Here is a 57,671-nt window from a genome sequence, read left to right on the forward strand (position 1 = left end):
CGCGGGTCTTGGGTTCGGCCTGGACGGCTGTGGTTGCGGCAGCCAAAGACAGCGCAAGGACCAGCAGCATTGATCGGCGTTGAGTCGGACGGTTCATTGTTCCTCCATGGAGCGTAGTTGGGCGTACCAACCAGTCTATGGAAGGGCCTTCGACATAAAGCGGACCGGCAGATTAGTTTTCTGTAATGTCGCGCGCGGGGCCGTCGGCCGCAGGCTTCAAGACGCTGAAGCCAATGATGGTAGACCGGCCTTCGGGCCGCGCGAAGCTGCTTCCGCCATGCATGCGGGCGATAGCCGAAACGATAGCGAGTCCAAGCCCATGGTGATTGCCGTCGAATCCGCGGGCTTCGTCCGTGCGGTAGAAACGATGGAACAGGCGCGGCAGGTGCTCTGCCGGTATCGGTTCGCCCGTGTTGCGCACGGCGATCTGCACGGCGTGTTCGCCAGCGGGCGACAGGATGATGTCGATCGTGCTGCCCTTGTCGGCATACCGAACCGCATTCGACAGCAGGTTGGAGACGGCCTGCTGGAACAGCCGGCGGTCGATGGCGGCGATGCCCCGGCCGATGACCCGGATATGCAAACCGGCCTCCAACGCTTCCGCCTCGTGGTACTGGGCCACCTCAGCGGCAACATCGGCCAGCTCGCCCTCCCAGGTGGTTCTGGCCTGCGCGCCCCGGTCGGCCTGCGACAGGAACAGCATGTCGTTGACGATGCCGGAGAGTCGATGCAGATCTTCCAGATTGGAACCCAGGATGTCGCGCAGGGCGTCCTGGGACGGGCGGGTCTTCAACGCCAGTTCCGTTTCGCCGATCAGGGTGGCCAGCGGCGTGCGCATCTCGTGCGCCACGTCGGCGTTGAAACCTTCCATTTGGACGTAGGCGCGCTCCAGCCGCTGCAGCACCGCATTGAACTGGCGCACCAACGGCCGCACTTCTTCGGCCTGGCCGCTTTCGTCCAGCCGTTCTCCGATGCGGTCCGGAGACAACCGCGCGGCCTGGGTGGCCAGCGCATCCAGCGGGGCCAACCCTCGACGCACCAGCATCGTGGCCACTTTGGCGGCCACGGCGGCCCCAATCAGCGCGCAGCCGAACAACGTCCAGGCCAATGCGCGGCGCAGCCGGATGTCAGGGGTGATGTCCAATACCAATTCCGCGCTCATCGCATCGCCCGGCGTGCTTGGGTGCGGCAGCGAGAACGTGATGCGGCGCTCGTGATCCATGTCGCTGTCGCGGCCATTCTGGTTGCCGTAAACGACTTTTTCGCCGTCGATTTCCAGCTCTAGAGAGAAATCCGGGCGGCCGTAGAAGAAATCGCCTAATTTGTGGCGCAGCCGGGTGGAATCGCCGCTACCGCGATTTTCTTCAACGAGGTGGCGGATCACCTCGACCTTCTGCTGGATGAGGGCGTCTTGGCGGGAGCCCAGGTTCAGGTTGGTGGCGTAATAGACCGCCATGCACACCAGGCCCAACGCAATGAATGTCTGGATGGCAAGCCAGCGCGACAGCCAGCGGCGCAGCGATCGGGGGCGGCGGGCGGCGGCCATCAGTCTTCGCGGATCTCAAGCACATAGCCCATGCCGCGCACGGTATGCACCAGTTTTGTGTCGAACGGGTCGTCAATCTTGCCGCGCAAGCGGCGCACCGCGACTTCTACGACATTGGTGTTGCTGTTGAAATTGATGTCCCACACTTGCTCGGCCAGTTCCAGACGCGACAGGACTTCGCCTTGTTTGCGCATCAACAGTGCCAGCAAGGTGAATTCCTTGGCAGTCAGGTCCAGGCGCACGCCATCACGGCTTGCGCGGCGGCGCAGCAGGTCCAGCTCCAGGCCGCCGACCCGCAACTGGTTCTGGTTGCTGCCTTCGGCATGTTGATGCCCGCTGCGTCGGCCCAGCGCCAGCACGCGGGCCAACAATTCGGACAGGGCAAAGGGTTTGACCAGATAGTCGTCCGCGCCCTCGCGTAAGCCTTTGACGCGGTCTTCGATCTTGTCACGGGCGGTCAGCATCAGGACGGGGGTGCGCAAGACGCCGCGGATGTCGCGCAGCACCGAAAAGCCGTCCATGCCTGGCAGCATCACATCCAGCAGGATCAGGTCGTACCCGCCTTCACGCGCCAGATGCAGGCCATTGATGCCGTCGTGCGCCACGTCAACCACATAGTTATGTTGGGTCAGCGCCCGCCGCAGATATTCGGCCAGCTTTTTCTCGTCTTCGATTACCAGGACTTTCATGGGGGCCAGGAAGGAGGGGGCGGCGGCGTCGTGCCCGCAGCGAGCGAGAGGCCCGCCAGGGGCCTGCGTGCCGATTTTACGGCGCAATCGGGTCAGAAGACGGGGAACGCGGCCGCACGCCGGCGGCCGCAATGGTTTCGCCCTGTGGGGCGGGGCGGTATCAGCCCGGCGTATAGATGTCCGCCAGGCGGGCGCGTTCGGCCGGGGTGACCGCTTCAGCTTCGGCCAGCGCGTCGGCGCGGGTGCGCGACGTGGCTTGCGTGGCCCAGCCGGGCTTTGGCAGGTTGCGATAGGTCAGGAACCATTGGCGCTTGTCGGCCTTCGCCTCGGCCAATTCGGCCTGCACCTGGTCGCGGGATTTGCCGCCGGCCGCGTGTTCGGGGACGGTGGCATAGCCGATTTCCGTATCCGTCTGGTGCCAGACATTGTTGGCGCTGGCCAAGGCGGGCACGCTCATCAAAGCGGTCAATGCGACGGCGGCGGCGATACGGTTGTTCATCAGGAATCTCCTCGATGCGTGCGTCGGGCAGCCAGCGGTTGCCGCCTGCGCCTACACGCTGTGTGTGAATCGGTGGAGACACTTTACAAATTCAAGTTCGTCAATTCGCGTACACCCTGATTACGAATTCGTAATGCCGCGAACATGACGGAATTGTCATGTTGCGGTCGAGATTTTGACGAAGCCGCGTGAATACAGTGCTGGGCTTACCCATCCTTTTGATCCGCGCCTGGCATCGCAGCAGGCTCTCTCCGTTGGTCGACCCATGCGTTTTTCCGTCTTACCGCTTGCCGCAGCGGCCTTGGCCGTGTCGTTCGTCTTATCTCCGCACGCGCTGGCCCAGCCCCTGACCTTGGAAGGCGCCCTGTCCGCCGCCTTTGCCAACAACCCCGGCTATGCCGCCGCCCGCAACGACGCGGCGGCCAGCGACGGCCAATTGACGCAGGCGGGCGTGCTGCCCAACCCGTCGCTTGACATCAGCGTGGACGACACCCAGAAGGCCACGCGCACCACCACCACGCTGCTGAGCGTGCCCATAGAAACGGGCGGCAAGCGCGGAGCGCGCATCAAGGCGGCGAGCTTGTCGCGGGATATCGCGCAGCACGATCTGTCGGCTGCGCGCGCCAGCTTGCGCGCGGCCGTGATCGCCGCGTTCTTCGAGGCAGCGATCGCCCAGGAGTCCGTGCGCGTGGCGGCGGGCAATAGCGATATCGCAAACAGCGCGCTGCGCTTGGCCGAACGGCGCGTCGAGGCCGGCAAGGCGCCGCCACTGGAAAGCAGCAAGGCCCAGGTGGCATTGGCCAATGCGCGCATCGACGCCCGTGCGGCGGACGCCGCACTGCAAACCGCCCGCCGCAAGCTGGGCTTGCTGTGGGGCAACACGGCGCCCGACTTCGACCGCGTCGACGGCAAACTGGATGTCCTGCCCCAGCGCGCCTCGCTGGACGAGCTAAGCGCGGCCTTACGCAATGCGCCCCTTATGCAAGGCGGAAGGCTGGCCGTCGACCTGGGCCAGGCCCAGCTGGATGTCGAGAAAAGCAAGCGCTACCCCGACATCACGCTTAGCGCCGGCGTGGCCCGCGACAACGAGGTCGGCCGCAACAAAGCCCAACTGGGCCTGTCGATCCCATTGCCGCTCTTCGACCGCAATCAAGGCAACGTCTACGCGGCCACGATGCAGGCGTACAAGGCGCAGGACACCTATCGCGAGCTGACGGCGCGCCTGACGGGCGACTTGCTGCAAGCCGTATCGCAGTTCGACCTGGCGGTGGGGTCGGCCCGCGAGTATCAAGGCGCGGTGCTGCCCGGCGCCGCCCAGGCCTATGGGGCCGCCCGCAAAGGATTCGAAGCCGGCAAGTTCGGCTTTCTTGAAGTGCTGGACGCCCAGCGCACGCTGTCCCAGGCAAACATCGCCTACCTGACGGCGCTGGCGTTGGCCTACCAGGCTTCCGCCGAAATCGACCGCATTCTTGGACGTTGAAAAGAACCTTAACCATGGCAAAGCACCGAATCGAATCCGGCCGCGCGCGCAACGCGCTGGCTATCGCCGTCTTGTCCGGCCTGCTGCTGGCGCCAGCAGCCCCCGGGTGGGCGGATGCGCCCGCCACGGCCGGCCAGGGCGACCGACGGCCCGCTCAACCCGCCAAACCGGCCACATCCGCGCCGCCGGTGGATGATGCCGGGCATGGCCACGCCGACGAAGAGCCGCAGCACGACGCGCCCGAAGAAGAGGGGAAGATCACCTTGTCCGCGGAGCAGATTGCCGTGGCAGGCATCAAGACGAGCATCGCCGAACCCGCCTTGCTGGCCCGGTCCGTGGCATTTCCGGGGGAGATCAAATTCAACGCCGACCGCACGGCCCATGTCGTGCCGCGCCTGGCGGGCGTGGTGGAAAGCGTGTCGGCGGACCTGGGCCAGCAGGTCAGGAAAGGCGACCTGTTGGCAACGATTTCCAGCGCGGCGTTATCGGAGCTGCGCAGCGAATGGCTCGCCGCGACGAAACGGCGCGACCTGGCAACCCAGAACCATCAGCGTGAACGTCGCCTTTGGCAGGAGAAGGTCTCGGCCGAGCAAGACTACCAGCAAGCCCGGACCGCGCTGGAAGAGGCACGTATCGCGGTGCAGAACGCCGAACAGAAGCTGCGCGCAGCCGGCGCATCGCCCCAGTCCAAAGACCTGGGCATTCTTGAGATCCGGGCGCCGTTCGACGGCGTCATCGTGGAAAAGCACATTGCGCTGGGCGAAGCGCTGGCGGACACCGCCAGCATCTTCACGCTGTCGGATATGCGCACCGTCTGGGCGGAATTCGTGATCGCGCCGAAGGATTTGCAGGACGTCCGGGTAGGCGAACGGGCCCGCGTCGCCTCGGCGGCATTCGCCGAAACCGCGGACGGCAAGGTGTCGTACATCGGTTCGCTGCTGGGTCAGCAGACGCGCACCGCGACCGCCCGGATCACGCTGGACAACCCCGACATGGCCTGGCGTCCCGGCCTGTTTGTATCCGTCAACGTCGTCGTGCAAACGTCCGACGCAGCGGTGGCCGTGGCTACCGAAGCCGTGCAGACGGTCGAGGGCCGGCCGGCGGTGTTCGTCGAAGTGCCCGGTGGGTTCCAGGCGCAGCCCATCACATTGGGCAAACAGTCGGAAGAGCAGATCGAGGTGCTGGCCGGTCTGGAAACCGGCACGCGCTATGTCTCTCGCAATGCTTTCGTCCTGAAATCCGAGCTGGGCAAAGCCAGCGCCGACCACGCGCACTGAGCGGAGCCAAGCATGTTTGAACGCCTTATTCGTTTCGCCATCGAACAGCGCTGGCTGGTGCTATTCGTTACCCTGGGCATGGCCGCCATCGGCGTCTATAACTATTCCAAGTTGGCCATCGACGCCGTGCCCGACATCACAAATGTCCAGGTGCAGGTCAACGTAGGCGCGCCGGGCTATTCGCCGCTAGAGACCGAACAGCGGATCACGTATCCGATCGAGACGGTCATGGCGGGCCTGCCGGGCTTGCAGCAGACCCGTTCGACGTCGCGCTACGGCTTGTCGCAAGTCACCGTCATCTTCAAGGACGGCACCGACATCTACTTTGCCCGCCAACTGGTCAACCAGCGGCTGCAGGAAGCGCGGGAAAGCCTGCCGGAAGGCGTGACGCCCACCATGGGCCCGATTTCGTCCGGCTTGGGCGAGATCTACCTGTGGACGGTGGAAGCCGACCCGGCCGCGCGCAAGGACGACGGCACGGCCTACACGTCGACGGATCTGCGCGAAATCCAGGACTGGGTCATCAAGCCGCAGCTGCGCAATCTGGCTGGCGTGACCGAGATCAACTCCATTGGCGGCTACGCCAAGGAATACCAGGTGGCCCCCAGCACCGAACGGCTGGCGTCATATGGGCTGACGCTGACCGACGTGATGACCGCGCTGGACCGCAACAACGCCAACGTCGGCGCGGGCTACATCGAACGCAACGGCGAACAGTACTTGATCCGCGCGCCGGGCCAGGTCCGATCGATCGACGATATCAAAGAGATCGTCCTCACCTCGATGCAAGGTCAGGCCATCCGCATCCGTGACATCGCGGACGTCGGCATCGGGCGCGAATTGCGCACCGGCGCCGCCACCGACAACGGCGAAGAGGTAGTGCTGGGCACGGTATTCATGTTGATCGGCGAAAACAGCCGCAGCGTCTCGCAGGCGGTGTCGGCCCGGCTGGACACCATCAATAAATCGCTGCCGCCGGGCGTGCGGGCGGTCACCGTCTATGACCGCACCAACCTGATCGACAAGGCCATCGCCACCGTCAAGAAGAACCTGCTGGAGGGCGCGGCGCTGGTCATCGTCGTGTTGTTTGTCTTCCTGGGCAACATCCGCGCCGCGCTGATCACGGCCATGATCATCCCCTTGTCGATGCTGTTCACCTTCACCGGCATGGTCGCCTACAAGGTCAGCGCCAACCTGATGAGCCTGGGCGCCTTGGACTTCGGCATCATCGTGGACGGGGCGGTGGTGATTGTCGAGAACTGCGTGCGGCGGCTAAGCCACGCCCAGGAACTCCATCGGCGGCCCTTGACCCGGACGGAGCGGTTTCACGAGGTATTCGCGGCGGCCCGCGAGGCCCGCCGGCCCTTGCTCTTCGGCCAACTGATCATCATGGTCGTGTATCTGCCTATCTTTGCCCTGAGCGGGGTAGAGGGCCGCATGTTCCACCCGATGGCGCTGACCGTCGTGCTGGCCTTGCTGGGCGCCATGATCCTGTCGGTGACCTTCGTGCCCGCGGCCGTTGCGCTGTTCATGGGCAATAAGGTGTCCGAAAAGGAAAACCGCCTGATGCAGTGGGCCAAGCGGCGCTACGAGCCGCTGCTGGAGGTGGCGCTGCGCCGCACGCCGCTGATCCTGGCGGGCGCCACGCTGTTCGTGGTCTTGTGCGGCGTGCTGGCGTCGCGCCTGGGCAGCGAGTTCATCCCGAACCTGAACGAAGGCGACATGGCGATCCAGGCGCTACGGATCCCCGGCACCAGCCTGACGCAGTCGGTCGAGATGCAAAAGCAGATCGAAAAACGCCTGAAAGCGAAGTTCCCGGAAATCGAACGCGTCTTTGCCCGCACCGGCACGGCGGAAATCGCGTCAGACGCCATGCCGCCCAACATTTCAGACGGCTATATCATGTTGAAACCCGTGGACCAATGGCCCGCGCCCCGCAAGACGCACGCCGAACTGCTGGCGGGCATCCAGGCCGAAGCGGCACAGGTGCCCGGTAACAATTACGAGTTTTCGCAACCGATCCAGCTGCGCTTCAACGAACTGATTTCAGGCGTGCGCAGCGACGTCGCGGTCAAGGTCTTTGGCGACGACAACGACGTGTTGAACAAAACGGCGGCGCAAATCGCCGAAGTCCTGCAGGCAGTGCCGGGCGCGTCCGAGGTCAAGATCGAGCAGACAACGGGACTGCCCATGTTGACCGTCAACATCGACCGGGCGCGCGCGGCGCGCTACGGCTTAAGCCTGACCGACGTGCAAGACACGATCGCCATCGCCGTCGGCGGCCGCGAGGCCGGCACCTTTTTCCAGGGCGACAGGCGTTTCGACATCGTGGTGCGCTTGCCCGAATCGGTGCGCGAGAACCTGGAGGTCCTGCGCAAGCTGCCGGTGGCGCTTCCCAAGGCGGACGGGCAGACGCAGACGGCTTACATCCCCTTAAGCGAGGTGGCGTCGTTTGACCTTGCGCCCGGCCCCAACCAGATCTCACGCGAAGACGGCAAACGCCGCATCGTGGTCAGCGCCAACGTGCGCGGGCGAGACCTGGGGTCGTTCGTGTCGGACGCGTCCATCGCCATCGGCGAACAGGTCAAGGTGCCCGTGGGGTACTGGACCTCGTGGGGCGGCACGTTCGAGCAGCTGCAATCAGCGGCCAAACGATTGCAGATCGTGGTGCCTGCCGCGCTGCTGCTGGTGTTTGCGCTGTTGTTCGCCATGTTCGGCAACGTCAAGGACGGGCTGGTCGTCTTCACGGGCATTCCCTTTGCCCTGACGGGCGGCGTGATCGCGCTGTGGATGCGAGGCATTCCGCTGTCGATCACCGCCGCGGTCGGCTTTATCGCACTATGCGGCGTTGCGGTGCTGAACGGTCTGGTCATGCTGTCTTTCATCAGTTCGCTACGCGACGAAGGCAAAAGCGTCGAGCAAGCGGTGCGCATCGGCGCGCTGACCCGGCTGCGGCCCGTGCTGATGACGGCGCTGGTCGCGTCGCTGGGCTTCGTGCCGATGGCGATCGCGACCGGAACCGGCGCGGAAGTACAGCGCCCGTTAGCCACCGTGGTGATCGGCGGCATTATTTCTTCAACCATTCTTACGTTGCTGGTGTTGCCCGCGCTGTACCGGCTGGTGCACCGGCGGGATCCCGAGGAAAAGGAGCTTGCCTATGCGGAAGCTTGATCCCGCGGCGCGCTTGCCGTCGCTATCGGTCGTCATTGCCTTTCTGAACGAACGCGAAGTTCTGCCGCTGTGTTTGGCGCGGTTGAGGGCGGTGCTGGACGGGCTGGGCGTGCCGTATCAGATTGTGTTCGTGGACGACGGCAGCTGCGATGGCAGCGCCGAATACCTGCAAAGCAAAATTTCGACCGAACCATCCTTGAAACTGGTCCGTCTGAGCCGAAACTTCGGCAAGGAAGCCGCCATGACGGCCGGCATCGTCCATGCCGAAGGCGACGCTGTGATCCTGCTGGACGCCGATCTGCAGGACCCCCCGGAGCTCATTCCCGACATGGTGCGCGCGTGGCAGGCGGGCGCGGATGTCGTCTGCATGCGCCGGCGCGGCCGGGCAGGGGAGAGCTGGGCCAAGCGCGCCTCCGCCTATGCGTTCTATCGCCTGCTGAACCGCTTGAGCCGGACCGCCATCCCGGCTGACACGGGCGATTTCCGCCTGATGAGCCGGCGCGCAGTCCGCGCTTTGCTGAAGCTGCCCGAACGTTGCCGCTATATGAAGGGGCTGTATGCCTGGGTCGGCATGCCGACGCGCATCATCGAGTACGACCGCGCGCCGCGCGCGGCGGGCTCAACCAAATGGAACTACTTCGCTTTGTTCCGCCTGGCGATGGAAGGCATCACCTCGTTTTCGACCGCGCCCTTGCGATGGGCCACCGGCGCGGGCGTCACCGCGGCATTGCTGGGGGCGGTGTTCGGCGCGGTAATTATTTTCAAGACCTTGATCTACGGCGACGACGTCGCGGGCTACCCGTCGTTGTTAGCAACCATCACGTTCATGGGCGGCGTGCAGCTCTTGACCATCGGTCTGTTGGGCGAATACGTCGGCAAGACCTATCTGGAAGCCAAGCAGCGCCCCGTGTACCTGGTGCGCGACGTGCAAAGCAGCCGCGCGGCGCTCATGCACGATCCGCTGTTGAGCTCGCCGCTTGATGCGCGTCATCATGCGCTTAACCGCTAAAGCCGTTCTGCTCGGCCTGTCCGCCATTCTGGGCGTGCGCCTGCTGGCGATGGCCGTCATGCCATTCGCGGATACATCGGAACCCCGCTATGCCGAGATCGCCCGGGTCATGGCAGCTGCCGGAGACTGGATCACCCCGTGGTTTTCCCCGGGGACGCCTTTTTGGGGCAAGCCACCGTTGGCCTTTTGGGCGCAAGCGGCCTCTGGCGCCTGGCTGGGCATGAGCGAAATAAGCCTGCGTCTGCCGTCATGGCTGGCGATGTTGGGAATGCTGGCCATCCTGCACGAACTGGGCCGGCGTTTGGTTTCCGTCCAGGCGGCGCGCTGGGCCGTATTGGTGTTCAGCACCATGCTGCTGCCGTTTGCGGCGGCGGGCGCGGTGCTGACTGATCCGTTCCTGGCGCTGGGCGTCATCTTGGGCATGGCGTCCTTCATCCTGGCGCCCTTGGCCCCGTCATGGCTCTGGCGCTACGGGCTTTTCATCGGGCTCGCCATCGGCTTCCTGGCCAAGGGGCCATTGGCCGCCGTGTTGATGGCCGGTGCGATCGTGCCGTGGCTGTTATGGCATGGCAATGCTGCACGCTACGTCAAGGCCTTGCCCTGGGCAAGCGGCACGGCCTTGATGGCGGGGCTGACACTGCCTTGGTATGGGCTGGCGGAATGGAAGACGCCAGGATTCCTGGAATATTTCATCGTGGGCGAACATGTGCTGCGCTTCATTGATCCGGGCTGGACAGGCGATCGGTACGGCTCCGCGCACAGCCGGCCTTATGGCGGGATCTGGCTGGACGCAGTGATGGCGACGTTGCCCTGGGGGCCGGTGGGCGTATGGCTGCTGCTACGCCGGGCTCGCGTCGGGATGCTGCCCGGGCGTATGCGGGTGTTTTTGCAATCCTCCATGGCGACCTACCTGTTTGCTTGGGGCATCGTGACACCCGTGTTCTTCACCTTGTCTGGGAACATCCTTTGGACTTACGTGCTGCCTTCCTTGCCCCCCATAGCGCTGGGCATCGGCGTCGGCCTCAGCCGCCTGAACGGCGCCGCGCCACGCCGTATCGCCCGGGCTTGCCTGATGCTGGTGCCCACGACGGCCATCGTGTTGTCGGGCACGTCCATCATGCAGCCCGACCGGTTCAAGACGGAAAAGGGGCTGATCGCCCGCTCGGACGCCGAAAGACAGGCCGGAGAGCGGCTCTATTTTGTGGACAGTATTCCGTTTTCTGCGCGCTTTTACTCCCGCGGAGGGGCTGGCGTCGTTTCTCGGGACGGGCTGGTCGCCGTATTGCCAGGTCCAGGCGAGCGGGTATTGCTGGCGGTGGAGAAAGGGGATCTCGCCGATGTCCGCGATCTCATTTCTGGCTCGGTTACGCCGATATACACCAGCAGACGCCACGTCCTGCTTAGCGTTTCGGCGCCCGAAAAGCGTTAATCGGGCAAGCACTTGCGTTAACTTGGCAACTATTTTGGCGCCTATTTACTTGCAAATAAATCCTGTTTACACTCGCGCCCGGAGTCGGCTCCCGATGGCCCGGCTTTGGTGTCATTGACTCTTGCTGCTCCCGGTCGCACTGAGGATGACCGCCAACCATGGTGACGCCTCGATAGGGCGCTTGGAGAAAAGCAAGATGGCTAAGGCCAGAATCACACACACGCGGGCAGGGTTCCCGCTGAGCCACCGTGCCACAACCATCGCCGCCGCGTTGGCTGCGTTGACCGCGCTGGCCGCCTTGTCCGGCATGGCGCACGCGCAACCGGCGCCCGCCGCCGCCACGGAAGAGGGCGGTGAATTGGCGGCCGTGACCGTAACCGGCGATTGGCTCGGTTCGCCCACCGAAGAAAAGGTGCTGTCGCATCCCGGGGCGCGCACCGTTGTCGAACAGCAGCAGATCCAGGAAAGCGGTTCCAGCAATGTGCGCGACGTGCTGCGGCAGATTCCCGGCGTCCAGGTGCAGGAAAGCAATGGCACGGGCGGCAGCGATGTATCGCTGAATGTGGGGGTGCGTGGCCTGACGTCGCGCCTGTCGCCGCGGTCCACCATCTTGATGGACGGCGTGCCGATGGCCTATGCGCCTTATGGCCAACCGCAGCTGTCGTTGGCGCCCGTGTCGCTGGGCAACCTGGAATCCGTCGATGTCGTCCGCGGCGCCGGCTCGGTGCGGTATGGCCCGCAGAACGTCGGCGGCATCATCAACTTCGTGACGCGCCCGATCCCGCAGGACTTCACGACCAGCCTGAACGTCGGCAGCGAAATCTACAGCCACGGCGGCAACGTGAAGACGACGCCCAGCCTGTTCGTGGGCGGCACCACCGACAAGGGCTTGGGCGGCGCGCTGCTGTATTCGGGCACGCACGGCGACGGCTATCGTGCCAGCAATGATTCAACCGATATCGACGACGTGATCCTGAAGGGCGCGTATCGCTTTTCAGCGACCGACGACGTGGCCGTCTCGTTGCACCACTTTGAAGGCAAGGGCAGGATGCCGGGCGGCCTGACCACGGCGCAATACTCGGAAGATCCGTTCCAATCCACCCGTCAATACGACCAGTTCACCGGGCGTCGCACCGACGGATCGTTGAAATACACGCATAATGACGGCGTCAATAATTTCGAAGTGCTGACGTACTACGTGGACTCTTTCCGAGGCAGCTATATCGAGCAGGGCGGCACTGGCGCCACGGCGAACCGGTTCCGCCTGACCACCGCTCCACGCAACTACCACTATTTCGGTGTCGAGCCGCGCTATTCGCGCCTGGTCGATTCCGGCTCGTTCGTGCAGGAAATCACTGTCGGGTACCGCTACCTGAAGGAAAGCAGCTCGGAAGTGGCGGGGCGCACGGCCTACTACGATCCGGCCGCTGGCGGCGACGCATTCGACCTGAACATGCCAACGTACCAGACGAGCGACGGCGGCACCACCGCCCATGCGTTCTATATCGACGACCGCATCGACATCGGCAAATGGACCATTACGCCCGGCGTGCGGTTCGAGCGCATCAGCACGTACAACAACGTCACCAACTTCAACACGGCTACCGGCGCGGTCACTCGCGCCTCGTCGCCGTCGATCGATTCGCGCGTGACCTTGCCGACGCTGTCGGTGCTGTATCGCGTCGACGAAAAATGGTCGCTGTTCGCCAACGCCGGCAAATCGTTCGGCCCCCAGCAATACAGCCAGCTGGCATCCACCACCGAAGGCCTGCACCCGGAAACCGCCAAAACCTACGAAATCGGCACGCACTTCGCCGGTCAGGCCTGGAGCGGCGAACTGACCCTGTTCAACATCGATTTCGACAAGGAATTGCAGCTGACGCGGTCGATCGTGGGCGAGGGGATGTGGACGGATCTGGGCGCCACCCGCCACCGCGGCGTGGAATCCGCCCTGCGCTACGACATGGGCGACCTTAGCGACGCCTTGCGCGGCCTGTCCGTCTACGCCACCTATACCTACACACAAGCCATCGCCAAGGCCGGTGCCTTCGCCGGCCGCGATCTGCCGCTGTATTCGCGCCAAGTGGCTTCTGTCGGCGCCCGGTACGCCGTACAGCGCTGGACCTTCAACGCCGACGTCTTCGCGCAGTCCAAGCAACATTCGCCGGGTTCGCCCGACGCCGGCGCGGGGTACGTCACCGAAGAAGACGCCAGCGGACGCCTGGGCGACATCCCGGGCTTTGCCACGGTGGCGCTGCGCGCGGGCTACGACTTCGGCCGCGACATGAACAACCTGAAGCTGGCCGTGGGCGTGAAGAACCTGTTCGATCGCCGCTACTACACGCGGTCCACCGACAACAACGGCGGCAAGTTCGTGGGCCAGCCGCGCACGATCTACATGCAGGCGTCGATGGCGTTCTAGACGTGGGCTGCGCATCTACCGGATCAACCTCGTGAAAGGCCTGCGCGGCGTGTGGCTGCGGGTGCACCGCTGGCTGGCGCTCAGCGCCGGCTGGGTCCTGATTTTCTCTGGGCTGTCCGGTGCGGCGCTTGTCGTCACGCCCGCGCTGGACCGGTGGGCGAATCCGCAATTGTTCCAGGCCCGTTCCGACCTGGCCCCCGGCCAGGCGGGCGTCGCGCTGGAGTCCGTGCTGCAGTCGGCCCGAAAGGAATTCGGCGACGGCGCGAACCTGGTGTTCCGACCCGCCCGCCTTCCCGGCGAAACCCTTGAAGTCCGGGTGCGCGCCGCCTGGCGCGGCACCCTATACCTGGACCCCGTCACCGGCGTCGAACAAGGCCGGCGCGGTGAGGCCCAGGGCGCGGCCAATGTGCTGTTCAAACTGCATAGCGCGCTGTACCTCGACGGCACGGGCAAGGCCATCCTGGCCTGGGTAGCGCTGGCCTACCTGTTCTTGCTGATCACGGGTTTGATCCTGTGGTGGCCACGGCACTGGTCAAAAGGCTGGAATATCGCGCTGGACCGCGGGCTGCTGCGTTCGCTGTTCGACCTGCATCGCGTGGGTGGCGCCACGCTGGGCCTGCTGATCGCGGTATCGGTCGCCACCGGCGCCTATATGGCGTGGCGCCCGCTGGGCCAGGCCGTAACCTGGCTCGCCGGCGCCACGCCGGTCAAGGCGCCGGCATTGCCCGCGGTCAGCGTCAAGGGCGCCTCGCGGCAAGCCACCATCGCCGCGCCTGCGCTGACGCTGGACGACTTGGCCGCGAAGGCCGTGGCGCAATTCCAGGAACCGGCTCCCATCGGGTACATCGTGGTACCGCCGCATGCCGCCGCGCCCACGCGTTTCCGCATGATGCTGGCCGACGATCCGCACCCCAACGGCATGACCTCCGTCTGGATAGATCCCCGAACCGCCGACGTCCTGGCGGTGCAGCGCTGGAACGCGCTGGACCCCGGCGCCCGGGCGACGGCCGTGATCTATCCCTTGCATACCGGCGGGCTGGGCGGCGTTGCGCTGGAAACCGCCGTGGCGCTCGGCGGGCTGTCGCTGGCCGGCCTGGGCATCAGCGGCGCGTGGCTATGGTGGCGCAGGCGCTCCATCAAGCAAACAGCCGCGAAGGCGCGCGCCCGCTGACGCCCTACGCGGCTTTGCAAGGCCCGGCGGGTGACGCCTTGCCCCGCGCGGGAATACTATTTGCTGATCACTTCGCGGTCTAGAGGAGCTGATCATGGCAACACGAACCATCTGGAAGGGGGCCATCTCGTTCGGCCTTGTCCATATCCCCGTCGGCCTGCATACCGCGACCACGGAGTCCGGGGTGGACTTCGATTGGCTGGACAAGCGTTCCATGGACCCGGTGGGGTACAAGCGCATCAACAAGCGCACCGGTAAGGAAATCGATAAGGACAATATCGTCAAGGGCGTGGAATATGAAGACGGCCAGTACGTCATCATTTCGCCCGAAGAGATTGCCGAGGCCTATCCCCGCACCACGCAAACCATTGAAATACAACAGTTCGTTGACGCGGCGGACGTCTCGTTCGTCTATCTTGAACGGCCCTACTACGTGGCGCCCATCAACAAGGGCCAGAAGGTCTACGCCTTGCTGCGGGACACCTTGGCCAAGACCGGCAAGATCGGCATAGCCAAGGTCGTCATTCAAACCAAGCAGCATCTGGCGGCGTTGATTCCGTCCGGCGACGCCCTGGTGCTGGACTTGATGCGGTGGGGCGACGACGTTAAATCACAAGACGAACTGGATCTGCCCAAGGCCGGCGCCCGGGCCATGGCGCCCAGCGCCAGCGAACTGAAGATGGCCAAGATGCTGGTCGAAGACATGTCCGGCAAGTGGGACCCCGCGCAGTACAAGGACGAGTTCAAGGCCGCCGTGATGGACCTGGTGGCCCGGAAGGTGAAGGCGGGCAAGACCGAAACCGTCTTCGAGCCGCAAGAGGAGACGCCCGCTTATGCGGACAACGTGATCGATCTGACGGAGTTGCTGCAACGCAGCTTGAAGGGGAACAGAAAGGCGCCGGCGGCGGCGAAAAAGGCCGCGTCCGGCAAGACGCCTGCCAAGAAAGCTGCGGCAAAGAAGGCGCCGGCGAAGGCGGCGAAAACGGCAAAGGCCGCGAAGTCAGCGCGCGCCCGCAAGGCGGCGTGACATGGCTGACACCCTTAAGACCTATCGCAAGAAGCGCGACTTTACCGTTACGCCGGAGCCCGCTGAAGGCGGCGAAGCCAACGAACAGGCGCGGGCCTTCGTCATCCAGAAACACTGGGCAAGCCGGCTGCATTATGACTTCCGGCTGGAGCTGGACGGGGCGATGAAAAGCTGGGCGGTGCCCAAAGGCCCCAGCTACGATCCCAGCGTCAAGCGCATGGCCGTGCAGGTCGAGGATCACCCCATTGCGTACAACCAGTTCGAAGGCCAGATCCCGGCAGGTCAGTACGGCGCGGGCAAGGTCATTATCTGGGACGAGGGCCGCTGGATGCCCGTTGGGGATGCGCGCAAGGGCTACCGGGAAGGGCACCTGAAATTCGACTTGCAGGGCAGTAAGATGCAAGGCCGTTGGGCGCTGGTACGAATGAAGGGCAAGGCGTCCGACAAGCAGTCGCCCTGGCTGCTGATCAAAGACAAGGATGAGTTTGCGCGGCCCGAACGCGAATTCAGTGTCGTGGATGAAATGCCCGACAGCGTCGTGCCGCTGCGCGCCAAGAAAGCCGCAAAACGGGCGCCGCCGGCCGAGCCAACCCCTAAGGAAGCGCCACTGCCGGGGCAGGCGGCCGAGTTGCCGGCGGCGCTGACGCCTCAGTTGGCTACGTTGGCGGACGGCATCCCGTCCGATTCGGCGGACTGGCTTTATGAATTGAAGTTCGACGGCTATCGGTTGCTGGCGCGGCTGGACGGCGACAAGGTCAGCCTTCACACCCGCAACGGGCACGACTGGAGCGCGAAACTGCCGCATCTGGTCAAGGCCTTCGGCCGGCTGCCGGCGAAATGCGCCTGGGTAGACGGCGAGGTCGTCGTGCTGGACAAGCAAGGCGTGCCCGATTTCCAGGCGCTGCAAAATGCCTTCGATGGCGATGCGACCGGCGGCATCGTGTTCTATGCGTTCGACCTGCCGTTCATCGGGGGAAGGGATCTGCGCCGGGAGCCCTTGCGCGTGCGGCGGGCGTTACTGGCGCAGTTGATGGCCACGGCCGACGACGATCGCCTGCGCTTTAGCGAAACGTTTGAACAGGCGCCGACCGACCTGGTGGCGTCCGCCTGCAAGATGGGGCTGGAAGGCATCATCGCCAAACGCCAGTCGGCGCCCTACGTGTCGCGCCGGTCCGATAGCTGGCTGAAAATCAAGTGCGGCCGCCGGCAGGAATTCGTCATTGTGGGCTATACCGCGCCGCAAGGCGCCCGCGCGGGGCTGGGGGCACTGTTGCTGGCCGTCCACGAGGACGACGGGGCGTTGCGTTACGCCGGCAAGGTGGGCACCGGGTTCGACAACGAAGGATTGATTTCGCTTCAGGAAAAGCTCGCCCGCATCGAGACCGACGATAAACCGGTGACAGGCGGGCAGGGCAGGGGCGTGCGGTGGGTAAAGCCGCAACTGATCGCCGAAGTGTCTTTCTCCGGCTGGACCACCGGCGGCCACATCCGCCATTCCGTATTCCGGGGCTTGCGCGCGGATAAGCCGGCGCGCGACATCACCCGCGAAAAGGCGGTGCGGGCGCCACGCGCATCGGCTGCGGCTGACCGCCCCAAGGCGCCTGCGAAACCCGCCAAGACCACCACGGAAGCGCCCAAGGCCGCCGGCAAGATCGGCAGGCTGACGCACCCCGAGCGGGTCATCGATCCTTCGACAGGCTTGACCAAGCTGGACCTGGCGCGCTACTACGGCCTGATCGCGCCGCTACTGCTGGAGCACCTGACGGGACGCCCCGTGTCGTTCCTGCGCGCGCCCGGCGGGATCCAGGGCGAGTTGTTTTTCCAGAAGCACCTGGAAGCCGCGATGCCCGGCGTCAAGTCCCTGCCCGCCCGCCTGGACCCCGGCCATCCGCCGTTGCTGGAAGTGCCGACGCCCCAGGCCATCATGTCCGCCGTGCAGATGAACGTGGTGGAATTCCACACCTGGAACGCCGTCAAGACGGCCATCGATAAACCGGACCGTATGTTGTTCGACCTGGATCCGGGGGAAGGCGTGGCGTGGCCGACCCTGCAGCAGGCGGCGCAGCTGGTGCAGACGATGCTGAGCGAAATCGGCCTGACCGCCTGGCTGAAGACCAGCGGCGGCAAGGGACTGCATGTGGTGGTTCCGCTACGGCGGCAACATGATTGGGACACCATCAAGGCGTTCTCGCAGACGATCGTCGCGCATCTGGCGGCCACGCTGCCGCAGATCTTCGTGGCCAAGAGCGGGCCGAAAAACCGGGTCGGCAAGGTGTTCGTGGACTATCTGCGCAACGGCTTCGGCGCCACGACGGTCGCCGCCTGGTCGGCCCGGGCGCGCCCTGGATTAGGGGTCTCGGTGCCCGTGGCATGGGAAGAACTGGCGAAACTCAGCAGTGGCGCGCATTGGACCATCGCCAATATCCATTCCCGGCTGGACGCGGGCAACACGCCTTGGGAGGGGTATGCGGCGCAGGCCGTCCGGCCCGCCATGGACGCCATGGACTTCAAACCGGGCAAGTAAGCGGTTGTCGAGGGTGTGGACCCGTTTTGCATGATTCTGTATGCTGCTTTGCAGGCCGATAGCGGGCGGGATCCTCCACGATGAAAAGAAAAGTCAGCTTGTTCACGGTGCTCATCGCCCTGGCGGTGCTAAGCGTGGCGATCGGCTTTTTCAACGCGCTCTACGCCGGCTATCAGGTGCAGAAGGCGCAGGTCGTCAAAAATTCGCTGGCCTCCAACGTGGCCTATGCGGAAAAACTGGCCGAGTTCATCAATCTATATATCGATGCGCTGCATCGGCAATTGAAGACCAGCGCCGGCCGCCTGTCCGATACACAGGACAACCCCCAGGGGCTCACGGCCGAATTGTCCCGCGTTGCCGCGCAGGCGCAGGGCGTTTCCGCCGTGCTGCTTGCCGACGCCGAGGGCGTTGTCATTGCCCGTTCCGATCAGGCTCCCGCGCAGCTGTCTGCCTTCAATACGCTGGTCGAGCTGGGCATGAAAGAACGGCGCCCGGCGGATTGGGTCGTTCCGTGCTGCCAGCATGAGAACCAGCGGGCCGCGTTGATGCTGGTGGAACGGGTGCCCGGCAAGGGGGACGCGCCAGGCGGTTTCGTCGCGGCGGTCGTCGTCCTGGAGCGCGGCAGCCGGCTGGACCGGCTGATCGGTGAACACCCTTATGACGATGGCGCGTCCGTCTACTTGGTCAACGTGGACGGCGGGGTGCTGTACAGCCACGGCACGGGCGGTCCAGATGAAAGCGTGCTCAGTCTGGTCAAGGCCGATGTGTCGCCCACATCGGGGCCGGGCTCGGCACAAGTCCAGGACGCGTCGGGCCATCCGGTGCTGGCCGGCTACGCGCCGATTACGAAAGGGAAATGGGCGGTTGTCATCCAGCGGCCGCTGGAGCAGGCCTTGTCGCCCCTGAAGACGCTACTGGCCGAGTCCCTGCGCTTCGCCATTCCCGCCGTGATCGTCACCCTGATATTGGTGTGCGGGCTGGCCTACGCCATCGCCCGGCCGTTGGCCCGCCTGACCCGCGCCATGGGCAGCCCCGAAGCGGTAGACCGGCAAGGCCCGCGGGCCAGCCTGCTGAAAACCTGGTATTTCGAAGCCGATAAGCTGCGCGAGGCGCTGATCGCCACGCTGGCGCAACACCGACACGAAGTCGGCCGCCTGAACACCCAGACCATGACCGACCCGATGACCGGCCTGATGAACCGGCGCGCGCTTGAACTGCGTTTCGAGGAGCTGGCGGCTGCTGGCACGCCGTTCGCGGTCATCGCGCTGGACCTGGACCATTTCAAGCAAGTCAACGATGTATTTGGCCACCCGGTTGGCGACAAGGTCTTGATCTTGTTGGCAAAAACCCTGCGCGACAGTGTTCGGCAGCAGGACAGGCCATTTCGGGTAGGCGGCGAGGAATTCATCGTGATCGTGCCGGCCCCGACACCGGACATCGCCCTGCACACCGCGGAGCGCATTCGCGCCGACGTGGCCAAAAAGCCCATGCCGGACGGCGTCGGCCATGTGACAGTGTCGGTCGGTATCGCGTTATGGCCTCAGCATGGAAAATCCCCGCAGGCGGTGGTCAAATGCGCGGACCAAGCCTTGTATGCCTCGAAAGCATCCGGACGCAACCGCGTCACGCTCTGGAAGGAGGGCCTGCCGTCCTAAGTGGCTTCCCGCTTTTGTTCGAATGTCTGTTCCGCTTTTCCAACGTGTCCAATCAATAAAGACCTGGCGTAGGGTGGCAATGTGAACTATTCATTTGTGTTGGCAGGTTCGGCGGTCGTCTTCTTCTTTCTGTTGTTGGGGGCCATCCGGTTCGGACGGCTAATAGGCTTGCGTGACGGTGCGGAAGACAAAGGCACGGCAGGCTCGGCCGCCATCGAAGCCTCTGTTTTCGCCTTGTTGGGCTTACTGATCGCATTCACGTTTTCGGGTGCCGCGCAGCGGATGGCGGACCGCCGGAACCTGCTCGTCACCGAGGTCAACGCCATCGGCACGGCTTGGCTGCGCATTGATCTGCTGAATGCGTCCGACCAGCCGGAACTGCGCGAACAATTCCGCCGTTACGTGGATGAGCGCGTCAATTATTACAAGCACGTCGCCGACCTGGACAAGCGTGACGCCATTGCGGCGAAAGTGGGCGCAATCCAGAATGAAATCTGGAAGAGCTCGATCGCGGCGGGCAGGAACACCGTACCGCCGTTCGCCGCGTCATACATCGCGTCGGTCAACGACATGTTCGACGTTTCCACTGCCCAGACCGTTGCGCAGAAGGTGCACCCGCCTATCGTCACCTACGCGTTCCTGGGCTTCCTGGCGCTGGTCTGCGCCTGCCTGATCGGCTTGAACCTGGCTGGCGCCAAGCGCGACACCCTGTTTCACCAAATCATCTATGCGCTGGTCATGACGGCGGCGCTCTACATCATCGTGGACTTTGAGTTCCCGCGCATCGGCGCAATACGGATCGACCAAAGCGACACTTTGTTGCTGTCGCAGCGCCAGGCCATGGGAAGCGCCGCAGCGGGCGCCATGAAATAGCGAAGCGGAGAAACGGCATGGCGGACCGAAAAACACGGGTTTCGGGCAGGACAGCCAGGCGGATATCGGCGTGGCTGATCGCCACGCAGGCGTGCGTGGCCGGCGGGGCGGCCACCGCGCAGCCGACCATCAGGCTGACGCAGGACGACTTGCAAAAGCGCGCCAACGGCGTCTTGGCGCTGATGTCGTTTTCGATCGTCCCGGACATCACGACCAGCGCGCTGTCGATCGGCGGCGGTGGCGGCACGACCGGATCGACCGAGTTCTACATGACGCAGCTGGGCGGCGGCGACACGATTTCAAAATCGGTCCCCATCTATCTGGAAGGCGTCCTGGCCGGCAGCCGCTACGACCCGACATTCGTCGCCTCGCAAGGCATGGAAACCCGCAAGATTCCCGCCAAGTGGAACAGCGTCTCCGCGACCGGCGGGATCGGGTGGGACTTCAAGCTGACCGACGAACTGAAGTTACGCCCCATTTTCAACGTCGCCCTGGGCAACGTCACCAGCGACCTGCGCGCGGCCAGCTGGTACGTCGGCCGCCAGACCGGACACGACGTGACGTTCCTGGACAAGGGCTCGCTGAACGCCTATGGCCTGGGCGGGTCGCTCATGCTGGACTATGAACACTACCGGCCTGGCTACGAAGTGGATGTAGAGCTGCGGTATTCCGACATCCGATTGAAGAGCTTCGCCAGTTCCGCCGCCGTCCAGGGCAACGCCATCGCGCAGTCGGCGAACCTGTGGGCGCGCTACCGGGCTCCGACGGGGTTGACGATGCTGCAACGCCCGCTGCGCTACGTGCTGGAACTGACCCATTCCGAATTTCTGGGCGACCAGCGCGGCGTGCTGGGCTTCGACCGCCTGACCTCGGTGGGCGCGGGCCTGGAACTGGATTCCAGCGCCTACAACGTGTTCATCACCCGGACCCGGTTGGTCGGCCGATATGTCGTCGGCCAGAATGTGTCGGGCTTTTCCGTCGGCTTGGCGGTCAGCTTCTGACGCTTTCCTGCGGGGACGTGTCGCCCAGCAGCCGGCTGATGGCCTGCGCCTCGCGGCGCACGGCTAGCCCCACGGGGCCGTCAGGCGACGCGTCGAAGCCGCCCGTGGCGCCCAATGCGGTCAGCACGGCGCACGGCCGGCCGGCGTAGCGGTAGATGGGCGCGGATACGGCGCTGATGCCGCGCAGATTCGTGTCGCGCACGACGGCGCAGCCCGCCGCCAACACCGATCGGCGCAGGGTACCGATCGGATCGTCGGCGTGCAGCATCGCCCGCTGCTCGGGCGTGGCCGCATCCAGCTCGGCCTGGGCAAGCGCGCGCACCGCGTTTTCATCCAGCGTCGCGAGTAAGACCTGGCCAGTGGCGGACCACAGCATCGACAACACCGAGCCCACGCGCACGTTGACCGTGACGGGCAGCCCGGGCTCTTCGAACCGCACGATGGTAGGGCCCTTGTTGCCCATCACCGCGACGAAGCACGTCACTTCCTGCTCTTCGCGCAGACGGACGAGCGATGCTTCCGCCAAACGTATGGGGTCCGCTTGCCGCATGGCGGCCACGCCCAGCAGCAACGTCTCTAGCCCCAGGTAGTACTGCTGCGTGGCGGCGTCCTGCCCGACCAGCCCGCCTTCCATCAGGCTGACCACGTAGCGATGCACCTTGGCGGGACTCTCGCCGATCCGGGCGGCGATCAGGCTCAGCCCGGCGCGGCCGCCCAGATGGCCCAGCGCTTTCAGCACGGCCATACTGGTTTCGGCCGCCTGCACACGCTGGCGGCGTTCGCGGGGTCGCGGGAGTTCGGTGGCGGTCATGGGCGGCATCGGCTAGGGAAGAGCCAAAGGTTAAACCCGGTTTATCCAATTACGCAATGCGTATATGATTTACGCATAACATCTATGACATCCGGAGTGCAGACATGTCCCAATCCGCCCAATCCTCGTCCGGCTGTCCGGTCCACGCCGCAGCCGACGCCGACGGCTGCCCGATGCACGTCAGCGAACGCGCCGCCGAATTCGATCCCTTTGGCGACGGCTACCAACAGGACCCGCCGGAATATGTGCGCTGGGCGCGCGAACAGGAACCCGTCTTCTACAGCCCGAAACTCGGCTACTGGGTGGTGACCCGCTACGAAGACATCAAGGCCATCTTCCGCGACAACATCACGTTCAGCCCATCCATCGCGCTGGAAAAGATCACGCCGACCGGCCCGGAAGCCAACGCGGTGTTGGCGTCTTACGGCTACGCGATGAACCGCACGCTGGTCAACGAAGACGAACCGGCCCACATGCCCCGGCGGCGCGTGCTGATGGAGCCTTTCACGCCCGATGCCCTGAAGCACCACGAACCGATGGTGCGGCGCCTGACCCGGGAATACGTCGACCGCTTCATCGACGACGGCAGCGCCGACCTGGTCGACCAGTTGCTTTGGGAAGTCCCGCTGACGGTGGCGCTGCATTTCCTGGGCGTTCCCGAAGAGGACATGGACCTGCTGCGGCGTTATTCCATCGCGCACACCGTGAATACCTGGGGCCGGCCCAAGCCCGAAGAGCAAGTGGCGGTGGCGCACGCGGTCGGCAATTTTTGGCAATTGGCCGGGAAGATCCTGGACAAGATGCGCCAGGATCCGGACCAGCCTGGCTGGATGCAATACGGCATTCGCAAGCAACGCGACTACCCCGATGTGGTGACCGACTCTTACCTGCATTCGATGATGATGGCGGGCATCGTGGCCGCGCACGAAACCACCGCCAACGCCTCGGCAAACGCGCTGAAACTGCTGCTGCAGCATCCCGACGCCTGGCGCGAGCTGTGCGAAGACCCCTCCCTGATTCCCAACGCGGTCGAGGAATGCCTGCGGCACAACGGTTCGGTGGCCGCGTGGCGCCGGCTGGCCACGCGCGACACCACTATTGCGGGTACGCCGATCCCGGCCGGGGCAAAGCTCTTGATCGTCAGTGCGTCCGCCAACCATGACGAACGCCACTTCGCGGACGCCGACCTGTTCGACATCCGCCGCGACAACGCCAGCGACCAGCTCACGTTCGGGTATGGCGCCCACCAATGCATGGGCAAGAACCTGGCGCGCATGGAAATGCAGATCTTCCTGGAAGAACTCACGCGGCGCCTGCCGCACCTGCGCCTGTCGCCACAGCAGTTCACCTATGTGCCCAATACCTCGTTCCGCGGGCCGGAGCACCTGCGGGTGGAATGGGATCCGGCGCAGAACCCCGAACGCCGTCAGCCTGGCCTGCTGCAACAGCGCCAGCCGGTGCGCATCGGCGAGCCCTCTGCCCATGCCAGCGCGCGCAACCTGGTGGTTGAACGCGTGGAGCCCGCCGCACGCGGCATCCTCATGCTGACGCTGGCTTCTCCCGATGGCAAGGCGCTGCCCCGTTGGGCGCCCGGCGCGCATATCGACATTGAATGCGGCAATACCGGCCTGTCACGCCAATACTCGCTTTGCGGCGATCCTTCGGATACCCGCCGCTTGCGCATCGCCGTGCTGCGCGAAGCCGACGGCCGCGGCGGCTCCGCCTGGGTTCATGACCACGTCAAGCCGGGACAGCGCCTGCGCGTGCGCGGCCCGCGCAACCACTTCCGGCTGGACGAAGGCGCGGCCAGGGCGGTCCTGATCGCCGGCGGCATCGGAATTACGCCAATCAGCGCCATGGCACGGCGCGCGCGGGAACTCGGCATGGACTACGAGCTGCATTACAGCGGCCGGGCCCGCGCCGGCATGGCGTTGCTTGACGAGCTGGCCGCCTTGCATGGCGACCGGCTGCACGTGTATGCCAGCGACGAGGGCACGCGCAACGACTTCGGCGCGCTGCTGGCGCAGCCGGACCCCAACGCGCAGATCTACGCCTGTGGACCGGAGCGCCTGCTGAACGCCCTGCAACAAGCCTGCGCCCATTGGCCGCAGGATGCGCTGCGGGTAGAGCACTTCCACTCCACGCTGGGCACGCTGGACCCCGACCGCGAGCATGCCTTCGAGGCGGAACTGAAAGATTCCGGATTGGTGGTCACCGTGCGTCCCGACCAGACGCTGCTGGTCGCACTGCGCGCCGCCAATATCGACGTGCAAAGCGATTGCGAGGAAGGCCTGTGCGGGTCCTGCGAGGTCAGCGTGCTGGCCGGCGATATCGATCATCGCGACGTGGTGCTGACCCGCGCCGAACGCGAGGCGAACCGAAAAATGATGAGTTGTTGTTCGCGCGCCTGCGGCCAGCGCATCGTGCTGGCGCTTTGAACGGAGCGGCGGACGTCTGGATCGACTGGCTAGCGGGCGTCGGCAAGCGCCCGCTGCACCGCGGGCCGCTCTCCGACACGCGCCAGATAGGCGGCCAACTTCGGAAACTGCGTCATGTCGACGCCGTCGCCGTCAAGCCAGCTGCCGATGGTGAACAGGTAGCCGTCGGCCACGCTGTAGTCATTGCCCGCCACCCACGGGCCGGCGATCTGGCCCTCTAGATACGCGGCGCAGGCCGTCATCGTCTGCGGTACTTTCGCACGCATGGCCTCGTGCGCGGCAGGATCATCCGCCCATCGCGCCCCACGCCGCTTATGCGCATGGGCTACGTGAACCGTCGCCGCCAGATAGTTCGTCAGCTCTTGCATCCGCGCGAACGCGAACGGGTCGCCCAGCGGCGCCAATCTTGCCTTGGGAAACCGCTGCGCCACGAAGGCGAGGAGGGCGGGGGTTTCGGTCAGCACGCCTTGCTCGGTCGCCAGCGCCGGCACCCGGCCCTTGGGGTTCACGCGCAGGTACGCCGGGCTTTGCTGCTGCCCGGCGCTGAAATCCAGCTTGACCAAGTCGAAATCGGCCCCCGCCTCGTGCAACGCGATATGGGTAGCCAGCGCACAGGTGCCAGGGGCGGAATAAAAAGTCCAACGGCTCATCGTCATCCTCTATCGGTTGGGGCGGACAGCGGGCGGGTCAATTTTCTGGGACCCGGTTGCCATTCACGATAGCAAACTCTTACTCGGTTGGCGCATCGCTGGGCGTGGTGGCCAGCAGCGCCCGGATGATCTGCAACCCCCGTTCAAGGTCCTGCAGCGGGGGAGACGACAGCGCAAGACGCACCGCGTTCGGAGCGCGGCCCGGCGTGACCGCGAACGCGCCGGAAGGCGTGATAGCGACGCCTTGCTGCGCGGCGGCGGCCGTAAAGGCGTCGGCGCTCCAGGCTTGCGGTAAGTCCAGCCAGGTGTGGAACGCGTCGGTGTCGGCGGGAATCCGGTCCGTTCCCAGGATGCGAGCCGCCAGCGCCTGCCGCGCGCGGGCATCCTTGCGCTTCAGGCGGGCCACTTGGACGGCTGTCCCGTCCGCGATCCAGGACATTACCAGCCGCATGGACAGGGACGGCGCCATCCAGCCGCCTGCGCGCATGACGGCGGCAATGCCGTCCTTGACCGGGCCAGGCGCGGCCACGAAGCCGACGCCGATTCCCGGCGCCAGGCGTTTCTGCATGCTATTGATGTGCACGACGTGGTCGGGCGCGTGCGCCGCCAACGGCGTCGCGTCCGACAGGAACGCGAACGCGGCGTCTTCAATGCAGTACAGACCGGTCGCCTCAAGCCAATGGGCCAATGCTTGCCTGCGTTCAGGCGTCATCGATATGCCCAGCGGATTATGAAGCGTCGGTTGGATGTAGATCGCGGCAAGCGGCTTCGCGGCATGGGTCCTGGCCAGCGCGTCAAGGTCGATTCCCTGGCGGTCGATATCGATGGGAACGAGTTGAATGCCCAGGCGGGCGGCGGTGCGGATGATCGACGGATACGTCAGCGGCTCGACGCCCACCCGGTCTCCGGGTTTAGCCAACGCTGCCAAGGCGCAAGCGATGGCCTGACGCCCGCCGCCGGCGAAGAGGATGCCTGCCGGATCGGGGGTCCAGCCTGAGCCGGCCAGAAATTGGGCCACCGTCAGGCCGGCGCCTTCGGGGCCATAGGGGCCCGGGGCGCGCAACGTATTCCAAAGCGCTGCGGGCCCTGCCAACGTTTGCACGGCCGGCGCCATCAAGGCGGCTTGTTCCAACGAAGACGAGATGGCCAATTGCAGGTCGATGGGCGCATCGGCGGCTTCGCTGATGCGAACGGCACGCAAGGCTTCCGGCGCGCGAACGAACGTGCCGCGCCCGACTTCGCCGGCGACGAGGCCGCGGCGTGTCAGCTCGGCGTAGACGCGGCTTGCCGTCGAGGCCGCGATCCCCCTGTCGTCGGCAAAGGTTCTTTGCGGCGGCAGGCGAGAACCCGCCGGCAGTTTGCCCGACGCGATTTCCGCGGCGACGGCATCGGCGATGGCACGAAAATCCGGCATGGCTAATTGCTCCGAGGGCAATGTTTACATTGCATCGATATAAAGTCCGTGCAATTCTTGCCGCACAAGATAACACCGGATTGCCCATGTTGCGTATCAATGCTTCCGCTCCTGCTCCCGCTGCTGCTATTGGCCGGCTTCCCACCTATGGCGACGTACAGGCGGCCGCAGGCCGAATCCGCGGCTATTGCACCGAGACCCCGTTGCTGGAATCGCCTTTTCTCAACCAGAAATATGGCGGCCGGCTACTGGTCAAGGCGGAAAACCTGCAGGTGACGGGGTCGTTCAAGCTGCGTGGGGCGGCCAATCGGGTCGGCACGCTGACCGACGATGAGCGGCGGCGCGGCATCGTGGCGCGTTCCTCCGGCAATCACGGCCTTGCGGTAGCTTATTGCGCCGGTCTCATGGGCACGTCGGCAGTGGTCGTCGTACCCGACACGGCGCCGGCGGCCAAGGTCGAGCGGATTGCCGCCTATGGCGCGCGCGTCATCACCGTGCCGATGAAAGACCTGGCCGCCGTGGCGGCCGACGTCACGCAACGCGAGGGACGCTTGCTTGTACCCCCGGCGGACGACTTCTGGGTCGTGGCGGGTGCCGGCACGGTCGCGCTGGAAATGGCCGCGCAAGCCGCCAGATTGAACACCGGTATCGATGTGCTGCTGACCTGTTGTTCGGGCGGCGGGCTGACGGCGGGTTGCCTGCTGGGCCTGAGCGAAACCTCGCCCGCCACCCAGGTCTATGCCGTGGAGGCCGAGGGGTTCCAGAAGATGGCGCAGTCGCTGGCCGCAGGCGAGTGCGTCGATCTGGCGCCAGGCGGCCATTCGATTTGCGACGCGATCAGCGGGCTCTACATGGCCAAGCTTCCGTTCGAAATCATCAGGCGGCGCCTGGCGGGCACGCTCGCCGTGACCGATGACGACGCCAAGGCCGCCATGCGCGTCGCCTTAAGCGAATTCGGCCTTGCGGTCGAGCCTGGCGGGGCGGTTGCGCTGGCGGCAGTACTGTCGGGGAAGATTCCGCTGGACGGCCGAACCGTTGCCGTCACGCTATCCGGGCGCAACGCCGACCTTGATCTGACCGCGGCCGCGCTGCGCCAGGTCTGAATCCACCAGGAAACCACAACCATGTTTAGTCACGTGACGGTAGGCAGCCGCGATCTCGATCGGGCCGGCGCCTTCTATGATGCCGTTTTGCAGCCCTTGGGCCTGATCCGGCGCGCGGTCGCACCCGACGGCGGGCCGGCGTCGCTGTGCTGGATTGCCCCAGGGAAAAACCTGCCGCGCTTCTATGCCTATCTGCCGTTCGACGGCGAAGCCGCCAGCGCCGGCAACGGCAGCATGGTGGCATTTCAAGCGCCGACCCCGGCGGCGGTGGATGCCGCCTATGCCGCAGGCATCGCCGCGCAGGGTGCCGACTGCGGCGCGCCTGGCCCCCGGCCGCATTACGGCGCGGATTATTACGGCGCGTACCTTCACGATCCCGACGGAAACAAGGTGCATCTGGTATGCCGCGCCGATGCCCGGTGCGCCTGCGCCACGGATACCCTGAAAATGCTGGTTCGCTACAAGGCCTGGGCAAACGGCCTGACGTTCAACGCCGTCATGCAGTTGCCGAACGGCGAGGCCCTGCGTCCCCGGCCCACCCGGTTCGGCAATATGGTCCATACCTTGAACCACGTTTATGTCATTGACGACATTTTCAAGCATCACCTGTTAGGCAAACCGCACGGCTATACGTCTCGCAACACGGAACATACGCCGCCCGTGGCCGATCTATGGGACGCGGTCCAGGCGATGGACCGGTGGTATATCGCGCTTGTCGACGCGTGGCGGGACGAAGACCTGGCCAAACCCGTGCATTTCACGTTTGTTGGCGGCGGTGAAGGCGTCATGACACAAGAGCAAATCGTATTGCATGTGGTCAACCATGGCACGTATCACCGCGGCTTTGTGGGCGACATGATGTATCAGGTGCCGGCGATGCCGCCGTCCAACGATCTGCCCGTATTCATCCGCGACCACCATAGGAAAGGGACGTGATCGCCGTTTTCCGTCGCGGCGCTAGAACTTCCGCGGAATACTCATGCGCGAATGGTCGGGCTCGCGATAGCCTTGGGGCTTTTGGCGCTTGGGCAGCTTGACCTTCGCCCGGGCAAGCCCTTTGTACGGAATGCTCTGGAGGATATGGCTGATGATGTTCAGCCGCACGCGCTTCTTGTTGTTCGAGTCGGCAACGAACCACGGCGCATACTCCGTGTCCGTCGCCGCGAACATATCGTCGCGTGCGCGGGAATAGTCATACCAATGGCCGTAGGAATCCAGGTCCAGCGTCGAGAGCTTCCAGATTTTGCGTTCGTCGTGGATCCGCGCCTGGAGCCGGCGCGTTTGTTCGGCCTCGCTGACTTCAAGCCAGTATTTAAGCAGGATTACGCCCGATTCGATGATGGCGCGCTCGACCAGCGGAACCGCTTTCAAGAAGGATTTGACCTGTTCCTTGGTGCAAAAGCCCATTACGCGCTCGACGCCGGCGCGGTTGTACCAACTGCGGTCGAAAATCACGATTTCGCCGGCGGCGGGCAAGTGGGGCAGGTAGCGCTGCACGTACATCTGCGTCTTCTCCCGATCGGTGGGCGACGGCAGGGCGACCACGCGAAATACGCGCGGGCTGACGCGCTCGGTGATGGCTTTGATCGTTCCCCCTTTGCCGGCGCCGTCGCGGCCTTCGAACAAAATGCAGACCTTGGCGCCGGAATGGACGACCCATTGCTGAAGCTTGACGAGTTCAACATGCAGACGCGCCAACTCCTGTTCATAGGTCTTCGCCGACAGCCGCTCCTGCGCGGGCAAGCCGCCGTCTTCCGCCGCTTCCGTTGCTTCCATTGCTTCTTTCCTGGCCATCATTCCACTCCTTGATCTGCGTAGGCGAACCCGAGGGGCAATCGATGCTAGCCGGCGCTTGAAGCGGCGGTCTTTGGATTGTGCGGCGCGACGCCAACGCAAGTCCATGATGATTCCGGCGAAAACCTGTCAGCATTCCGGGTCCTGCGGACCTCGCCGGTGCCGTGTTTCGGATGGCGTTTCAAGGAAAAGGGCGCGGTAGCGCGCCGCCGCATACGTGGAATAGGGGTAACCATGCCGCAGGAAGCAATCCGCCACCGTGATCCGCCGGTCGGCACCGGTTGCCAGGTCCAGATAAACGGCATGCAGCTTGCGCAGGCGCAGGTAGTGCCCAGGCGCCATGCCGAAGCAGGCTTGCGAAAAATCCCTCAGGCTGCGCGGACTGATCCTCAAACCCTTGCACAGGCCGTCCACGTCCAGGGCATGGGCATGGTTGCGAAAGACCGCCAACGCGGTCTCGCACAACAGCGGCATCGGCGAACCGCGCCGCCCGTTGCCGCGACGGTTCGGGAAGCGAGACGCGATAAGGTGGGCCAGACGCAGTTCCAGCAGGCGGCGGCCGATGGCGGGCGGGCAGGCGGGCGCCATCGACATGAACGCGGCTTCGCGCAAGGCAGCCAATTGCAGACGGTCCGCGCTGACGATGTCGCCAACGCGCGCCCATTGCCGCAGCGTCTGGGCCACGGCGCTGCCGCCCGCGAACAAGGCCGAACAGACCGGCACCGCGATGGTGATCCATTCATTGGGTCCGGCGGCCCGGAAGACGAACCCTTTGCCGGGCGCAAGAACCCCCAAGGATCCGGGGTTGAACGGCACGCCGTTCAGCCAAGTGGGGCTGGGCGACGGTTGGGACAGCAGCAGCGTCAAATGCGAAGGCCATCCTACCCCTTCGCACAGGTTCGGCACCGCCGCGATGCCGTGCTGGACATCAATACCGTCCACATCCAGATGACCGATCCCCCAACCGCCGTCTCTGGATCCCAGCAGAAAAACCCGGGCGTCCGCATCGAATATCGCGTCCGCATACGCATCGAACGACTCGAATCGCTGAAGGTCCATGCGGCCCTCCGCAGGTGGGAGCTGACTACATATTGCCGAAATTAGCATGGACTTACGGCGCGGTCACTGGTGAAAATGCGGTACAGGCGCTCCTGCGCAGGCATTCCGAAGCGAAGACCACCCCGACGACGTGCTGGAACACCGGCATCCCATTGGGAAAAGGGGGTTCGATATGTTTCTTGCCAATCCGCGACGCGGACACGTCGTCATCCTGGCCATCGCGGCGACGCTGTTGCCGGTCACCGGCCACGCAGCTGGGGGGCACCTGGAAGATGCCATCGCCGATGTGCTGGTCTGGGTGGTGCTGGTCTTGGTTCCCATTCTGGCCATCTGGATCTTCTGGAAACTGCACGTCTTGCCGGAAGTCATCGCCGAAAAGCGGCGCCATCCCCAGGCCGAGGCGATCAAATCGCTTTGCCTGCTGTCCTTGGCGTTCGGGGGAATGCTCTGGCCCTTTGCCTGGTTGTGGGCCCATACAAGACCGGTCGGATACCGGCTGGCTTACGGCCGCGACGTGCACGACGATGACCCGCAACCAAGCCCCCAGGAAGCGGCGCCCGCGCCATCGCCGGCGGCCGGCCCCACCGGGGAATGACATGCTAGAGCTCATCTGTGTCGTCTATGGGCTGCTGGTTTGGCTTGTATTCATTAAGCTGAAGCTGCTTCCCTGGAACATCCAGTCGCAGGTCGGGGTGGTCGCGGTGGGCGCGGCGGGGTTGGCGGCGCTTGTCCTGACGATCAATGTCGTCACGCCATCGTCGACGGAATTGCGGGTGGTCAATTACGTCGTCGAAATCGTCCCCCGGGTGACCGGGCGGGTGACGGAAATCGCGGTGGAGGGAAACCGGCCGATCAAAAAGGGCGATGTGTTGCTGCGCCTGGACGCCGAGCCCTATCAACTGAAGGTCAGGCAGCTGGAAGCCAAGCTGGTGGATGCGCAGGCGAGCCAGCAGTCCCTGGACCGGGACCTCGCGTCGGCGCAAGCGATGACAGCGGCCGCCTTGGCGCAAGTCGAACTCGCCCGCATGCGGCTCCGCCAAAGCACCGCCCTGGCGGCGCGTGGCGCCGGCAGCCAATATGACGTGCAGAGCTTCCAAAGCGAACTGAAGGTCCGGCTTGCGAACTGGGAGGCGGCGCGGGAAACGGAACGCAAGGTCCGGCTGAGCGTGGGGGCAGTGTTCGAGGGGGACCAAGTGGCCGTGGCGCAAGTCAAGGCCGAGCTGGATACGGCGAAATGGGAACTTGCGCAGACGACGCTTTACGCGCCGGCCGACGGCTATGCGATCAACCTGCAAGCCCGAGTGGGGTCGTATGCGGCCGCGCTACCTATACGTCCCATCATGTCGTTCGTCGAGACCACGCAGCAAGTGATCGCGTTCTTCGACCAAAATCAGCTGACGAAAGTGAAGCCTGGCAACGAAGTGGAGGTGTCGCTGCGCACCGTGCCGGGGCACGTCTTCAAGGGCAAGGTGGATTCGATCGTCTGGGCGACCTCGCAGGGGCAGTTCCAGGCATCCGGGCTGCTGCCAGGCACGACCTCCGAGGGCGACCACGCCGCAGCGCCCATGCAGTATGCGGTACGCATTGATCTTGAGACGCCGCAAGACATGGCCCTGGCCATGGGCGCGCGCGGCAAGGCGGCCATCTACACCGATAGCCTGGGCGCGCTGCATATGGTTCGCAAAGTGATATTCCGCGTGTCCGCCAAGCTTGATTACCTGGTTCTGAAGCTTCACTAAGAGGACCAGATGCCCGCGCGCCGCACGACCGCCCCTCGCATCCTTGCAACGGTATGCAGCGCCATGGTTTGGATGGCGGGCTGCGCCAACCTGGACCTACCTGCCAAAGACGCGTTGTATCAGCAAGCCATGGCGGGCACGCAAGTGCCGGCCCAGTGGGTTGCCAGCGCAGAAGCCGCCGCGTTCGCGCCTCAATGGGCCGGCTTTTCCGAACACGGCACGCTGCAAGTACTGATCGATGAAGCGCTGGCCAACAACCTGGACTTGCGCGTCGCCGCAAGCCGGATGCAGCAGGCGGCGCACCAAGCCAGATTGGCGGGCGCGGACTTACTGCCCACCGTTGGCCTGGGCGCCCGAACGGCAACGGACCCCACGCCTGGCAGCGCCTTTTCGGCCAATGGCTATGCGGTCCTGATGAACTGGGAGATCGACCTGTGGGGCAGGGCGCGGGCGGAAAGGAAGGCGGGCGAGGCCGGCTACCGCTCGGCGGAGGCGGACTACGCCTATGCACGCCAATCCATCGGCGCATTGACCGCCCGAAGCTGGCTGGCCGCCCTTGAGGCCGGCGGTCAGCTCGCCCTTGCGCAAGAATTGGAAAATACGACGGGCAAGCAGCTCAACCTGATCCAATACCGCCGACACATCGGCAAAGTCAGCGAAATGGATGTCGCGCATTGGACCGAGCAAGTCGCCGCCGCGTCTGACGTGGTTGCCCAGCGCGAACAGGCCCGGGCGCAAGCGTTGCGGGCGCTGGAGCTGATATTGGGCCGTTACCCCGCCGGCGCCGCGCAGGCCGACGAGCCCATTCCGGACGCGCCCGCCGCGTTGGCCCCGGGCCTGCCGTTGGACCTGCTGGACCGCAGGCCCGACCTCGTCGCGGCGCGTGAGCGGCTGGTGTCGGCGTACTTCGGCGCGGAAGAAGCGAAAGCGGCCCGGTTGCCGGCCATTGCGATATTCGCCGGAGCGGGGCGTTTCACGAAGGACTATTCCGGCTTGGCGACCAGCATGCAAAGCTGGGTATTCCCTGTGGGCGCGGCGTTGACGTGGCCGCTGTTCGATGCCGGGCGTCGGCAGATCACGCTGGAGTTGCGTACCGAGCAGCAGCGTGAGGCGCTGGCGCTGTATGCGCGCGCGATTCTCATCGCGATGAGCGAAGTCGAGAACGGTCTGACGGGCGAACAGCAGTTGGCCCTGCGCGAACGGGCGATCCAGCGCCAGTTTTCCGAAAGCAGCCGCGCCTTGGAGCTGGCATTGGTGCAACGGCAGATCGGACAGTTCGACGATTTTGATGTCCTGCAGCGCAAGCGCGATCTGTTGCGCGTGCAGAGCGACCTGATGCGCGTTCGCGCCCAGCGGCTGGTCCAGCGCGTCAACCTGCATCTTGCGCTGGGCGGCCACTTTGCGCCGCAACCGCAGGCGGCCCCGGCCGTGGCGCGCCCGCCGCCCGCAGACGACGGCCCGGCGCCTTAGCCTTGAGGCGCGGCCTCGTTGACGCCGCACCATTGTGCAATAAAGAGCGCGATGGCCTTGGTGATAAGCCGAAGCGACTCGATGTGAACGCGTTCGTCGAACCCGTGAATATCCAGTGATTTCGGGCCATAGACCAGCGTTGGCATGTTGCCGTAGATCACGAACACGCGCGCATCAAGGTAGCCGGGGGTGGTGAAGCTTTCCAGCTCACTGTGAAACGCCTGCTTGTGGCATTCGCGCAGCGTGTTTTCCGCGTCGCTGCCTTCCTCCAGCACATAGCCTTCGGCATAGAAGCCGGTGTAGGTCACTTGGGGCGGCGTGCCGCCGAACCTGCGGTCGGACGCCGCGTCGCGCAGGCAGGCGTCGATCTGCTCCCGGGCTTCGTCGGCAGTGGTTCCGGGATAGATGGCCGCCCGCACATCGAACTCGCACCAGGGCGGAACCGTCGACGGCCAGTCGCCGCCCGCGATCTTGCCAATGTTGAAGTTGATGGGGTGGTCAAGATGCTCGAAGTGCCGGTGGCAGTGGTGTTCGCTGTTCCACTTGGTCTCGATGCCGCGCAACGCTTCGATCGCGGCATAAGCCGCGTCGATGGCGTTGAAGCCATTAGCCATCTCTCGGGTATGCGTCGGGTGGCCCTGCACGCGCACCTTGAACCACAGCACGCCGACGTTGGCGCGCACCAGCATGTTCTCTTCGGGCTCGGGAATGATCACGGCGTCAGCCTGGTAGCCGCGCAATAGCGCCGCCAGCGCGCCATTGCCCGTGCATTCCTCTTCGACGACCGACTGGAAATAGATCGGGGCCGCCGGCTCGTACCCAGCGGCGCGCACCGCGTCGTAGGCATACAGATTGGCGGCCAGGCCCGCTTTCATGTCCGCCGCGCCGCGGCCATACATCCAGCCGTCGATGATCGCCGGATCCCACGGCGAGCGGCTCCACATGTCGACCGGCCCAGTCGGAACCACGTCGATGTGCCCGTTCAAGATAAGTGAACGGCCCGTTTGCGTGTCGGGGCGGTAGGTGCCGACGACGTTGAAGGCGTTCTCATAAGAGACCGTCACGGGGCCGAAGCCGGGATGCGATTCGATATCCTTGACATCGATCCGCCAGCGGTCCATCGCGAAACCGCGTTCGCGCATCGCTTCATATAGAAAATCCTGGGCCGTATGCTCCTGCTCGCGCAGGGACGGGAACCGCACCAGATCCTGGGTAAATGCAAGTTGCGCGTCGAACCGGGCGTCGACCGCCTCGAGGATGCGTCGGGTCTGCGCGTCGGTCAGCGCGAGCGGCGTAGTGGATGGCGTCATGCGGATTCCTTCTGAAGTGGGGATAGCGGGGGTCATGCGGCCGACGCGGCGGCGTGCGAGGTGTGCAGGGCCAGGCGCCGTTTATGGCCGGCCAACGCCCAGAGCGAGACCAGCGTGATGGCGGACAACGTCGAATAGAAGATCGCCAGGGGCAGCCATTGGCCGGGATAGTGGTAGGTCAGCCAAGTGCCGATCAGCGGCGTCATGCCGCCCGCGACGGCGCCGCAAAGCTGATACGACAGCGAAATGCCCGAATAGCGCACGTGCGTGGCAAAGGCCGAACTGATGTATCCCGCCATCGCCGAATAGATCGCCGCCATGAAGACCAGCACGATTGAGATACCGGCGATGATGCTGAAGGCCGTGCCCTGACTGACCAGCATGAACATCGGATAAGGCGCCAAGACCGAGCACGCCGCGGCCGTGAGCAGGACGCGGCCGGGGCCCACCACGTCGGCCAGCCAGGCCGCCAGCGGCTGGACCACGAACTGGATGATGGCGACCACGAACAGGCAATCCAGGATCAGCGCGCGAGGCAGGCCCATCGTCTGCGTGGTGTACGACAGCATGAACGTATTCGTGAAGTAGATGCCGCCGATCGCGACCGTGCACACGCCCATGCACAACAAGACCGTGCGCCACGCGGTGCGCAGCACTTCCTTGGCAGGAATCTCTGCGCGTTCCTGGCGTTCGAGCACCCGAGCGAAATCGGGCGACTCGTTGACGCCAACCCGGATGAAGTAGCCCACCAGCAGCAGGACGGCGCTGATCAGGAAAGGCACGCGCCACCCCCAGCTAACGAAGTCGGCCTCATCCAGCGTCGTCAATAGCCGGAATGCGAGCAGCGACAGGATCAGTCCAGCCGGGCTGCCCAACTGCGCGAACGACGCGGCGAAGGTGCGGCGGCGCTGCGAGGCGTGTTCACCGGCCATCAAGACGGCGCCGCCCCATTCTCCACCGACCGCCAGGCCTTGCGCCAACCGCAGCAGCAGGAGGAGGGCAGGGGCCCATAAGCCGGCGGTGGCGTAGCTGGGCAGCAACCCGATGCCGACCGTCGCGACGCCCATGATGATCAGGGTCGCCATCAGCGCGTTCTTGCGGCCGACCCGGTCGCCCAGATGTCCGAAAATCACCCCACCCAGCGGACGGGCCAAAAAACCGGCGGCGAAGGTGCCGAACGATGCCATGGTGCTGATGAACGGGTCCGCGGTGGGAAAGAACACCTTGCCGAACACCAAGGCGGCGGCCGTGGCGTAAATGTAGAAGTCATACCATTCAATGGTGGTGCCGACGAATGCGGCGGTGGCGGCCCGGACGGGCTGGCGCGCCGTGGAAGGACTGGCGGAAGCGGCCATGGATTCCTCTTCGCTGAATATCATTGATCGAAGGCGCGTTTATCGCTCCGAGCTAGACATAACGTCAATTTATGCTTTTTAATAATCGACTTAAGCTAAATTGATCTGTAGCGAAATTGCCCGCACTTTCCGCGTTCTTGTGCGCCATGGCGCCAAACACCGGCTAACCCGACGCCACACCCATGACCGCTTCGATGCTTCCCGAGACCCGTACCGGTGATCGGCTCGACTGGAACCTGCTGCGTACTTTCCTGGTCATTGTTCAGGAACGCAGCATCAGCGGGGCCGCCACCAAACTGCACCTGACCCAGTCCGCGGTCAGCCAGGCGCTTAAGCGCCTTGAAGACCAGCTTGGGCGACGCCTGATCGAGCGGCACAACATGGCATTCACGGTAACGAATGCTGGCGAAGAGGCATGCCGGGCTGCGCAAGCCATCTATGGCAACGTGTCGCAGCTCTTGACCGAGGTCTCGCAAACGGAAGTTGAAGCGGCGGGGCGGATTCATCTGCTCGTGGCCAGCCGGATTCACTCCTCGGTGTATGACGACTTTTGGGCGGACTTTCATCGCGCGTTCCCGCGGATCGAAGTGCAGATGGACGTGATGCCCAGCAGCGAGATCGTCACCCTGATGCAGCAACGCGCCGCCACGGCAGGGATCGCGCTAAGCCGGCAGATTCCGAAGCGCCTGGAAAGCAAGGTGTTCCTGCAGCAACGGTATGCGCTGTTCTGCGGGCGCAACCATGCGCTATTCGGCAAGCCGGATATCCGCATCGAGGACCTGCTGGGCGAGAATTTCGTCTCGTTCGCCAGTGATGCGTTGGGCGACAGCCTGTCTCCGCTGACCATATTCCGCGACCAGCGCGGCTTTTCCGGCCGCATCGTGGCATCGTCGACGCAGCATGACGAAGTCAAGCGCCTGCTCATCGCGGGCTTTGGAATCGGCTGCCTTCCCGAGCACAGCGTCCAAGCCGACCTGGCGCAAGGACGCCTGTGGCGCCTGCCGCCGGGCGAAGGCGTCTGCTCGGTCGAGCTGCATCTGCTTTGGCACCGCGACGCGCCGTCAACGCCGGCGGAAGCGGCGTTCCTTAAGCACTTTCGGGACTACATCGATGGCTATTCGATGGCGGAGCGCTTGGCTTCGAACGATGTGGCCGTGCCATAGGCCGTAGAGCTCCAGCGCGGGCAGGAATCCCGACAGCCCTGTTCATAAAAATTACGGAACTCGTGCCCCGCGATCGTTACCGAGCATGATCCTTTGACCATGTTTTACCTTTGACCGTGGAGCAGAGCCAGGCGCCCCGCGTCGTATGGCGTGCGCAGACCAAGCATGCAAGAACACAAATATGTGGCGCTACTACAGCAGTTCTGTAGCGACTTGGGCGTGCAAGACGCCCAAAAAATGCTCGCAGAAGGCCAGTTTCAGGCCGACGGCGTGGACTTCGCATTCGTCCACGATGACATGACGACTCCCAACTACATGATGATATTTACCGACTTCGGCGACTTTCCCCGCCACGCTACGGCTTCGATCCTGGCGGATTTGTTGCGCACGAATCTCTATTTCTACGCCGGTGCGGGCAGCCCGACTTTTTCACTAGCGCCGGATACCGGTAGGGTGGTCCTGATGAGCACCGAATCGTTGGACGAGCTGACCGCGGGAAAACTTGCCCTTAGCGTCAAGTTTCTGGCCCAACAAGCTACCGAATGGCGAGAACGGGCGGCACAAACGGCTCCAGATACCCAGATGCAAACGCATCTTTATGAACGCGGTTGAGTCACTACGATGTGGTCGAAGCTCCAAAGCCTATCAAGCCGCGTTCACTCCATTGACGCCCAACGCAACCATCATGGATTACAGGACCAGAACAATAGTACTAACCAGGACATGGGGATTCCCTCGCTAGCCTGGGACCACCGTGCGCCCGAAAGCGCCACGCTAAGCATGGGCGCACCGACCGGCTATCTCGCATCCCTGGGTTCTTTGGTGTTGGGCACACTTAAAGGCGCCATAGAGGGAGGGATCTGCGTCGGCGGACAATCGCTGGGCGGCCTGATCCTGCACAGCCCCGACGCGGACAAGTTGAAATGGGTCGCGGGCGCTGTGCCGACTGTGGCCGGCTTGGGCGGGTGCATCTTACTTGGGCACAAATTCGGGGAGTACTTGGTCGAACAGCCTTGTATGAAAGGACTGCCGGAAAACAGGAAAGCAAACGTCAAGCATTTGTGCGGGGGCTTAGGCGGTGCGGCATTCGCAGCGACGCTTGCCATCTATAAGATCGGGCCGTCCAGCGTCGCAATGACATTTGGCGTGGCGAACATCACGTCAGTGATTGCCAATGAGGCATTCTCTGTTGTTATCGGACCGCTTATTCCGGGATTGCGAAGCGACAACAGATCGGGGGCAATCGTATTGGCCCACGCTATCACGGATGCCACTTTCGGCGGCGGCATGGCGCTTACAACCAATGTGCCAGCTAATGCGACGCCGTCGCCCCTGGTCCTGGTCACCGCCGGGGCGCTTAATGGATTGGTCGGAAAAATACTGGACGGAATAAGTGGCGCCAGGGAATGGGAACCATCCAGTCACCGTCATATCACGACTAAAAAAGGTTGGATGATGACCGCACAGAAATTTGCGGTCCAAGTCAGCACGAGCCTTGCGGTTAAGTTACTAGTGCCATTGAGCAAATTGATTCCCGGCGACACTGCTCAGAAGTGGATTAATCCGCCCCTCGGTGCGATAGTCTCGATCCCTAACTCCATTCGTCAGAGCCTGGCGAATTGCTTGCTGGTCAACTCGCCCTATGGCTTTTCAGCGCGACCGGCCAAGGGAGGAATTCTTGCGCCGCCAGCTCCACTGGCGGCACTCCTTAACGTGCAAAATCAAAATCCCAAATTTGTTCGCGCGTATCTGCTGTATGAAATTCAGCAACTCTTGATCGAGCTGGGAAAATCCCGGCTTGATGGTATCGATATTCACGTTCCGGGCGAGGGAGGGCTGCCCGCGTGCTCGACAATAGCGGAACGGGTACAAGCGGGCAAAGCGGGAAAGTCAACGTCCGTGCTGGGCGGCCTGAAGGAGGACCATCCTTGGTTGAGCCCAAGAGTCGAAACCCTATTGGGGCGGCTGCTCACTAAAGATGAAATTGAGACGTGGGCGGACAGGCTTGGTCGCAATCAGGGAACCGTCGAGCAGTTGTGCGGATGGCTGCGGCACCTTGCTGAAAATGTTCGCGATGCCGATGAACAGCATTTCGAAAGCACACCGAACGCAACGCGACAACATGAACGCGTCAGCAAAATGGCGCAGGCACATCTTGCGCATTTGCGAGATATGGGGAGTACCGTAGCCGACGATGAGGCCCGCATGACCTATGCCTCGCTATTGGAATTGGCACAGGAAGATCTGAGACAGGCCAGCCAATGGCACCCCGAAAGCAACGACCCAATAGCAGGCTCTATTCTCGAAAACCTGCAGAACACACCGCACGACCTGCGCAGATGGTTTAGCGAAGAACTGTTGGAGATGTTCGAAAAAGCAGATAGAAACAGGAATATCACCCTGCCGCCTGGAAATCAGCGTTTACCCAGTCACGTTGCACGTTTCGTGCCGAATCAGCGTTCCCTTTCTGAAGATGCCAGTCAACATCAGAGCGGTCAGACTCCTGTTGCCGACGGGATCGAATTGCAAACAATGAATGCCTGAGCGACTTAATCGTTCCGCTTCAGATTTGCCGGATTCAGGAACAAACCGCCCGACTGCGCCACCAACGGCGCATGAACCCAAACCTAGCCCTGCACCGCACGCCGCTTGATGCCGCCGCGTTCTCCCTGACCCAATTCGAATGGTTAGTGCAGCACCGCCAGCATGAAGCGGCGGGGCGCTTGTTGCTGGTGGGATTGCACCGGCTGGACGAGCGCTTCGGCATGCTTTCAGACGGACTGTCGGCCGAGTGGAAAGCGCACTTTCTGACTCGCTTGGCGGCGGCTTGCGGCACATTGTTCGCCGACCCTGGCTTTCAGATTACGCGCGATGGGTTTGTGCAATTCCTGGCACTGCAACGATGGCTGGCCGCCATCTTCGCCGCAACTCCTTTCCGCCATGCGGACCATGTAATCGCCTGCCTGACTCGCAGTGGCCCCGGGCAGGGGAACGGCCTGGCCTTGGAGCATGCCGAATTCCTAAAGTACTGCGTGCTGAGCTTTCCGGACTCTGAGCTTGCCACGCCGTTGGATCAACTGTGGTCTTACGACGCTAAAGCGACGGCAGGGCTGTGCCTGGCCCAATTGGGCGCGCGTCAATGCGTGACGCCTGCGGCCTATGCCCGCCGCGAAGTGATTTTGGAGTGGTTGCCCGGGAAGTTGGATGTTCTGCCCGATCTGGACGGCATTCCGCTGGCTGCGCTATACGACACCTACATGCATTGCAGCTACGGCACCCTGGCGAGCAAGCATGACATCAAGCGCGGCATCAACAAGCTATTGCGGCAGTCATTGGTGTCATCGGGCATTAGGGACGTCTGCACCCGTCCGCCACGCCGGGACAAGCCCCTGATGCTTGTCGTTCTGGAGGCGTTCTCGACCCCGCACTCAATGTACCGCACGCATGCGTCGACGTTGCGGGCTTCCCGATCGCAATTCCAGTTGCACGGCGTGGCCCTTGATGGCGTCACGGATCCGTCGGCGCGAGCCATCTTTGACCGCTTCACGGGTTTTAAGCCAGAGACGGCCGTCGCATCCGTAGCGGCGTTGGCACGACGGCTGCGGCCCGACGTGGTGTATTACCCCAGCATCGGCATGTCGCCGACGGCGATAGCGCTCAGCAATCTTCGATTGGCCCCCTTGCAGATCGCCGCAGCGGGCCATCCGGCGACGACGCATTCAGCGAACATCGACGCCATGCTTGTGGAAGAAGACACGTTGGGCGATCCCGATTGCTTCAGCGAACGCCTCGTGACGCTACCCAAGGATTGCCTGGTTCATGCGGCGCCTCCCGGATTCCGCGTCGTTCCAGAGTGCCGTCCACCGCGCGCGCAACCCGCGTCGGATCCCATCCAACACGTCGCCATTTGCGCGACGTCGTTAAAGCTCAACGCACGGTTCCTGGCGACCTGCCAACGGATCTCGATACGCGCCGTCAGGCCTGTGCAGTTCCATTTCTTCGTAGGGGACTGCATGGGAATCGCGCACGCAGCCTTGGAGCGCATGGTGACGGCCGTGCTACCCGGTGCCAAGGTGCACGAGAACCTGCCTTATGCGGACTATCTTGCCCGCGTGAGCGACTGTGACTTGTTCTTGAATCCCTTTCCCTACGGCAATACGAACAGCATCGTGGATACCGTCAGCCAGGGCTTGCCGGGCGTTTGCCTGGCGGGCCGCGAAGTCCACGAGCTGCTTGATGCCGCCTTGTTCCGGCGGCTGCAACTGCCGGAGTCGTTGATCGCGACAGATGTCGACCAGTACGAGCGCGCGGCGATCGAACTTATTGACGAGATCTCGATAAGGCAGGAGTTGAGCGAAGCGGTGCGCCAACGCAACGGCGCGGCGGCGCTTTTTCAAGGCAACCCCGAACAATTTGCCGTCATTGTGCGGCAACTGTTGCCCTGACCGCGCGCGCCGCAATAAACGCGCTGGGTGCAAAGCGGGAACCTATTCACAAATATGTGCACGCAGCGTGGTGTCCATCTCGTAATCAGCGTTATCCCATGCCGAGAATCTCGGCCCACTAAATCAGCGGCAAGCGCTCGGGGGAAATATGAAGAAGAAGTCTGTTGGCATCATGGCAGTGTGCGATAAACCGGCGGCGAAAATGCTACCGCGCAGGAACGCGTTGCATCAGTCAATTTTCACAGGTGCGTTCCTGGGCCTGGCGTTTTCGGCGAGTGCGCAGACATACGTGGAATATTACGACCCCGTCGAGCATGAGGATATCCGCACGTTCTTCGGAGCGTGGCCCTCTCCAGGAGGCGTATTAATAGAGGGCGACGATGCGCATGCATATTTTGACAACGCCGACCATGATGAGTTGGGCCTCAGCAAGAGATATACGATCAAGCAAGGGTTTATGGCCGACTCGGTTGAGCTAGCCAGCGGAGCGGCTACCGCACAATCCGGTCGGAATTCCGAATCCAACCATTACGTTTCTGCACGCGCACAAAGTGGCCGCATGACCGCCAATGTTGAAGGCAGCCTTCTAGTCAATGGGAATCTGTCAGTGAGAGTCGGTGATAAAGTGAGAGTCGATGATAGCGAGAGTAGCGGTCGCAAGAGTGGCGCTCAAATTTTCGGCGATCCCGACCCTGACGACATCGGCGCTACCCATGACGCGATCGCGATTGTGCAAAGCGCGACCCTTAACGTCCGGCAGGACCTGGGTGTAAGACAGGATCTGTTGATCGAAGCTACGCCTGCCTACGTCGCCCGCGCATGCTCAACGTCGGGGCGGGGCTGGCTTATGCGCGATAGCGCAGCCGTGACCGTAGGCGGAAATGCGCTAATTGGCGGAAACCTTTCCATGATCGGCCGTGATCTAGAGACGTGGGAGTCAGGCCGTACAGACATGGATGTCGTCCCCATCAGCCTCCGGTGGAGCGAAATCCGGCTGGACGTGGGAAAAGACTTGCACGTGTTGGGCGATGTCAACCTGACCGGAAGTACGGCGAACGCCAAAGACCGGTCCAACATCCAGGCCTACTGGTCAGCCAGGATGGCCGGCGCGATGGCCGTTCATGTTGGAGGAAACAGCACAGTAGAGGGGGCGCTGACGCTACAGGCGGGCGAAGCGAGGACCGAAAAATATACCGATGTGGGCAGTGTTCCCACGGCGAGCGCCCAATCGGTGCTGTATGAGGTCAATGGAGATCTGTCTGTCGGCCGCAACGTTACGCTGCAGGCCGGCGGCGCATTCGCGCAGGACGTACGGCACAGCTATCCCGGCATCGCTACCGGTGGCGATAGCCGGTTGCGGGTGGACGGCAACATGTTCAGTGGCGGAGCCGTGCGCGTGATTGCCGGACGGCATGAGTCTGGGTTCGAGAGCCGCGACAGCTCGGGAGGTGGGATTGCCACCGCCGGCGACGCGGCCCTGGCGGTCGGCGGCGTGCTCTATGTCACCCACCCTTTTGGCGTCTCCGTCGAAGGAGAAGCAGGCGGCACTTTGCAGAGCAATCAAGCGACAGCCGCCTTATTTGGCCGAGCCACCTTCGATGTCGGCGTGCTGCGAACGCCAGCCGCGCTTTTCTTCGATACGCATCGAGTAACGATCGGAACGCTAGCCATGATCGATACCAGCACGCAGCTTCATCTGGCTAACACGCAGCCCTACGACGACAGCAGGAATCAAGGCGTGTTGTTGGGGAATTTGATGTTCGGGGCGGGGAACACGCTAGCGATCACCGGCAATGGCGAGTTTACTTTCCGAGGCGACATCACGGTATTGGGGCCTAACGCAACCTATCGCGGCCCGGCCTTGAATGCCGACGGGAGAAAGCTTAGTTTCGCTTTGCCCGCGACAGCGATCAATGGCACGACCATGCTGCATACGACGTCGCCCATCAGCGTCCAAGACGCGACCGTGGCCTTGGGCGCGAACGATCCGTTGAAGTATTTGAAGGAGGGCGACACAATCACGCTGATTGATTCGACTACGGGCCGTGTGGCGAATCAGGGCGCCTATAAGCTGCAGCAAGGCGCATATCAGTACCGATTTAATTTGCAGAGCACCACCGATCTGACTGCTACCTTGATGGCGCCAGAGGGAGCACCGGCGCCGGGCAAGTCTGATCCCCCTGCCATTGGCGGGCCTGTCATTAATCCCCGATTCATTGATCCAGCCATCAGCACGCTTTATCGGCGCGCCATTGGCGCAGGTATCAACGCACTTGCCGATAGTGGCAGCGCGATCTCCGCCACTGATCTGCGTGGTCCGGATCGACGTGGTTTCTTCTTCAGCCCCGAAGTGGGGCGCACACATATCGATAATAGTGGCCTCACGCTAGAGCGGTCCAATTTCTTATTCGGTCATGCCATCGGCGGTGCAACGACAGCAGGCGATTACATCATCGCCCCCTTGATTGAAGCCGGGCATACCAACTACCGAGCCAGTACCTCAGTGGCGGGACGGACTTCGGACGGCCGCGGCAATCTGGACAACATTGGCGCAGGTCTACTCGCGCGTCACTGGTTTCACAACGGCGCATATGCCGAAGCTTCGGTGCGCGGCGGGCGCATTCGAGGCAGCTATTCAGACGGCGCCGAAAGCAGTGCCAACTACACAAGCCGCTCGGGGTATTGGGGCCTGCACGGCAAGGCGGGCTATGTCGGCACGCTGAGCGCAAACGCGCAACTGGACAGCTACGTGCGAGTGCAGTGGCAACGCATGGGGGGAGACTCGGTTCGAAACAAAGCAAGTGACGAACTTAGCTACGACGCGACTCAATTGCTACGCAGCCGAATCGGTACGCGCTATGTCTATGACGTGGGCGGCACCGCACGCGTGTACGCTGGCGCCGGCTGGCAATACGACACCAACAGCGACGTTCGCGCCCGGATCGATGGCGCGCCCTTGGCGAAGACCAACTTCAATGGGGGGACGGGCATTCTGGAAGCGGGGGTCCGTTGGGAACCGTCGCCGCTTTGGTCGGTTCGCCTGAACAGCCAGGGTCAATTCGGCGCCCGCCAGGGAGTGTCGGGCGAAGCTTACGTGTATCGACGCTTCTGAATGTTGGCGCCGGCGTCGTACCAGCCTTTGGACCGGTTCACGACGCGGACAACCAGCAGCATCACGGGGACCTCGATCAGCACGCCCACGACGGTCGCCAAGGCGGCCCCGGATTGAAATCCGAACAGGCTGATCGCGGCCGCGACGGAAAGCTCGAAGAAGTTGGACGCCCCGATCAATGCCGACGGACACGCGACGTTGTGTTTTTCTCCGACACAACGATTCAGCCAGTACGCCAGGCCAGAGTTGAAGACCACCTGGATCAAAATTGGGACGGCCAGCATGGCGATGACCAACGGCTGAGCGATGATGGCTTCGCCCTGGAACGCGAACAGCAGCACAAGGGTGAGCAGCAGCGCCGCCATGGAGTATGGTCCGATCCGCGTCAATGCCGCCTCAAACGCCGCTTGGCCGCGCCGCATCAGCGCGCGGCGCCAGAGTTGTGCAAGGATCACCGGAATCACGATATACAGCCCGACCGACACAAGCAGCGTACCCCACGGCACGGTGATGGCCGACAAGCCCAGCAGCAGGCCGACGATAGGGGCGAACGCGAATACCATGATCGTGTCGTTCAGCGCCACTTGCGACAGCGTAAAGACGGGATCGCCGCCGGTCAGCCGGCTCCACACGAACACCATCGCCGTGCAGGGGGCCGCGGCCAGAAGAATCAGGCCCGCGATATAGCTATCCAACTGATCGGCCGGCAACCACGGCGAGAACACCTGGCGAATGAACAGCCAGCCCAAAAACGCCATGGAGAAGGGTTTGACGGCCCAGTTGATGAATAGCGTGACGCCGATGCCGCGCCAATGCCGCTTGATCTGGTCCATCGCCCCGAAATCGACCTTGAGCAACATCGGGATGATCATCACCCAGATCAACAGGCCGACCGGTAGATTGACTTGCGCCACTTCCAGACGCCCGATGGCCTGAAACAGCGTAGGCAGGGACTGGCCGAGCGCGACGCCAAGCACGATACAAAGAAATACCCAAAGCGTCAGGTAGCGTTCGAAGACGCTCATCCCACCACGTTCCCGCCGGCTGGGCACGGCATGCGTCTGGACCGCCATGGCGATTTACTCCTGCGCCTTGCCGATACTGCGCAACTCGGCCTGGAGCGACATCGCGTCCAGGCGTTCAAGAGGCAAAGAGAGAAACAACTCGATGCGCCGCTTGAGCGCGCGCGCCGCGTCATGGAACGCCTTGCGGCGTGATTCCTCGGTTCCTTCGTGGGCCGCGGGGTCGGGGATACCCCAGTGCGCCGTCATGGGATGGCCCGGCCAAAGGGGGCAGACTTCACCGGCTGCGTTGTCGCAGACCGTGATGATGAAGTCCATTTTCGGCGCACCCGTCACCGCGAACTCGTCCCAACTTTTGCTGCGGTAGCCCTCGGAAGGCAACGAATAAGCGCTTAGCGTGTCAAGCGCCAGCGGATGGACCTCGCCCTTGGGCGTGCTGCCCGCGGAATAGGCTTGGAATCGGCCGCCGCCCAGTCCGTTGAGCAGCCCTTCGGCCAATATCGAGCGGGCGGAATTACCGGTGCAAAGGAATAGCACGTTGAAAGGCAGTTGTGGCATGGGTGTAGTCTTGGGTTTCAGCAAGTCGTGCAAGCGCTGGAGTCGGACACCTCGCAGGAGGCGCCCTGGCAGCAATGTTCCGTCAGATAGCCGAGCAACCCGTTCATCTGGGAGAAGTCGGCGCGATAGATCAGGTTCCGTCCTTGTTGCTCGACGCTGACCAGCCCGGCGTGCGACAGCTCCTTCAAATGGAAGGACAACGTGTTGCGCGCAACGCCCAACTGGTCCGCCAACGTGCTGGGCGTCAGCCCGGGCAGGCCCGCCACAACCAACGCACGGAAGGCCCTTAAACGCTGAGGGTGGGCAAGGGCACCTAGCGCCAAGATGATCTGATCTTCGTTCATGGTTCGATCATACAACGATTGTTGAATTAATGAGAATAAAAATGCGCGACCCAAGGTAGCGTCGCGCAAACGCGTCGAATGCTAAGCGTGCAGCGACTGGATGCCAAGCCAGCCATTCAGCCCCACGTATACGCCCACCGCGATGATCAACAAGCTGGAAAAGTAGGGCGCGCGATGGGCAACCGTCGAGAACCAGCTGTACCGCTTTGTCGCATGGCGAACGCTCAACGCCGCAACGGCGCCGACCGTGACTAGCGTGATGGCCAAACCGATGGAAAAACACAGCACCAAGACCGCGCCCAAGGTGAATTCCTTGAGTTGCAGGCACAGCAGCAGCACGGTGATGGCGGCAGGGCAGGGAATGAGTCCGCCCGTCAGTCCAAACAGCGCGATCTGCCAGTTGGTGACGTTCTTGTCCGCAAAGCGACGCCGGATGTCGTTCGCGTGCGCCAATTGGTGAGCGTCTTGATAGCCGTCTCCTGACACGTTCAATCCGCGAAGCTCCTCGTGATCGTGATCGTGGTCATGGTCGTGACCGTGATCATGGTCATGGTCATGGTGGTGCGCGCCGTTCACGTGCTGTTCGCGCCAGGTGCGCCAGAACATCCAGGCGGCAATCAGCACGATGATCAGCCCGGATGCCAACTGAAAGTAGGGCTCCAGCCCTTCGGCGTCCACCCCCTGCCACAAGTACATCCCGCCAAGCCCGATCCCCCACACGATCAAGGTGTGCGAGATCGTTGCGGTGATTCCCAGCAGCACGGCTTGGCCAACGGTTCCTCGAATCGCAACGATGAAGGCCGCCATCATCGTTTTGGAATGCCCGGGTTCAAGTCCGTGCAACGCGCCTAGAAGGATGGCGCTTGGAATGAACAGCCACGCGTGCGCGGCTCCTTGCGCCAGGAGATCGGAAAAGGAAAGCATGGTGTTCCTGCTAGAGGTACTTCGTGATTTCTTTGAATTCGTCGATGGTGCGTCGACGCGCGTCGTTGAGTTCGCCCACCGCATCTTCCAGGCAGTGGTCGATGTGGTCCTGAATCAGGATTTTCTTGGCCTGTGATATCGCCTTTTCAACCGCGTGCAGCTGCTGCGCAAGATCCAGGCAGGAACGGTGCTCTTCCATCATCTGAAGGATGCTCCGCAAGTGGCCTTCGGCGCGCTTCAGACGCTTGGCAACGGCGTCATGGTGGTGGTGCGGATTGGCTGTCGTCATGCCTGGATCATATCCCCCCTGGGGGGATATGATCCGAAAAACCTTGGTTCCGACCAGGATTTCCCTGATCCCTGCATTGAGAAGCAGGCGATAGATATAACCAGGGGGTTGTAGCGGCCCGCTCATTAAAAGCGTACCGTGCGAGCCGAGGAGGCGGCCAGGAATCCGGCGCTTCTCGAGCGTTCGGCTGGCCAGGGCCGAACTGATAGGCGTTTTGGACGGCTGGGTGGCCAGCTTCGCCAAGAGGACGGGAAATGAATACTCGAACGCAGGAAGGCGTAGACCCGCCCCGGGAGCCGGGCCAGGTTCCGTTGGACGCGCCACAGGCTGTGAGCTTTCGTCAGGCGCTGTGGTTCTGGCTGAAACTGGGGTTCATCAGCTTTGGCGGACCCGCCGGGCAAATCGCCATCATGCACACCGAACTGGTGGAACGGCGGCGCTGGATCAGTGAGCGACGATTCCTGCATGCGCTGAACTACTGCATGCTGCTGCCGGGGCCGGAAGCCCAGCAGCTGGCGACCTATATCGGGTGGCTATTCCATCGGACCCGGGGCGCGTTGGTGGCAGGGGGGCTGTTCGTGCTTCCCTCGCTGTGCATCCTGATCGGCTTGTCGTGGGTGTACATCGCCTGGGGCGACGTTCCCGCCATTGCCGGCCTGTTCTACGGGATCAAGCCCGCCGTCACGGCCATCGTCCTGCACGCGGCGCATCGGATCGGCTCGCGCGCGCTGAAGAATCCGGTTCTTTGGTGTATCGCGGCGGCGGCTTTCGTGGCGATCTTCGCGTTGAACGCGCCATTCCCGCTGATCGTCGCTCTTGCTGCATTGGTCGGTTTTGTCGGCGGGAAGTATTGGCCGGCGTATTTCCAGACGGGCGTGCGACACGGCTCCGGCGCTCAAGGCTTCGGTCCGGCATTGATTGACGACGATACGCCCACACCGGACCACGCCAGATTCCGCTGGCCTCGATTCGTGGCCATCCTGGGAATAGGGGGCTTGCTGTGGGCGGTACCCATGGCGTTGTTAACAGGCGAGTACGGCTGGCAGGGCGCGTACACGCAGATGGGATGGTTTTTCACGAAAGCCGCGTTCTTGACTTTCGGCGGCGCCTACGCGGTGCTGCCGTACATCTATCAGGGCGCCGTGGACACCTATGCGTGGCTTACGCCAATCCAGATGATCGACGGTTTGGCACTGGGCGAGACCACACCGGGGCCGCTCATCATGGTGGTCGCCTTCGTGGGCTTCGTCGGAGGATACGCCAACGCGCTTTTGGGCCCGGAGCTTCTGTTCCTGGCCGGGGCGCTGGCCGCGTTGATCGTGACGTGGTTCACCTTTTTGCCTTCGTTCCTGTTCATTCTGGCTGGCGGCCCGCTGGTCGAGGCAACAAAGGAAGACCTGAAATTCACGGCGCCACTGACGGCAATCACCGCAGCGGTGGTTGGCGTCATCCTCAATCTGGCGGTGTTCTTTGGCTATCACGTCCTATGGCCGGACGGCTTGGCAGGCAGGTTCGACCTTGGCTCTGCGGCGATCGCGCTGGGCGCCGCCGTGGCGCTGTTCAAGTTCAAGCGCGGCGTTATCGAAGTCATTGCGGCGTGCGCCGTCATCGGCCTGGTCGTGAAGCTGGTCCTATAGGGGAAAACGCGACGTAAAACCCTTCATCTCGAAGCGGGTGCAAAGCGGTAAATGATGCAATATTGGTGCAGAACATGACAGAATGTCAGGAACGCGCCGCCCGGCTGTACCGGTGAACTCCGTATTGATCAGGTCCCGAAATGTCAGCTACCGGTGATCCGTACCTACCCCAACCCCGTGGCGATGGCGCGGGCGGGGCGCATCGCGGCACCGACGGCACCCAGGACCGGGTGGCACGCCTGGCCCGCCGCCTGTTTGGCGTGGACATGGCGATCCTTGCGGCCTCGAACGCAGAGGGCGAATGGCAGGCAGTAGACGGCACGCCGCCCGCGGCGTCGCAGCCCTGGTCCGTCGAATGCCCCATGCGTGCCGCGGATGGGCGCGTTCTAGGCAGCTTGCGGCTGCTGCACGGGCAGTCGCGCGATTTTACCGACGCAGACAGCCTGGCCTTGACGGACCTGGCTGGCCTCGCGGCCGCGGCTATCGAACCGTACCCTGCGCTGCGTGGCGAACGTGCCGACGAAGACACCTGGCGCGACGAAGCCCAAAAGCTGTCGCTGGCCATCGCGGGTAGTGGCACGGGTGTCTGGGACCGTAACGTGATGACGGGCGAGATCACTTATTCGCCCGGCTGGAAGGCCTTGCTGGGGTATTGCGAATCGGAGCTCACCACGCGCATCGAGGACGCCTACGCGCGCCTGCATCCGGACGACCTTGACTACGTGCGCGCCACCATGCAGGACCATTTCGACGGCAAGACCGAAAGCTATGAAGTGGAGCACCGCATCCGTTGCAAGGACGGCAGCTACAAGTGGATCTGCAGCCGCGGCAAAGTAATTAGCCGAGACGACACGGGGAGGGCGCTGCGGATGATGGGGACGACTACCGATATCAGCGCGGTGCGCGCCATGTCGGAGCGGCTCAAGCGCACGGCGGACCTCGTCGTCAACCTCACCGACGCGGTACCCGGCCTGGTCTTCCAGTGTCGGCCGGTGCCCGAGGGCGGCTCCCGGTTCTCGTATGTCAGTGCAGGCATCTGGGACATGTTTGAATTGACCGCGGACGACGTGCGCGCCAGCACCACCGCGATCGAGCAACGCGTCCATCCAGAGGACCTGCCGGCTTATCGCACGTCGCTGCAGAAAGCAGCCGCCGCGCTGACACCGTGGGACCTGGAATTCCGCGTCTGCCTGCCGTTGCAGGGCGTGCGGTGGCGGCAGGGCGCCGCCAGTCCGCGGCGCGACGCCGACAATGGGGTGGTGTGGCACGGGTTCGTCACCGACATTACCGATCGCAAGCGCGCTGAATTCGAATTGCGCGAACTCGCCGCCACGGACGCGCTGACCACCTTGCCCAACCGCCGCCATTTCATGTTGCGCATCGCGGCCGAGCTTACGCGGATCAAGGGCCATGGCGGCCTGGGTTCCGCGGTGCTGATGTGCGACCTGGACCACTTCAAGCACATCAACGACACTTGGGGCCACGCCATCGGCGACGGCGTGCTGCAGCATTTTGCGAACATGCTGCGCGGCCAACTGCGCGAAACCGACCTGGTGGGGCGCATCGGCGGAGAGGAGTTCGCCGTCGTGCTGCCCGATACCGACATCGAAAACGCGCGCCTGTTCGCCCGAAATGTGCAGCGCCAGATCGCTGATACCCCGTATTGGTTCGGCGGGCGGCAGATACCGTTGACGGTCAGCATCGGCATTTCCGCGCTACACACGAAGGATGAAGACGCAGAGCTTGCGCTCAGCCGCAGCGACCGCGCGCTTTATTACGCCAAGCAGCGGGGACGCAATCGGATCGAATCCGTGTCTTTCCGCTAGGACAACGTCGCCACAGTCCTCTGACCCGACCGTTGTTCCCGACCGGTAACGTGGGGTAGCAAGAAGGCCCGGCTCTGCGGAACGGCGGGCCAAGAACCGCCTAGAGGGAGGTTTGCTTCATCCGGTTCGATAGCGCCGCGGCGGTTTCCTTGCGTTCGCTGTACCGGTCCACGAGGTAGGGCGCGACATCTCGCGTCAGCAGCGTGAATTTCATCAGCTCCTCGACGACATCGACGACGCGGTCATAGTACGGCGAAGGCTTCATCCGTCCCGAATCGTCGAACTCCTGGTAAGCCTTGGCGACCGACGATTGGTTGGGTATCGTCAGCATCCGCATCCACCGCCCCAGCACCCGCATTTGATTCACGGCATTAAACGACTGCGAGCCGCCGGATACCTGCATCACGGCCAGGGTCTTGCCCTGGGTCGGGCGCACAGCCCCCACCGACAGAGGAATCCAGTCGATCTGTGTCTTCATTAGTCCGGTCATGGCGCCGTGGCGCTCCGGCGAGCTCCAAACCATGCTTTCCGACCATTGAACCAGCTCGTGCAGCTCGCGAACTTTGGGGTGATCATCGCTGGCGTCGTCAACCAGGGGCAGCCCGGACGGATTGAAGAGGCGCGTTTCGCCGCCGAGGGCTTGAAGCAGCCTTGCGGATTCCTCCGCGACCAGGCGGCTGTAGGAACGTTCGCGCAACGACCCATAGAGCAACAGGAAGCGCGGCGCGTGAATGGCGCGCTTGGGCGAGAACAACTCCGCGGCAGACGGCAAATTGAACAGTGACGGATCGATATTGGGAAGGTCGGTGGCACGCTTGGACACGATGGCTTCGCGCGACGTGCCGCAGGCCGGGTCCTGATAGACGGTGATGGAACTCATGAGCTACCTCTTTTGATGCAAGACTGAAATTTCACTGCGTGGTGGCCGGGCGCAGCAGCATCAGCGCGCCACAGGCGGCCAGACCGATAGCGCCCGACAGCCACAAGGCGCTGGATCCCCAAGCGTCCAGAGCCAGGCCGAAAAGAAATGGGGCCGCCGCTTGCGCGATCCGCGCGGGCATCATCAGCCACCCCTGGCGCGCGCCATACCCTTGGGCACCAAACAGCACCAACGGCAATGTGCCCTTCGCGATGGTGAGAATGCCGTTACCAGCCCCATGCAGGATCGCAAATACGGGGGCCATAACCGGCCCCATCATCAGCAACACGATCACACCAGCGGGGTGTGCCAATGCGGCCAAGCGTGCCGATAGCAGCGGATGAACCCGCCGCAGGAATCCGAACTCGAGCACGCGGCCGGCCACCTGTGCCGGACCGATGAGAGCGCCTACCGCGACGGCGGCGGCGAGCGTGGCGCCGGCACCCTCCAGCATCCGCGGCAAATGCGTGGCCATCGCGGTGCTGATGAACCAGGTCGCGGCGAAGACGAAGGCAAGGAGGGCGGTTGCGTACCCGTGGCGCTCAGCCGTAGGAGTGGGAGAAGGGGAGGAGGCGACGACCTTCGTTGGATCCGCGACAGCAAACTTCTCGTGGTTTGCCTGGGGCAGCAATGTCGGAAGCCAGGCATTGAGCGGCAAGCCAACCAGTAGATGCAAGCCCGCCCAGCCGAAGCACGCGTTGCGCCATCCGAACTGTGTTTCCATCCAGGCAGACAGCGGCCACCCGACGGTGCTAGCAAAACCGGCAATCAGGGTAATGCCCGTGATCGCACCACGGGCGTGATGCCCATACAGGCGAACCAGGCTGGAGAAGGCCGCTTCATACAGGCCAGCCCCCATCGCTACGCCGATAATGAGCCAGGCGGCGGCCATCGACCACAGCCCCTGGGAGGATCCAAGCAGGACCAGTCCCAGCGCGAAGATCAGGCTGGTGCCGACCAGGACGATACGACCGCCGTGTCGGTCGATGGCTTGACCGGCCCACGGGCCGACCAGGGCCGATACCACCATTGCGCCGGAAAAGGCCGCGTAGACCGTTGGCGTCGGAAAGCCCAGGTCGCTGGCCATCGGCGCCGCCAACATGGCTGGCAAGTAGTAGGACGACGCCCAGGCCAGCGTCTGGGCGGTGCCAAGGCTACCCACGACCCGGACGGGCGCTCCTGTCACCGTTTACCCCCCGTTGGCGCCCGCGTCGTACCCGTCTTTGGCATGGAAAACTGCTCTGGTCATCATTAATGATTCGATCATACAACGAGTGTTGAATGATTCTAGCCGAATCCTCATGGAATCGGATTTGTCCGCGGATTGTCTCTAACGAACGAGGGCTGGCTATGCCAAGCATAGCCAGATCTTTAACTTTACATAATACACATTATGCGTATTACGGCCCAGTCGCCACAAAAATAGAACGGTCCGGTCAAATATCGACTACTACCGGTCTAATGTCCCAGTCCTTACTCTTATGTTTCGCATCAGCCACCGCTGAATCCAAGCCATCCATGGCTGATACGCGCCGGGATGCCCCAGGCGCCAAACATATAGAGAATCGTATGAAGCAAACCTACGCGGCTTTTCTTGCTGCATCCCTCCTGAGCCTCGGCAGTCTGGCTGCGCAAGCCGCTCCCGTCGATTATCAGATCGACCCTGAACACACCGAAATCGTGGTCAGCTGGGATCACCTGGGCTACTCCAAGCCCACGGCGCACGCCGGCGGCGTGACGGGCGTGCTTCGCTATGATGCCGCGCAGCCTTCGAAATCGGCCGTGGAGTTGCGCGTGCCCGTGCCGCGCCTGACCTCGCACGTGCCCAAACTGGACGAGATGCTGCAAGGCGCGGAATTCTTCCAGGCGGCCAAGTTTCCGGACATTCAGTTCAAAAGCACCTCGGTCGTGGACGAGGGCAACGGGCGCTTGAAGATCAGCGGCATCGTGCGCATAAAGGGAATCGAGAAGCCCGTGATCCTGCAAGCACGCCAGAACAAGCAAGGCATCCATCCGATGGCGCAGCGGCCCGCCATCGGCTTTGACGCGACGACAGTCCTGAAGCGCAGCGATTTCGGCGTGGATGCTTTCGCGCCAGACGTCAGCAACGACGTGCAACTGCGCATCACGATCGAGGCCGTCGCAAACGCGGCGCGCTGAGATCCAACAGGCCTGATGTTGCCGGAGCCGGTCGCCGGTTCCGGCGGAGTATAGAAAATGCACACTTCCAGACGTGAAATGATGATCGGCAGCCTTAGCGCAATGGCGGGCGGCCTTCTTGCCGCTTCGGCCGTGCCCTCTTCCGCCGCCCCGCCGGCCCCCAAGGGGGGCAGCGCCACCGGCGCCTATCAAGCCGGCAGCGCTGAAAGAAAGTTGGATATTGTCAATCTCCATGACCTCGAACAAGAGGCCAGGAAACTCATTCCCGTTCCCCAGTTCAGCTATATCAGCAGCGGTTCGGGCGACGAATGGACGCTGCGCGAGAATGTGCGTTCGTTCGACGACCACGCGATCATGCCCCGCTATCTGGCTGGGGTGAAGCAGCCGGACACCCGAACCGTTCTGCTCGGGTCCGACGTGCGCATTCCTATCTTCGTGCCGCCCATGGCTGCCCACGGCTTGGCGCACGCGTCCGCCGAGCTGGGCACGGCAAAGGGCGCAGCCGATGCCGGCGCGTTGTTTACCGCCCAGACGCTGGCCAATGTGCCGCTGTCCGAAATGGCCAAGGTCAGCCAAGGGCCAAAGTGGTTTCAGCTGTACTTCACAAAAGACATGGGCGTGAACCGCGAGCTGATCGCGCGCGCCAAGGCGATGGGCGCGACGGCTATCGTTTTCACGGTGGATCTGGAATGGTCCGGAAACCGGGAATCGGACAAACGCACCGGGTTTACCTTTCCCGCGTCGCTGCCCTTCCCTAATGTTCCCAACGCTCCCGCTGGCGCGACGTTGGCCGAATTGTTCACGATTTTCAAACGCGACCTGGATTTCAAAGACCTGGAGTTCATCGCCAAGGAATCGGGCCTGCCTGTCGTCGTGAAGGGAATTCAGTCCCCGGACAACGCGAAAGAAGCGGTCAATGCCGGCGCTGCCGCCATCCAGGTGTCCAACCACGGAGGCCGGCAGCTGGACACCGTTCCCGGTGCGTTCACGACGTTGCCCGGCGTCGTGGACGCGGTCGGTCACAAGGTGCCGGTGTACCTGGATGGTGGCGTGCGGCGCGGCGTGCACGTCTTCAAGGCGCTGGCGATGGGCGCCAGCGGCGTCGCCGTCGGCCGGCCCGTGCTGTACGGCTTGGCTTTAGGCGGCGCCGCCGGCGTGACGTCCGTGCTGAACACCCTGAAGTACGAGCTGGAACTGAGCATGAAGCTTGCAGGATGCGCGACGATCAAGGACATCAACAGGACCTTTCTGACCTGACCAGCAAGCCGTGGCCGTTGCTCCCGGGAGGACCTCTCGGGAGCCTTCGCCGCGCTATCTCAGCGCCACGCGCTGCCCACCTGTATATATACGGCGTTCTGGTCCTTGCTGTGCGCCACGTCGATACCCACGGCAAGCCCCAGCTTTTGCGCGATCAAATAGCGGAACCCGGTGCCCACGCTGACGACGCTGGAGGCTTCCGAAAACGGCCGCCATTTGCCATACGCTTTGCCGACGCCAGAAAATGCCAGCAAGGACCACCGCGGCGTCGCGTTCCAGCGCAGCTCGCCTTCCGCCACCACCGCATTGCGGTCCTGGTAGCGGCCCCTCGACACGCCGCGCAAGTCGACGTAAGGCTGCGCGTAGAACGGCACGGTCCCGCTGGTGAACTGCGCATCCGCGCGCAGCCCTAGCGTCCAGGTTGGCGCGGCCGGAATCCAGGTGAATCCCCGCGCGCGGTAAGTCTCGAAATCCTGGTCGCTACCGGCCCAGGGGCGGGCCACCTGCGCTTCCAGTTCGACGTAGCTACCGCTTTTTGGATAGAACAGGTTGTCGCGCGTGTCGTAGTCGGCCACCACGCCGACCTTGCCGATATGCCGCGCGGCGTCCGCACCCCGCACATCGGCCGCTTCGCCGGTGAAGCGGGTCTCGGACCGGAAATAGGTGTAGCGCGGCCCGACGTACCAGGCCGATTCGCCCAACCGCGCGAGCAGCTGCTGAATCAGCATCGTGCCCTTAAGCTCGTAACTGCGCCCGTGATTGATCGGACCGTAATAGTCCAGGTTCACGCGGCCCGAGGCCAGCGCGCCAAGATAGCGGTACTGGTCGCCGCCCCAGGTATGGAAATGGAATATTCCGGCGCCCCGCGACCCGTTCTCGGTCAGACCGCCGCCGACGCCGGTGACATTCGGGGGCACATTCTTGCCATCGGCCCGGGTGGCTGGCGGTCCCGCGCCATCGGGCTGCGAGAAGAACAGCAGCATGAGCCCGCCGCCGTATCCCACGGCGGGCTCGGTGATCACCATTGGCACCGGCAGCACGCCTTTGCGGTTCAAGAGAAAATCGCTGGCGTCAAAGCCCCCTGCTTCCTCGTCTTCCG

The 57,671-nt window shown here is 63.5% G+C and carries 46 protein-coding genes and 1 pseudogene (2 of these 47 only partly in view); 28 read left to right on the forward strand and 19 right to left on the reverse strand.

What is annotated here, in order from left to right; all coding sequences use genetic code 11:
• The 4 genes from ACI0FO_RS23845 to ACI0FO_RS23860 form a co-directional block, all read right to left on the reverse strand.
• On the reverse strand, positions 1-97 hold the start of the coding sequence (locus tag ACI0FO_RS23845) for a DUF4148 domain-containing protein (RefSeq protein ID WP_416030749.1). The gene continues 191 nt to the left of window position 1, outside the view; the window shows 97 of its 288 coding nt (coding positions 1-97); the start codon lies at positions 95-97; its stop codon lies off the left edge, out of view.
• Between the two features lie 75 nt (positions 98-172).
• On the reverse strand, positions 173-1,546 hold the full coding sequence (locus ACI0FO_RS23850; RefSeq protein ID WP_416030751.1) for a heavy metal sensor histidine kinase: 1,374 nt from the start codon (positions 1,544-1,546) through the stop codon (positions 173-175).
• Positions 1,546-2,235 (reverse strand): heavy metal response regulator transcription factor, encoded by a 690-nt coding sequence (locus tag ACI0FO_RS23855; RefSeq protein ID WP_416030753.1) that lies wholly within the window; start codon positions 2,233-2,235, stop codon positions 1,546-1,548. Before ACI0FO_RS23855 ends, ACI0FO_RS23850 begins: the two co-directional genes overlap by 1 nt.
• A 160-nt stretch (positions 2,236-2,395) precedes the next feature.
• Positions 2,396-2,734, reverse strand: coding sequence for a DUF4148 domain-containing protein (locus ACI0FO_RS23860; RefSeq protein ID WP_416030754.1), 339 nt, complete (start codon positions 2,732-2,734; stop codon positions 2,396-2,398).
• A gap of 265 nt (positions 2,735-2,999) precedes the next feature.
• Between ACI0FO_RS23860 and ACI0FO_RS23865 the strand changes: the two genes are divergently transcribed.
• The 12 genes from ACI0FO_RS23865 (at position 3,000) to ACI0FO_RS23920 (ending at position 21,773) form a co-directional block, all read left to right on the forward strand.
• Complete coding sequence (locus ACI0FO_RS23865; protein ID WP_416030756.1) at positions 3,000-4,214, forward strand: TolC family protein; 1,215 nt, start codon at positions 3,000-3,002, stop codon at positions 4,212-4,214.
• A gap of 14 nt (positions 4,215-4,228) precedes the next feature.
• On the forward strand, positions 4,229-5,491 hold the full coding sequence (locus ACI0FO_RS23870) for an efflux RND transporter periplasmic adaptor subunit (protein WP_416030758.1): 1,263 nt from the start codon (positions 4,229-4,231) through the stop codon (positions 5,489-5,491).
• A 12-nt stretch (positions 5,492-5,503) separates the two neighbouring features.
• Positions 5,504-8,662 carry a CusA/CzcA family heavy metal efflux RND transporter gene (locus tag ACI0FO_RS23875; protein WP_416030760.1) on the forward strand — a complete coding sequence of 1,053 codons (3,159 nt, stop codon included), beginning with the start codon at positions 5,504-5,506 and terminating at the stop codon, positions 8,660-8,662.
• A complete protein-coding gene (locus ACI0FO_RS23880) occupies positions 8,649-9,671 on the forward strand; it encodes a glycosyltransferase family 2 protein (protein WP_416030762.1) in 1,023 nt (340 codons plus the stop codon). Before ACI0FO_RS23875 ends, ACI0FO_RS23880 begins: the two co-directional genes overlap by 14 nt.
• Positions 9,655-11,100, forward strand: coding sequence for an ArnT family glycosyltransferase (locus tag ACI0FO_RS23885; protein WP_416030764.1), 1,446 nt, complete (start codon positions 9,655-9,657; stop codon positions 11,098-11,100). Before ACI0FO_RS23880 ends, ACI0FO_RS23885 begins: the two co-directional genes overlap by 17 nt.
• Before the next feature lie 196 nt (positions 11,101-11,296).
• Positions 11,297-13,522 (forward strand): TonB-dependent receptor family protein, encoded by a 2,226-nt coding sequence (locus tag ACI0FO_RS23890; RefSeq protein WP_416030766.1) that lies wholly within the window; start codon positions 11,297-11,299, stop codon positions 13,520-13,522.
• 31 nt (positions 13,523-13,553) lie between these two features.
• A complete protein-coding gene (locus tag ACI0FO_RS23895) occupies positions 13,554-14,693 on the forward strand; it encodes a PepSY-associated TM helix domain-containing protein (protein WP_416030768.1) in 1,140 nt (379 codons plus the stop codon).
• A gap of 94 nt (positions 14,694-14,787) precedes the next feature.
• Positions 14,788-15,720, forward strand: coding sequence for a Ku protein (locus ACI0FO_RS23900; RefSeq protein WP_416030770.1), 933 nt, complete (start codon positions 14,788-14,790; stop codon positions 15,718-15,720).
• Position 15,721: 1 nt separating this feature from the next.
• Positions 15,722-18,244: a DNA ligase D gene (gene ligD / locus ACI0FO_RS23905; protein WP_416030772.1), complete on the forward strand. Its 2,523-nt coding sequence runs from the start codon at positions 15,722-15,724 to the stop codon at positions 18,242-18,244.
• Between the two features lie 80 nt (positions 18,245-18,324).
• Positions 18,325-19,899, forward strand: coding sequence for a sensor domain-containing diguanylate cyclase (locus ACI0FO_RS23910; protein WP_416030774.1), 1,575 nt, complete (start codon positions 18,325-18,327; stop codon positions 19,897-19,899).
• Between the two features lie 81 nt (positions 19,900-19,980).
• A complete protein-coding gene (locus ACI0FO_RS23915; protein ID WP_416030776.1) occupies positions 19,981-20,772 on the forward strand; it encodes a hypothetical protein in 792 nt (263 codons plus the stop codon).
• A gap of 17 nt (positions 20,773-20,789) precedes the next feature.
• The gene (locus ACI0FO_RS23920) at positions 20,790-21,773 is read left to right on the forward strand and encodes a hypothetical protein (protein WP_416030778.1); all 984 of its coding nucleotides are present in this window, start codon (positions 20,790-20,792) and stop codon (positions 21,771-21,773) included.
• Here the strand turns inward: ACI0FO_RS23920 and ACI0FO_RS23925 are convergent.
• Positions 21,763-22,593 carry an IclR family transcriptional regulator gene (locus ACI0FO_RS23925; protein WP_416030780.1) on the reverse strand — a complete coding sequence of 277 codons (831 nt, stop codon included), beginning with the start codon at positions 22,591-22,593 and terminating at the stop codon, positions 21,763-21,765. The two genes, ACI0FO_RS23920 and ACI0FO_RS23925, sit on opposite strands and share 11 nt — an antisense overlap.
• 95 nt (positions 22,594-22,688) lie before the next feature.
• On the opposite strand from ACI0FO_RS23925, the gene ACI0FO_RS23930 reads away from it, so the two are divergent.
• The gene (locus ACI0FO_RS23930) at positions 22,689-25,022 is read left to right on the forward strand and encodes a cytochrome P450/oxidoreductase (protein ID WP_416030782.1); all 2,334 of its coding nucleotides are present in this window, start codon (positions 22,689-22,691) and stop codon (positions 25,020-25,022) included.
• Positions 25,023-25,051: 29 nt separating this feature from the next.
• Here ACI0FO_RS23930 and ACI0FO_RS23935 read toward each other — a convergent pair whose 3' ends face one another.
• Complete coding sequence (locus tag ACI0FO_RS23935) at positions 25,052-25,672, reverse strand: glutathione S-transferase family protein (protein ID WP_416030783.1); 621 nt, start codon at positions 25,670-25,672, stop codon at positions 25,052-25,054.
• A 79-nt stretch (positions 25,673-25,751) separates the two neighbouring features.
• Complete coding sequence (locus ACI0FO_RS23940) at positions 25,752-27,086, reverse strand: PLP-dependent aminotransferase family protein (RefSeq protein WP_416030785.1); 1,335 nt, start codon at positions 27,084-27,086, stop codon at positions 25,752-25,754.
• Between the two features lie 86 nt (positions 27,087-27,172).
• Here ACI0FO_RS23940 and ACI0FO_RS23945 point away from each other — a divergent pair, with 86 nt between their 5' ends.
• The 3 genes and pseudogenes from ACI0FO_RS23945 to ACI0FO_RS23955 all read left to right on the forward strand — a co-directional run bounded on the left by ACI0FO_RS23945 (position 27,173) and on the right by ACI0FO_RS23955 (position 29,125).
• Positions 27,173-28,189: a threonine ammonia-lyase gene (locus ACI0FO_RS23945; RefSeq protein WP_416030787.1), complete on the forward strand. Its 1,017-nt coding sequence runs from the start codon at positions 27,173-27,175 to the stop codon at positions 28,187-28,189.
• 21 nt (positions 28,190-28,210) lie between these two features.
• Positions 28,211-28,609 (forward strand): annotated as a pseudogene (locus tag ACI0FO_RS23950) (VOC family protein); the annotation flags it as partial.
• 27 nt (positions 28,610-28,636) lie between these two features.
• On the forward strand, positions 28,637-29,125 hold the full coding sequence (locus ACI0FO_RS23955; RefSeq protein ID WP_416030930.1) for a DinB family protein: 489 nt from the start codon (positions 28,637-28,639) through the stop codon (positions 29,123-29,125).
• Between the two features lie 21 nt (positions 29,126-29,146).
• Here the strand turns inward: ACI0FO_RS23955 and ppk2 are convergent, their stop codons facing one another.
• A complete protein-coding gene (gene ppk2, locus ACI0FO_RS23960) occupies positions 29,147-29,965 on the reverse strand; it encodes a polyphosphate kinase 2 (protein WP_416030789.1) in 819 nt (272 codons plus the stop codon).
• Between the two features lie 147 nt (positions 29,966-30,112).
• Positions 30,113-31,042 carry a helix-turn-helix domain-containing protein gene (locus ACI0FO_RS23965; RefSeq protein ID WP_416030791.1) on the reverse strand — a complete coding sequence of 310 codons (930 nt, stop codon included), beginning with the start codon at positions 31,040-31,042 and terminating at the stop codon, positions 30,113-30,115.
• A 172-nt stretch (positions 31,043-31,214) separates the two neighbouring features.
• Here ACI0FO_RS23965 and ACI0FO_RS23970 point away from each other — a divergent pair, with 172 nt between their 5' ends.
• The 3 genes from ACI0FO_RS23970 to ACI0FO_RS23980 are packed head-to-tail and all read left to right on the forward strand — an operon-like array spanning position 31,215 to position 34,251.
• On the forward strand, positions 31,215-31,637 hold the full coding sequence (locus tag ACI0FO_RS23970; protein WP_416030793.1) for a DUF3302 domain-containing protein: 423 nt from the start codon (positions 31,215-31,217) through the stop codon (positions 31,635-31,637).
• A 1-nt stretch (position 31,638) separates the two neighbouring features.
• Positions 31,639-32,781 (forward strand): HlyD family secretion protein, encoded by a 1,143-nt coding sequence (locus tag ACI0FO_RS23975; RefSeq protein ID WP_416030795.1) that lies wholly within the window; start codon positions 31,639-31,641, stop codon positions 32,779-32,781.
• 9 nt (positions 32,782-32,790) lie between these two features.
• On the forward strand, positions 32,791-34,251 hold the full coding sequence (locus ACI0FO_RS23980) for a TolC family protein (protein WP_416030797.1): 1,461 nt from the start codon (positions 32,791-32,793) through the stop codon (positions 34,249-34,251).
• Here ACI0FO_RS23980 and ACI0FO_RS23985 read toward each other — a convergent pair.
• Together ACI0FO_RS23985 and ACI0FO_RS23990 are read right to left on the reverse strand one after the other, a co-directional pair.
• The gene (locus tag ACI0FO_RS23985; protein ID WP_416030799.1) at positions 34,248-35,561 is read right to left on the reverse strand and encodes an ArgE/DapE family deacylase; all 1,314 of its coding nucleotides are present in this window, start codon (positions 35,559-35,561) and stop codon (positions 34,248-34,250) included. The two genes, ACI0FO_RS23980 and ACI0FO_RS23985, sit on opposite strands and share 4 nt — an antisense overlap.
• 32 nt (positions 35,562-35,593) lie before the next feature.
• Positions 35,594-36,916, reverse strand: coding sequence for an MFS transporter (locus ACI0FO_RS23990; RefSeq protein ID WP_416030801.1), 1,323 nt, complete (start codon positions 36,914-36,916; stop codon positions 35,594-35,596).
• A 182-nt stretch (positions 36,917-37,098) separates the two neighbouring features.
• Here ACI0FO_RS23990 and ACI0FO_RS23995 point away from each other — a divergent pair, with 182 nt between their 5' ends.
• The 5 genes from ACI0FO_RS23995 (at position 37,099) to ACI0FO_RS24015 (ending at position 45,636) form a co-directional block, all read left to right on the forward strand.
• A complete protein-coding gene (locus ACI0FO_RS23995; RefSeq protein WP_416030803.1) occupies positions 37,099-38,079 on the forward strand; it encodes a LysR family transcriptional regulator in 981 nt (326 codons plus the stop codon).
• A 165-nt stretch (positions 38,080-38,244) separates the two neighbouring features.
• Positions 38,245-38,691 carry a CesT family type III secretion system chaperone gene (locus ACI0FO_RS24000; RefSeq protein ID WP_416030805.1) on the forward strand — a complete coding sequence of 149 codons (447 nt, stop codon included), beginning with the start codon at positions 38,245-38,247 and terminating at the stop codon, positions 38,689-38,691.
• A 9-nt stretch (positions 38,692-38,700) separates the two neighbouring features.
• Entirely contained in the window at positions 38,701-40,623 is a 1,923-nt protein-coding gene (locus tag ACI0FO_RS24005) for a hypothetical protein (protein WP_416030807.1), read from the forward strand.
• A 71-nt stretch (positions 40,624-40,694) separates the two neighbouring features.
• Positions 40,695-42,524: a hypothetical protein gene (locus ACI0FO_RS24010; protein WP_416030809.1), complete on the forward strand. Its 1,830-nt coding sequence runs from the start codon at positions 40,695-40,697 to the stop codon at positions 42,522-42,524.
• Between the two features lie 148 nt (positions 42,525-42,672).
• Positions 42,673-45,636: an autotransporter outer membrane beta-barrel domain-containing protein gene (locus ACI0FO_RS24015; protein WP_416030811.1), complete on the forward strand. Its 2,964-nt coding sequence runs from the start codon at positions 42,673-42,675 to the stop codon at positions 45,634-45,636.
• On the opposite strand, the gene arsB is transcribed toward ACI0FO_RS24015, so the two are convergent.
• The 5 genes from arsB to ACI0FO_RS24040 all read right to left on the reverse strand — a co-directional run bounded on the left by arsB (position 45,615) and on the right by ACI0FO_RS24040 (position 48,773).
• A complete protein-coding gene (arsB, locus tag ACI0FO_RS24020) occupies positions 45,615-46,709 on the reverse strand; it encodes an ACR3 family arsenite efflux transporter (RefSeq protein ID WP_416030813.1) in 1,095 nt (364 codons plus the stop codon). The genes ACI0FO_RS24015 and arsB overlap by 22 nt on opposite strands.
• Before the next feature lie 6 nt (positions 46,710-46,715).
• Positions 46,716-47,216: an arsenate reductase ArsC gene (locus tag ACI0FO_RS24025; protein WP_416030815.1), complete on the reverse strand. Its 501-nt coding sequence runs from the start codon at positions 47,214-47,216 to the stop codon at positions 46,716-46,718.
• 17 nt (positions 47,217-47,233) lie between these two features.
• Positions 47,234-47,560 carry an ArsR/SmtB family transcription factor gene (locus ACI0FO_RS24030; RefSeq protein WP_416030817.1) on the reverse strand — a complete coding sequence of 109 codons (327 nt, stop codon included), beginning with the start codon at positions 47,558-47,560 and terminating at the stop codon, positions 47,234-47,236.
• 81 nt (positions 47,561-47,641) lie between these two features.
• Positions 47,642-48,484, reverse strand: coding sequence for a nickel/cobalt efflux transporter (locus ACI0FO_RS24035; protein ID WP_416030819.1), 843 nt, complete (start codon positions 48,482-48,484; stop codon positions 47,642-47,644).
• 10 nt (positions 48,485-48,494) lie between these two features.
• Entirely contained in the window at positions 48,495-48,773 is a 279-nt protein-coding gene (locus tag ACI0FO_RS24040; RefSeq protein ID WP_416030932.1) for a metal-sensing transcriptional repressor, read from the reverse strand.
• A gap of 254 nt (positions 48,774-49,027) precedes the next feature.
• Between ACI0FO_RS24040 and chrA the strand changes: the two genes are divergently transcribed.
• Entirely contained in the window at positions 49,028-50,410 is a 1,383-nt protein-coding gene (gene chrA / locus ACI0FO_RS24045; RefSeq protein WP_416030820.1) for a chromate efflux transporter, read from the forward strand.
• A 140-nt stretch (positions 50,411-50,550) separates the two neighbouring features.
• Positions 50,551-52,236: a diguanylate cyclase gene (locus ACI0FO_RS24050; protein WP_416030822.1), complete on the forward strand. Its 1,686-nt coding sequence runs from the start codon at positions 50,551-50,553 to the stop codon at positions 52,234-52,236.
• Between the two features lie 100 nt (positions 52,237-52,336).
• On the opposite strand, the gene arsH is transcribed toward ACI0FO_RS24050, so the two are convergent.
• Both arsH and ACI0FO_RS24060 read right to left on the reverse strand, forming a co-directional pair.
• Positions 52,337-53,116 (reverse strand): arsenical resistance protein ArsH, encoded by a 780-nt coding sequence (gene arsH, locus ACI0FO_RS24055; protein ID WP_416030824.1) that lies wholly within the window; start codon positions 53,114-53,116, stop codon positions 52,337-52,339.
• A gap of 31 nt (positions 53,117-53,147) precedes the next feature.
• Complete coding sequence (locus tag ACI0FO_RS24060; RefSeq protein ID WP_416030826.1) at positions 53,148-54,341, reverse strand: MFS transporter; 1,194 nt, start codon at positions 54,339-54,341, stop codon at positions 53,148-53,150.
• 383 nt (positions 54,342-54,724) lie between these two features.
• Between ACI0FO_RS24060 and ACI0FO_RS24065 the strand changes: the two genes are divergently transcribed.
• Positions 54,725-55,315: a YceI family protein gene (locus ACI0FO_RS24065; RefSeq protein WP_416030827.1), complete on the forward strand. Its 591-nt coding sequence runs from the start codon at positions 54,725-54,727 to the stop codon at positions 55,313-55,315.
• A 57-nt stretch (positions 55,316-55,372) separates the two neighbouring features.
• Positions 55,373-56,572 (forward strand): lactate oxidase, encoded by a 1,200-nt coding sequence (locus ACI0FO_RS24070; RefSeq protein WP_416030829.1) that lies wholly within the window; start codon positions 55,373-55,375, stop codon positions 56,570-56,572.
• Between the two features lie 59 nt (positions 56,573-56,631).
• Here the strand turns inward: ACI0FO_RS24070 and ACI0FO_RS24075 are convergent, their stop codons facing one another.
• Positions 56,632-57,671 carry the 3' portion of a BamA/TamA family outer membrane protein gene (locus ACI0FO_RS24075; protein ID WP_416030831.1) on the reverse strand. Its footprint extends 94 nt past the window's final position, so only the last 1,040 of its 1,134 coding nucleotides appear in the window; its start codon lies beyond the right edge, outside the window; the stop codon is at positions 56,632-56,634.

This window comes from Achromobacter marplatensis (genome assembly GCF_049060505.1).
Taxonomy (GTDB): domain Bacteria; phylum Pseudomonadota; class Gammaproteobacteria; order Burkholderiales; family Burkholderiaceae_B; genus Achromobacter; species Achromobacter marplatensis_A.

What these genes read in the sequence shown, in the direction of transcription:
- ACI0FO_RS23850 (WP_416030751.1), bottom strand. Translation starts at nt 1,546, where the DNA reads ATGGCCGCCGCCCGCCGCCCCCGATCGCTGCGCCGCTGGCTGTCGCGC.
- ACI0FO_RS23855 (WP_416030753.1), bottom strand. Translation starts at nt 2,235, where the DNA reads ATGAAAGTCCTGGTAATCGAAGACGAGAAAAAGCTGGCCGAATATCTG.
- ACI0FO_RS23860 (WP_416030754.1), bottom strand. Translation starts at nt 2,734, where the DNA reads ATGAACAACCGTATCGCCGCCGCCGTCGCATTGACCGCTTTGATGAGC.
- ACI0FO_RS23865 (WP_416030756.1), top strand. Translation starts at nt 3,000, where the DNA reads ATGCGTTTTTCCGTCTTACCGCTTGCCGCAGCGGCCTTGGCCGTGTCG.
- ACI0FO_RS23870 (WP_416030758.1), top strand. Translation starts at nt 4,229, where the DNA reads ATGGCAAAGCACCGAATCGAATCCGGCCGCGCGCGCAACGCGCTGGCT.
- ACI0FO_RS23875 (WP_416030760.1), top strand. Translation starts at nt 5,504, where the DNA reads ATGTTTGAACGCCTTATTCGTTTCGCCATCGAACAGCGCTGGCTGGTG.
- ACI0FO_RS23880 (WP_416030762.1), top strand. Translation starts at nt 8,649, where the DNA reads ATGCGGAAGCTTGATCCCGCGGCGCGCTTGCCGTCGCTATCGGTCGTC.
- ACI0FO_RS23885 (WP_416030764.1), top strand. Translation starts at nt 9,655, where the DNA reads ATGCGCTTAACCGCTAAAGCCGTTCTGCTCGGCCTGTCCGCCATTCTG.
- ACI0FO_RS23890 (WP_416030766.1), top strand. Translation starts at nt 11,297, where the DNA reads ATGGCTAAGGCCAGAATCACACACACGCGGGCAGGGTTCCCGCTGAGC.
- ACI0FO_RS23900 (WP_416030770.1), top strand. Translation starts at nt 14,788, where the DNA reads ATGGCAACACGAACCATCTGGAAGGGGGCCATCTCGTTCGGCCTTGTC.
- ligD (WP_416030772.1), top strand. Translation starts at nt 15,722, where the DNA reads ATGGCTGACACCCTTAAGACCTATCGCAAGAAGCGCGACTTTACCGTT.
- ACI0FO_RS23910 (WP_416030774.1), top strand. Translation starts at nt 18,325, where the DNA reads ATGAAAAGAAAAGTCAGCTTGTTCACGGTGCTCATCGCCCTGGCGGTG.
- ACI0FO_RS23920 (WP_416030778.1), top strand. Translation starts at nt 20,790, where the DNA reads ATGGCGGACCGAAAAACACGGGTTTCGGGCAGGACAGCCAGGCGGATA.
- ACI0FO_RS23925 (WP_416030780.1), bottom strand. Translation starts at nt 22,593, where the DNA reads ATGCCGCCCATGACCGCCACCGAACTCCCGCGACCCCGCGAACGCCGC.
- ACI0FO_RS23930 (WP_416030782.1), top strand. Translation starts at nt 22,689, where the DNA reads ATGTCCCAATCCGCCCAATCCTCGTCCGGCTGTCCGGTCCACGCCGCA.
- ACI0FO_RS23935 (WP_416030783.1), bottom strand. Translation starts at nt 25,672, where the DNA reads ATGAGCCGTTGGACTTTTTATTCCGCCCCTGGCACCTGTGCGCTGGCT.
- ACI0FO_RS23940 (WP_416030785.1), bottom strand. Translation starts at nt 27,086, where the DNA reads ATGCCGGATTTTCGTGCCATCGCCGATGCCGTCGCCGCGGAAATCGCG.
- ACI0FO_RS23945 (WP_416030787.1), top strand. Translation starts at nt 27,173, where the DNA reads ATGTTGCGTATCAATGCTTCCGCTCCTGCTCCCGCTGCTGCTATTGGC.
- ACI0FO_RS23955 (WP_416030930.1), top strand. Translation starts at nt 28,637, where the DNA reads ATGCTGGTTCGCTACAAGGCCTGGGCAAACGGCCTGACGTTCAACGCC.
- ppk2 (WP_416030789.1), bottom strand. Translation starts at nt 29,965, where the DNA reads ATGGAAGCAACGGAAGCGGCGGAAGACGGCGGCTTGCCCGCGCAGGAG.
- ACI0FO_RS23965 (WP_416030791.1), bottom strand. Translation starts at nt 31,042, where the DNA reads ATGGACCTTCAGCGATTCGAGTCGTTCGATGCGTATGCGGACGCGATA.
- ACI0FO_RS23970 (WP_416030793.1), top strand. Translation starts at nt 31,215, where the DNA reads ATGTTTCTTGCCAATCCGCGACGCGGACACGTCGTCATCCTGGCCATC.
- ACI0FO_RS23975 (WP_416030795.1), top strand. Translation starts at nt 31,639, where the DNA reads ATGCTAGAGCTCATCTGTGTCGTCTATGGGCTGCTGGTTTGGCTTGTA.
- ACI0FO_RS23980 (WP_416030797.1), top strand. Translation starts at nt 32,791, where the DNA reads ATGCCCGCGCGCCGCACGACCGCCCCTCGCATCCTTGCAACGGTATGC.
- ACI0FO_RS23985 (WP_416030799.1), bottom strand. Translation starts at nt 35,561, where the DNA reads ATGACGCCATCCACTACGCCGCTCGCGCTGACCGACGCGCAGACCCGA.
- ACI0FO_RS23990 (WP_416030801.1), bottom strand. Translation starts at nt 36,916, where the DNA reads ATGGCCGCTTCCGCCAGTCCTTCCACGGCGCGCCAGCCCGTCCGGGCC.
- ACI0FO_RS23995 (WP_416030803.1), top strand. Translation starts at nt 37,099, where the DNA reads ATGACCGCTTCGATGCTTCCCGAGACCCGTACCGGTGATCGGCTCGAC.
- ACI0FO_RS24000 (WP_416030805.1), top strand. Translation starts at nt 38,245, where the DNA reads ATGCAAGAACACAAATATGTGGCGCTACTACAGCAGTTCTGTAGCGAC.
- ACI0FO_RS24005 (WP_416030807.1), top strand. Translation starts at nt 38,701, where the DNA reads ATGTGGTCGAAGCTCCAAAGCCTATCAAGCCGCGTTCACTCCATTGAC.
- ACI0FO_RS24010 (WP_416030809.1), top strand. Translation starts at nt 40,695, where the DNA reads ATGAACCCAAACCTAGCCCTGCACCGCACGCCGCTTGATGCCGCCGCG.
- ACI0FO_RS24015 (WP_416030811.1), top strand. Translation starts at nt 42,673, where the DNA reads ATGAAGAAGAAGTCTGTTGGCATCATGGCAGTGTGCGATAAACCGGCG.
- arsB (WP_416030813.1), bottom strand. Translation starts at nt 46,709, where the DNA reads ATGGCGGTCCAGACGCATGCCGTGCCCAGCCGGCGGGAACGTGGTGGG.
- ACI0FO_RS24025 (WP_416030815.1), bottom strand. Translation starts at nt 47,216, where the DNA reads ATGCCACAACTGCCTTTCAACGTGCTATTCCTTTGCACCGGTAATTCC.
- ACI0FO_RS24030 (WP_416030817.1), bottom strand. Translation starts at nt 47,560, where the DNA reads ATGAACGAAGATCAGATCATCTTGGCGCTAGGTGCCCTTGCCCACCCT.
- ACI0FO_RS24035 (WP_416030819.1), bottom strand. Translation starts at nt 48,484, where the DNA reads ATGCTTTCCTTTTCCGATCTCCTGGCGCAAGGAGCCGCGCACGCGTGG.
- ACI0FO_RS24040 (WP_416030932.1), bottom strand. Translation starts at nt 48,773, where the DNA reads ATGACGACAGCCAATCCGCACCACCACCATGACGCCGTTGCCAAGCGT.
- chrA (WP_416030820.1), top strand. Translation starts at nt 49,028, where the DNA reads ATGAATACTCGAACGCAGGAAGGCGTAGACCCGCCCCGGGAGCCGGGC.
- ACI0FO_RS24050 (WP_416030822.1), top strand. Translation starts at nt 50,551, where the DNA reads ATGTCAGCTACCGGTGATCCGTACCTACCCCAACCCCGTGGCGATGGC.
- arsH (WP_416030824.1), bottom strand. Translation starts at nt 53,116, where the DNA reads ATGAGTTCCATCACCGTCTATCAGGACCCGGCCTGCGGCACGTCGCGC.
- ACI0FO_RS24065 (WP_416030827.1), top strand. Translation starts at nt 54,725, where the DNA reads ATGAAGCAAACCTACGCGGCTTTTCTTGCTGCATCCCTCCTGAGCCTC.
- ACI0FO_RS24070 (WP_416030829.1), top strand. Translation starts at nt 55,373, where the DNA reads ATGCACACTTCCAGACGTGAAATGATGATCGGCAGCCTTAGCGCAATG.